At 70.8% G+C, this 56,306-nt stretch carries 55 protein-coding genes and 2 pseudogenes (1 of these 57 running past the window's edge); 34 read left to right on the top strand and 23 right to left on the bottom strand.

Annotated features, from left to right (window positions below; all coding sequences use genetic code 11):
- From ACWC2T_RS32155 to ACWC2T_RS32185, 7 genes and pseudogenes are all read right to left on the bottom strand, one after another.
- Positions 1-356 (bottom strand): annotated as a pseudogene (locus tag ACWC2T_RS32155) (ADP-ribosyltransferase); the annotation flags it as partial.
- A 96-nt stretch (positions 357-452) separates the two neighbouring features.
- Positions 453-1,961, bottom strand: a complete 1,509-nt coding sequence (locus ACWC2T_RS32160) for a hypothetical protein (RefSeq protein ID WP_450673861.1) — start codon at positions 1,959-1,961, stop codon at positions 453-455.
- A 119-nt stretch (positions 1,962-2,080) separates the two neighbouring features.
- Entirely contained in the window at positions 2,081-2,236 is a 156-nt protein-coding gene (locus ACWC2T_RS32165; protein WP_450673862.1) for a hypothetical protein, read from the bottom strand.
- Positions 2,237-2,259: 23 nt separating this feature from the next.
- On the bottom strand, positions 2,260-3,030 hold the full coding sequence (locus ACWC2T_RS32170; RefSeq protein WP_450673863.1) for a succinate dehydrogenase/fumarate reductase iron-sulfur subunit: 771 nt from the start codon (positions 3,028-3,030) through the stop codon (positions 2,260-2,262).
- Positions 3,027-4,964, bottom strand: coding sequence for a fumarate reductase/succinate dehydrogenase flavoprotein subunit (locus tag ACWC2T_RS32175; protein WP_450673864.1), 1,938 nt, complete (start codon positions 4,962-4,964; stop codon positions 3,027-3,029). Before ACWC2T_RS32175 ends, ACWC2T_RS32170 begins: the two co-directional genes overlap by 4 nt.
- An 18-nt stretch (positions 4,965-4,982) precedes the next feature.
- Complete coding sequence (locus tag ACWC2T_RS32180; protein WP_450673865.1) at positions 4,983-5,804, bottom strand: hypothetical protein; 822 nt, start codon at positions 5,802-5,804, stop codon at positions 4,983-4,985.
- Positions 5,805-5,826: 22 nt separating this feature from the next.
- The gene (locus ACWC2T_RS32185; protein ID WP_450673866.1) at positions 5,827-6,117 is read right to left on the bottom strand and encodes a hypothetical protein; all 291 of its coding nucleotides are present in this window, start codon (positions 6,115-6,117) and stop codon (positions 5,827-5,829) included.
- Between the two features lie 314 nt (positions 6,118-6,431).
- On the opposite strand from ACWC2T_RS32185, the gene ACWC2T_RS32190 reads away from it, so the two are divergent.
- From ACWC2T_RS32190 to ACWC2T_RS32220, 7 genes are all read left to right on the top strand, one after another.
- Positions 6,432-8,660 (top strand): ABC transporter family substrate-binding protein, encoded by a 2,229-nt coding sequence (locus tag ACWC2T_RS32190; RefSeq protein WP_450673867.1) that lies wholly within the window; start codon positions 6,432-6,434, stop codon positions 8,658-8,660.
- Positions 8,661-8,813: 153 nt separating this feature from the next.
- Positions 8,814-10,730, top strand: a complete 1,917-nt coding sequence (typA, locus tag ACWC2T_RS32195; RefSeq protein ID WP_450673868.1) for a translational GTPase TypA — start codon at positions 8,814-8,816, stop codon at positions 10,728-10,730.
- Between the two features lie 594 nt (positions 10,731-11,324).
- Positions 11,325-12,950 (top strand): peptide ABC transporter substrate-binding protein, encoded by a 1,626-nt coding sequence (locus ACWC2T_RS32200; protein ID WP_450673869.1) that lies wholly within the window; start codon positions 11,325-11,327, stop codon positions 12,948-12,950.
- A 164-nt stretch (positions 12,951-13,114) separates the two neighbouring features.
- Positions 13,115-14,038 carry an ABC transporter permease gene (locus ACWC2T_RS32205; protein ID WP_450673870.1) on the top strand — a complete coding sequence of 308 codons (924 nt, stop codon included), beginning with the start codon at positions 13,115-13,117 and terminating at the stop codon, positions 14,036-14,038.
- Complete coding sequence (locus ACWC2T_RS32210; protein WP_450673871.1) at positions 14,031-14,966, top strand: ABC transporter permease; 936 nt, start codon at positions 14,031-14,033, stop codon at positions 14,964-14,966. Before ACWC2T_RS32205 ends, ACWC2T_RS32210 begins: the two co-directional genes overlap by 8 nt.
- A gap of 14 nt (positions 14,967-14,980) precedes the next feature.
- Positions 14,981-16,033: an ABC transporter ATP-binding protein gene (locus ACWC2T_RS32215; protein ID WP_450673872.1), complete on the top strand. Its 1,053-nt coding sequence runs from the start codon at positions 14,981-14,983 to the stop codon at positions 16,031-16,033.
- Complete coding sequence (locus tag ACWC2T_RS32220; RefSeq protein ID WP_450673873.1) at positions 16,026-17,168, top strand: ABC transporter ATP-binding protein; 1,143 nt, start codon at positions 16,026-16,028, stop codon at positions 17,166-17,168. Before ACWC2T_RS32215 ends, ACWC2T_RS32220 begins: the two co-directional genes overlap by 8 nt.
- A gap of 142 nt (positions 17,169-17,310) precedes the next feature.
- Here the strand turns inward: ACWC2T_RS32220 and ACWC2T_RS32225 are convergent, their stop codons facing one another.
- The 6 genes from ACWC2T_RS32225 to ACWC2T_RS32250 form a co-directional block, all read right to left on the bottom strand.
- Complete coding sequence (locus ACWC2T_RS32225; protein WP_450673874.1) at positions 17,311-18,429, bottom strand: ABC transporter ATP-binding protein; 1,119 nt, start codon at positions 18,427-18,429, stop codon at positions 17,311-17,313.
- A complete protein-coding gene (locus ACWC2T_RS32230; protein ID WP_450673875.1) occupies positions 18,413-19,588 on the bottom strand; it encodes an ABC transporter ATP-binding protein in 1,176 nt (391 codons plus the stop codon). The genes ACWC2T_RS32225 and ACWC2T_RS32230 overlap by 17 nt, the downstream gene beginning before the upstream one ends.
- Positions 19,585-20,499 (bottom strand): ABC transporter permease, encoded by a 915-nt coding sequence (locus tag ACWC2T_RS32235; RefSeq protein WP_450673876.1) that lies wholly within the window; start codon positions 20,497-20,499, stop codon positions 19,585-19,587. The genes ACWC2T_RS32230 and ACWC2T_RS32235 overlap by 4 nt, the downstream gene beginning before the upstream one ends.
- Complete coding sequence (locus ACWC2T_RS32240) at positions 20,496-21,533, bottom strand: ABC transporter permease (protein ID WP_450673877.1); 1,038 nt, start codon at positions 21,531-21,533, stop codon at positions 20,496-20,498. Before ACWC2T_RS32240 ends, ACWC2T_RS32235 begins: the two co-directional genes overlap by 4 nt.
- A 3-nt stretch (positions 21,534-21,536) precedes the next feature.
- Positions 21,537-23,408: an ABC transporter substrate-binding protein gene (locus ACWC2T_RS32245; RefSeq protein WP_450673878.1), complete on the bottom strand. Its 1,872-nt coding sequence runs from the start codon at positions 23,406-23,408 to the stop codon at positions 21,537-21,539.
- 245 nt (positions 23,409-23,653) lie between these two features.
- Positions 23,654-24,391 (bottom strand): class I SAM-dependent methyltransferase, encoded by a 738-nt coding sequence (locus ACWC2T_RS32250; protein WP_450673879.1) that lies wholly within the window; start codon positions 24,389-24,391, stop codon positions 23,654-23,656.
- Between the two features lie 196 nt (positions 24,392-24,587).
- On the opposite strand from ACWC2T_RS32250, the gene ACWC2T_RS32255 reads away from it, so the two are divergent.
- The 5 genes from ACWC2T_RS32255 to ACWC2T_RS32275 are packed head-to-tail and all read left to right on the top strand — an operon-like array spanning position 24,588 to position 30,173.
- Positions 24,588-26,210, top strand: a complete 1,623-nt coding sequence (locus ACWC2T_RS32255; RefSeq protein ID WP_450673880.1) for a peptide ABC transporter substrate-binding protein — start codon at positions 24,588-24,590, stop codon at positions 26,208-26,210.
- A 5-nt stretch (positions 26,211-26,215) separates the two neighbouring features.
- A complete protein-coding gene (locus tag ACWC2T_RS32260) occupies positions 26,216-27,139 on the top strand; it encodes an ABC transporter permease (RefSeq protein WP_450673881.1) in 924 nt (307 codons plus the stop codon).
- Positions 27,132-28,112, top strand: a complete 981-nt coding sequence (locus ACWC2T_RS32265; protein WP_450673882.1) for an ABC transporter permease — start codon at positions 27,132-27,134, stop codon at positions 28,110-28,112. Before ACWC2T_RS32260 ends, ACWC2T_RS32265 begins: the two co-directional genes overlap by 8 nt.
- A 23-nt stretch (positions 28,113-28,135) precedes the next feature.
- Positions 28,136-29,128 (top strand): ABC transporter ATP-binding protein, encoded by a 993-nt coding sequence (locus ACWC2T_RS32270; protein WP_450673928.1) that lies wholly within the window; start codon positions 28,136-28,138, stop codon positions 29,126-29,128.
- Positions 29,103-30,173, top strand: coding sequence for an ABC transporter ATP-binding protein (locus ACWC2T_RS32275; protein WP_450673883.1), 1,071 nt, complete (start codon positions 29,103-29,105; stop codon positions 30,171-30,173). The genes ACWC2T_RS32270 and ACWC2T_RS32275 overlap by 26 nt, the downstream gene beginning before the upstream one ends.
- A gap of 115 nt (positions 30,174-30,288) precedes the next feature.
- On the opposite strand, the gene ACWC2T_RS32280 is transcribed toward ACWC2T_RS32275, so the two are convergent.
- Positions 30,289-32,427 (bottom strand): prolyl oligopeptidase family serine peptidase, encoded by a 2,139-nt coding sequence (locus ACWC2T_RS32280; RefSeq protein ID WP_450673884.1) that lies wholly within the window; start codon positions 32,425-32,427, stop codon positions 30,289-30,291.
- Between the two features lie 164 nt (positions 32,428-32,591).
- Between ACWC2T_RS32280 and ACWC2T_RS32285 the strand changes: the two genes are divergently transcribed.
- Entirely contained in the window at positions 32,592-32,786 is a 195-nt protein-coding gene (locus ACWC2T_RS32285; protein WP_055707280.1) for a hypothetical protein, read from the top strand.
- A 163-nt stretch (positions 32,787-32,949) separates the two neighbouring features.
- Here ACWC2T_RS32285 and ACWC2T_RS32290 read toward each other — a convergent pair whose 3' ends face one another.
- Positions 32,950-33,141: a DUF397 domain-containing protein gene (locus ACWC2T_RS32290; RefSeq protein WP_450673885.1), complete on the bottom strand. Its 192-nt coding sequence runs from the start codon at positions 33,139-33,141 to the stop codon at positions 32,950-32,952.
- Positions 33,138-33,998 carry a helix-turn-helix domain-containing protein gene (locus ACWC2T_RS32295; RefSeq protein WP_450673886.1) on the bottom strand — a complete coding sequence of 287 codons (861 nt, stop codon included), beginning with the start codon at positions 33,996-33,998 and terminating at the stop codon, positions 33,138-33,140. The genes ACWC2T_RS32290 and ACWC2T_RS32295 overlap by 4 nt, the downstream gene beginning before the upstream one ends.
- 107 nt (positions 33,999-34,105) lie before the next feature.
- Here ACWC2T_RS32295 and ACWC2T_RS32300 point away from each other — a divergent pair, with 107 nt between their 5' ends.
- The 8 genes from ACWC2T_RS32300 (at position 34,106) to ACWC2T_RS32335 (ending at position 42,053) form a co-directional block, all read left to right on the top strand.
- Positions 34,106-34,528 carry an ATP-binding protein gene (locus ACWC2T_RS32300; protein WP_450673887.1) on the top strand — a complete coding sequence of 141 codons (423 nt, stop codon included), beginning with the start codon at positions 34,106-34,108 and terminating at the stop codon, positions 34,526-34,528.
- A gap of 68 nt (positions 34,529-34,596) precedes the next feature.
- Positions 34,597-35,454 carry an N-acetyl-1-D-myo-inositol-2-amino-2-deoxy-alpha-D-glucopyranoside deacetylase gene (gene mshB, locus ACWC2T_RS32305; RefSeq protein ID WP_450673888.1) on the top strand — a complete coding sequence of 286 codons (858 nt, stop codon included), beginning with the start codon at positions 34,597-34,599 and terminating at the stop codon, positions 35,452-35,454.
- 20 nt (positions 35,455-35,474) lie between these two features.
- Positions 35,475-35,867, top strand: a complete 393-nt coding sequence (locus tag ACWC2T_RS32310; RefSeq protein WP_450673929.1) for a DUF6113 family protein — start codon at positions 35,475-35,477, stop codon at positions 35,865-35,867.
- Between the two features lie 158 nt (positions 35,868-36,025).
- Positions 36,026-38,422: a hypothetical protein gene (locus ACWC2T_RS32315; RefSeq protein ID WP_450673889.1), complete on the top strand. Its 2,397-nt coding sequence runs from the start codon at positions 36,026-36,028 to the stop codon at positions 38,420-38,422.
- A 157-nt stretch (positions 38,423-38,579) separates the two neighbouring features.
- Positions 38,580-39,509, top strand: a complete 930-nt coding sequence (locus tag ACWC2T_RS32320) for an ABC transporter ATP-binding protein (RefSeq protein WP_450673890.1) — start codon at positions 38,580-38,582, stop codon at positions 39,507-39,509.
- A complete protein-coding gene (locus ACWC2T_RS32325; protein ID WP_450673891.1) occupies positions 39,506-40,246 on the top strand; it encodes an ABC transporter permease in 741 nt (246 codons plus the stop codon). Before ACWC2T_RS32320 ends, ACWC2T_RS32325 begins: the two co-directional genes overlap by 4 nt.
- 5 nt (positions 40,247-40,251) lie before the next feature.
- The gene (locus ACWC2T_RS32330) at positions 40,252-41,442 is read left to right on the top strand and encodes a sensor histidine kinase (protein WP_450673930.1); all 1,191 of its coding nucleotides are present in this window, start codon (positions 40,252-40,254) and stop codon (positions 41,440-41,442) included.
- Positions 41,439-42,053, top strand: a complete 615-nt coding sequence (locus tag ACWC2T_RS32335; protein WP_450673892.1) for a response regulator — start codon at positions 41,439-41,441, stop codon at positions 42,051-42,053. Before ACWC2T_RS32330 ends, ACWC2T_RS32335 begins: the two co-directional genes overlap by 4 nt.
- A gap of 4 nt (positions 42,054-42,057) precedes the next feature.
- Here ACWC2T_RS32335 and ACWC2T_RS32340 read toward each other — a convergent pair whose 3' ends face one another.
- Positions 42,058-42,924 carry a SirB1 family protein gene (locus tag ACWC2T_RS32340; protein ID WP_450673893.1) on the bottom strand — a complete coding sequence of 289 codons (867 nt, stop codon included), beginning with the start codon at positions 42,922-42,924 and terminating at the stop codon, positions 42,058-42,060.
- A gap of 236 nt (positions 42,925-43,160) precedes the next feature.
- A pseudogene (locus ACWC2T_RS32345) lies at positions 43,161-44,153 on the bottom strand (GNAT family N-acetyltransferase); the annotation flags it as partial.
- A gap of 140 nt (positions 44,154-44,293) precedes the next feature.
- Between ACWC2T_RS32345 and fdxA the strand changes: the two are divergent.
- Together fdxA and ACWC2T_RS32355 are read left to right on the top strand one after the other, a co-directional pair.
- Positions 44,294-44,614: a ferredoxin gene (fdxA, locus tag ACWC2T_RS32350; RefSeq protein WP_003998156.1), complete on the top strand. Its 321-nt coding sequence runs from the start codon at positions 44,294-44,296 to the stop codon at positions 44,612-44,614.
- A gap of 135 nt (positions 44,615-44,749) precedes the next feature.
- Positions 44,750-45,841: a bifunctional succinyldiaminopimelate transaminase/glutamate-prephenate aminotransferase gene (locus ACWC2T_RS32355; RefSeq protein WP_450673894.1), complete on the top strand. Its 1,092-nt coding sequence runs from the start codon at positions 44,750-44,752 to the stop codon at positions 45,839-45,841.
- A 127-nt stretch (positions 45,842-45,968) separates the two neighbouring features.
- On the opposite strand, the gene ACWC2T_RS32360 is transcribed toward ACWC2T_RS32355, so the two are convergent.
- On the bottom strand, positions 45,969-46,373 hold the full coding sequence (locus ACWC2T_RS32360) for an ATP-binding protein (protein WP_450673895.1): 405 nt from the start codon (positions 46,371-46,373) through the stop codon (positions 45,969-45,971).
- A 285-nt stretch (positions 46,374-46,658) separates the two neighbouring features.
- On the bottom strand, positions 46,659-47,651 hold the full coding sequence (locus ACWC2T_RS32365) for a heavy metal transporter (RefSeq protein WP_450673896.1): 993 nt from the start codon (positions 47,649-47,651) through the stop codon (positions 46,659-46,661).
- 97 nt (positions 47,652-47,748) lie between these two features.
- Between ACWC2T_RS32365 and dapE the strand changes: the two genes are divergently transcribed.
- The 4 genes from dapE to ACWC2T_RS32385 all read left to right on the top strand — a co-directional run bounded on the left by dapE (position 47,749) and on the right by ACWC2T_RS32385 (position 50,286).
- On the top strand, positions 47,749-48,828 hold the full coding sequence (dapE, locus tag ACWC2T_RS32370; RefSeq protein ID WP_450673897.1) for a succinyl-diaminopimelate desuccinylase: 1,080 nt from the start codon (positions 47,749-47,751) through the stop codon (positions 48,826-48,828).
- 134 nt (positions 48,829-48,962) lie between these two features.
- A complete protein-coding gene (locus tag ACWC2T_RS32375; RefSeq protein WP_055707269.1) occupies positions 48,963-49,721 on the top strand; it encodes an LOG family protein in 759 nt (252 codons plus the stop codon).
- Between the two features lie 50 nt (positions 49,722-49,771).
- Positions 49,772-50,038 (top strand): type II toxin-antitoxin system prevent-host-death family antitoxin, encoded by a 267-nt coding sequence (locus tag ACWC2T_RS32380; protein WP_450673898.1) that lies wholly within the window; start codon positions 49,772-49,774, stop codon positions 50,036-50,038.
- Positions 50,035-50,286 (top strand): type II toxin-antitoxin system RelE family toxin, encoded by a 252-nt coding sequence (locus ACWC2T_RS32385; protein ID WP_450673899.1) that lies wholly within the window; start codon positions 50,035-50,037, stop codon positions 50,284-50,286. Before ACWC2T_RS32380 ends, ACWC2T_RS32385 begins: the two co-directional genes overlap by 4 nt.
- Before the next feature lie 5 nt (positions 50,287-50,291).
- On the opposite strand, the gene folP is transcribed toward ACWC2T_RS32385, so the two are convergent.
- Entirely contained in the window at positions 50,292-51,152 is an 861-nt protein-coding gene (folP, locus tag ACWC2T_RS32390) for a dihydropteroate synthase (protein ID WP_450673900.1), read from the bottom strand.
- Between the two features lie 137 nt (positions 51,153-51,289).
- Here folP and ACWC2T_RS32395 point away from each other — a divergent pair, with 137 nt between their 5' ends.
- The 3 genes from ACWC2T_RS32395 to ACWC2T_RS32405 are packed head-to-tail and all read left to right on the top strand — an operon-like array spanning position 51,290 to position 52,879.
- Complete coding sequence (locus tag ACWC2T_RS32395; protein WP_450673901.1) at positions 51,290-51,646, top strand: DivIVA domain-containing protein; 357 nt, start codon at positions 51,290-51,292, stop codon at positions 51,644-51,646.
- A complete protein-coding gene (locus ACWC2T_RS32400) occupies positions 51,643-52,233 on the top strand; it encodes a DNA-3-methyladenine glycosylase I (RefSeq protein ID WP_450673902.1) in 591 nt (196 codons plus the stop codon). Before ACWC2T_RS32395 ends, ACWC2T_RS32400 begins: the two co-directional genes overlap by 4 nt.
- Positions 52,234-52,237: 4 nt before the next feature.
- On the top strand, positions 52,238-52,879 hold the full coding sequence (locus tag ACWC2T_RS32405; RefSeq protein ID WP_450673903.1) for a GNAT family N-acetyltransferase: 642 nt from the start codon (positions 52,238-52,240) through the stop codon (positions 52,877-52,879).
- Positions 52,880-52,909: 30 nt separating this feature from the next.
- Here the strand turns inward: ACWC2T_RS32405 and chcB are convergent, their stop codons facing one another.
- Complete coding sequence (chcB, locus tag ACWC2T_RS32410) at positions 52,910-53,713, bottom strand: 2-cyclohexenylcarbonyl CoA isomerase (RefSeq protein WP_450673904.1); 804 nt, start codon at positions 53,711-53,713, stop codon at positions 52,910-52,912.
- Between the two features lie 62 nt (positions 53,714-53,775).
- On the opposite strand from chcB, the gene ACWC2T_RS32415 reads away from it, so the two are divergent.
- A complete protein-coding gene (locus ACWC2T_RS32415; RefSeq protein ID WP_450673905.1) occupies positions 53,776-53,940 on the top strand; it encodes a hypothetical protein in 165 nt (54 codons plus the stop codon).
- Between the two features lie 145 nt (positions 53,941-54,085).
- Positions 54,086-54,253, top strand: coding sequence for a DUF3117 domain-containing protein (locus ACWC2T_RS32420; protein ID WP_018544333.1), 168 nt, complete (start codon positions 54,086-54,088; stop codon positions 54,251-54,253).
- 87 nt (positions 54,254-54,340) lie between these two features.
- On the opposite strand, the gene ACWC2T_RS32425 is transcribed toward ACWC2T_RS32420, so the two are convergent.
- Entirely contained in the window at positions 54,341-55,039 is a 699-nt protein-coding gene (locus ACWC2T_RS32425) for an O-methyltransferase (protein WP_450673931.1), read from the bottom strand.
- A gap of 235 nt (positions 55,040-55,274) precedes the next feature.
- Between ACWC2T_RS32425 and sigE the strand changes: the two genes are divergently transcribed.
- Positions 55,275-55,985, top strand: a complete 711-nt coding sequence (gene sigE / locus ACWC2T_RS32430; protein ID WP_351207948.1) for an RNA polymerase sigma factor SigE — start codon at positions 55,275-55,277, stop codon at positions 55,983-55,985.
- Positions 55,982-56,306, top strand: partial view of a zf-HC2 domain-containing protein gene (locus tag ACWC2T_RS32435; protein WP_450673906.1) — the 5' portion only. It continues 746 nt past the right edge of the window; the window shows 325 of its 1,071 coding nt (coding positions 1-325); its start codon is at positions 55,982-55,984; the stop codon falls past the right edge of the window. The genes sigE and ACWC2T_RS32435 overlap by 4 nt, the downstream gene beginning before the upstream one ends.

A 56,306-nucleotide genomic window follows, 5' to 3' on the forward strand; every position in this document is an offset into this window, starting at 1 on the left:
TCGTACTGCCAGTCGTGATCATCCTTGACCGAGTCGACGAACGCCTGCGCATCCTGCTTGAGCTGCCTCAGCTTCGCCACCAGCGGACGGACCTCCGCCGCATACCCCGACAGCGCCCCGGCCACCGTCTCCAGATGCGACGCGAAGGAGTCCGCACGCGTGGAGACCGGCTTCGTCGACGCGAACAGCTTCTCCGCCTCCGGAGCCTTGTAATACGCCGACAACCCCTGGAACTTCGAATGCACATCCCCACCCGTGGTGCGGATGTTCCCGGCGTCCTTCTTCAGCGCGCCGTAGTCCTTCTCCAACTGCTCCAGATCACCGGTGAACTCAGGGATCTCCTCCGGCTTGATCACGTCTCACTGCCCCCGTACGTCCGCACCGATGGTTCGGATCGACCTCTATCGCGATCTGACCATCGTACAAAGAGACTTATGGGGAGTCAGAAACAGTTATGTGACAGGACGTGCACGGGTCTGGGGTCCGCCGAAGCCTGGCGTCGAGGTGACGTCGGTGCCTTCCAAGTCGACGGACGCGTTGCCATGGGCCCGTACGTCGCGTTCCGCCGTATCCCGGGCCTCCCGGGACAGGGTGTCGGCCAGGGCGAGGTCTCCGGCACTCAGGGCCCGTACCGCCGCCGCCAGTTGTGAGCGGGCCTCCGGGCCCACCACGGTCCGGTGCACCGTGACGAAGCCCTCCGCCCCGGCGACGGAGCTCCTCGCCACGAGCAGCGCCGCGGCGGACGACGCACCGGTGTGGCCGGTCTCCAGCCGCTCCACCGCCCGCGCGATCCGGCGCAGAGCGTCCAGCGGGTCGTACGGGCCCGACGTCAACTCCTGCCGTACGGCGGCCAGCACACGGTCCGCGTGGGCCAGCCGGGCGTGCAGCTCACCGCTGGTCAGAGGACCCGGCACGCCGCCTTTCCGGGCCGCCGCGATCTCCGCCTCCGCGCCGGTGAGCGCGGCCGGCACCAGCTTCGCCGCCCCCCGTAGCTCCGCGGCGAGCCGTTCCACCCCGGTGACCAGGACGTCGGCCTGGGCCACCGCGCCCTCGGCGGGGCGCAGATGGGCGGCGGCCCGGGCGCCGTCGCCCGCGTCGGCCCTCTGGCGTGCCTCGTTGAGCTGGGCCGTGGCGAACACCAGCCGGTCCTTGGCCTGTTCGACGTGGCCCAGGACGGGCTCGGTGGCCGCGGGCGTGCAGCTGTCGTGCAGGGCGGTCAGGGTGTCCTCGGCGGTCATCGTGCGCGCCGCAAGCTCCCTGAACCGCCCCTCGGCCACCTCCAGCGCCCCGGCCAGTCCAGGCCCCTCCAGCTCCCTCAGCCGGTCCAGGGCCGGAGCCTCCGCGTCCAGTCTGCGCCCCGCCTCCGCGCACCGGCCCACCACACCGACCAGCGCCTGCCGCCGGGCCACGTCGTCCTCCGGCACCCCCTGCTCGTACCGCCGCCAGATCGCGAACGCGGCCGACAGTTCGGTCTCGGCGGCCCGCAGCGCATGGACGAAGGGCTCGGTCTCCGACTCCGTGAAACGCCCCTGGACGAAGGTGAGTTCCTCCCGGCTCGTGCGCACGCAGTCGTCGGCCAGGACCAGCGCCGCGCGCGCCTGACGCTCGGAGTCGGCCGGAGTGGGCGCGGGCGGTGCGGCGGAGACGATCCCGGGGGTCGTACGGGTGCGGGCGCGGCGGGTGCGGCGCAGGTAGCCGTACCCGGCCAGCCCCACGGCGGCGACCACCGCGATCAGGGGCAGCACGAGGTCGGTGGTGGACGTCTCGTCCTGCGGCGGCGCGGCGGAGCTCGCGACGGTACCGGTGGGCGCCACGGGAACCGGATCTTGCGCACCGACCGTCATCACCGGCAACACCAGCCACCCGGCCCCGACCACGACACCCAGCACGGCATGCGCCACCCGCACCCATATGTGCGCCTTGGCGCGCCGGGGCCGGCCGCGGATCAGGGAGGACGTCACATTTCGGAGCGTATGGGCAGGTAGGCGCCTTCGCGAGCGGGACGGATACGGGTGGGGGACGGGAGGGGCAGGGGGGCAGGAATGAACACCAGGGGAAACGGCCGGGCGGATACGTCGGCCTACCGGGAGGACTGGGTCCGGTGACCGCCCCGGCGCCCCGGCCGTCCCGCTCCTGCGAAGACCACGCCTCCTGCGAAGACCACGTCTCCTGCGAAGACCACGCCTCCTGCGAAGACCACGTCTCCTGCGAAGACCACGTCTCCTGCGAAGACCACGCCTCCTGCGAAGACCACGTCGCCTACGAAGACCGCCTCCTGATCTTCGAACCCAGCCACACCAGCGGGTCGTACTTGCGGTCGACCGCGCGCTCCTTCAGGGGGATCAGCGCGTTGTCGGTGATCCTGATGCCCTCGGGGCACACCTCCGTGCAGCACTTGGTGATGTTGCAGTAACCGAGTCCGTGTTCGTCCTGGGCCGTGCGCTTGCGGTCCAGGCCGGTCTCGGCGGCCGCGTCCAGCGGGTGCATGTCGAGTTCGGCGATCCGCATCAGGAAGCGTGGGCCCGCGAACGCCGTCTTGTTCTCCTCGTGGTCGCGGACGACATGGCAGGTGTCCTGGCACAGGAAGCACTCGATGCACTTGCGGAACTCCTGCGAGCGGTCCACGTCCTCCTGCATCATCCGGTACTCGCCGGGGCCGAGCCCGGCGGGCGGTACGAAGGCCGGGACTTCCCTGGCCTTCTGGTAGTTGAAGCCGACGTCCGTCACCAGGTCCCGGACCACCGGGAAGCCCCGCATCGGTGTCACGGTGATCGTCTCCGACCGCTCGAACACCGACATGCGGGTCATGCACATCAGCCGGGGGCGGCCGTTGATCTCCGCCGAGCACGAACCGCACTTGCCCGCCTTGCAGTTCCAGCGCACGGCCAGATCGGGGGCCTGGGTCGCCTGGAGCCGGTGGATGATGTCAAGCACCACCTCGCCGTCGTTGACCTCGACCTTGAAGTCCTCCAGGTCACCGCCCTGCTCATCACCCCGCCACACCTTGAAGCGGGCCTCGTAGCTGCTCACTCGTACAGCTCCTCTTCGGCGAGGTACTTGACCAGCTCCTCCTTCTCGAAGAGGGCGAGCAGGTCCGGGCGGATGGGGGGAGTGGTCTCGCGGGCGAGGCGGATCTGGCCCCGGGCGGGGTCGGTCGCCGCGAGGCCGCCGGTCGGGTCGGCGAGCGTGCAGAGCAGGTTCACGTTGCGCCAGGCGCGGTCCATGGCGGCGTGGTCCTCGCGGGTGTGGCCGCCGCGCGACTCGGTGCGCTCCAGGGCCGCGCGGGCCACGCATTCGCTGACCAGGAGCATGTTGCGCAGGTCGAGGGCGAGGTGCCAGCCCGGGTTGAACTGGCGGTGGCCCTCGACACCGGCCCGGCGCGCGCGTACCCGCAGCTCGGCCAGCTTCTGCAGGGCCTGTTCCATCTCGCCCTCGCGGCGGATGATGCCGACCAGGTCGTTCATGGTCTGCTGGAGTTCCTGGTGCAGGGTGTACGGGTTCTCCGGCGGGCCCGCCTCGCCCTCCCGGTCGGCCTCCGCGGAGAAGGGGCGCAGGGCCTCCGCCGCGGCCGTGTTGACCTGGGTGTCGTCCACCGGCGGACGCTGGTCCGCCACCCCCTGCGCGTACTCGGCCGCGTGCCAGCCCGCGCGGCGCCCGAAGACCAGCAGGTCGGAGAGCGAGTTGCCGCCGAGGCGGTTGGAGCCGTGCATGCCGCCCGCCACCTCACCGGCCGCGAACAGCCCCGGCACCCCGCGGGCCGCCGCGGTGTCGGAGTCGACCGCGATCCCGCCCATCACGTAGTGACAGGTCGGGCCGACCTCCATGGGCTCCGCCGTGATGTCGACGTCCGCCAGCTCCTTGAACTGGTGGTACATGGACGGCAGCCGGCGCCGGATCACCTCGGCGGGCATGCGGGTGGACACGTCCAGGAAGACCCCGCCGTGCGGCGAGCCCCGGCCCGCCTTGACCTCCGCGTTGATGGCGCGGGCCACCTCGTCGCGGGGGAGGAGTTCCGGGGGGCGCCGGTTGTTGTCCGGGTCCTCGTACCACCGGTCGGCCTCCTCCTCCGACTCGGCGTACTTCTCCTTGAAGACGTCCGGGATGTAGTCGAACATGAACCGCTTGCCCTCGGAGTTGCGCAGGACCCCGCCGTCGCCGCGCACCGACTCGGTGACGAGGATGCCCTTCACCGACGGCGGCCAGACCATGCCCGTCGGGTGGAACTGCACGAACTCCATGTTCAGCAGGGGTGCACCCGCGAGCAGCGCGAGCGCGTGGCCGTCGCCGGTGTACTCCCACGAGTTCGAGGTGACCTTGAAGGACTTGCCGATCCCGCCCGTCGCGATCACCACGGCGGGGGCTTCCAGGACGAAGAAACGGCCGGTCTCGCGGTCGTAGGCGAAGACGCCCGACACCCTGTCCCCGTCCTTCAGGACCCTGGTGACCGTGCACTCCTGGAAGACCTTCAGCCCCGACTCGTAGTCCCCGGTCTCCCTGAAGTCCTGCTGCTGCAGCGCGACGATCTTCTGCTGGAGCGTGCGGATCAGCTCCAGGCCCGTGCGGTCGCCGACGTGCGCGAGGCGCGGGTACTCGTGGCCGCCGAAGTTGCGCTGGGAGATCCGGCCGTCCTTCGTACGGTCGAACAGGGCGCCCCAGGTCTCCAGCTCCCACACCCGGTCCGGGGCCTCCTGCGCGTGCAGCTCGGCCATCCGCCACTGGTTGAGGAACTTGCCGCCGCGCATGGTGTCGCGGAAGTGGACCTGCCAGTTGTCGTGCTCGTTGACGTTGGCCATGGCCGCCGCGATGCCGCCCTCGGCCATCACCGTGTGCGCCTTGCCGAACAGCGACTTGCAGATCACCGCCGTACGGGCGCCCCGCTCGCGCGCCTCGATCGCGGCCCGCAGCCCGGCGCCGCCGGCACCGACCACGACGACGTCCCACTCCTGGCGGTCCACCACGGACATCAGACGGCTCACCTGTTCCTAGAAGAAGCGCGGGTCGGCGAAGACCCCGGACGCGACGAGATAGACGTAGAAGTCGGCGAGCGCCACGCTCAGCAGCGACGCCCAGGCCAGCTGCATGTGGCGGGCGTTGAGCCGGCCGACGAACTGCCAGGCCTTGTAGCGCACAGGGTGTCGGGAGAAGTGCTTGAGCTTGCCGCCGACGATGTGCCGGCAGGAGTGGCAGGAGACGGTGTACGCCCAGATCAACGTGATGTTGACCAGGAACACGACGGTGCCGAGGCCCATGTGGCCCCAGTTCTCGTGCGGGTCGCGGAAGGACAGCACCGTGTCGTACGTCAGCACCCCCGCGACCAGGATCGCCGCGTAGAAGAAGTACCGGTGGACGTTCTGCAGGATCAGCGGGAAGCGGGTCTCGCCGCTGTAGGTCCGGTGCGGTTCGGCGACCGCGCAGGCGGGCGGGGACGCCCAGAAGCTGCGGTAGTACGCCTTGCGGTAGTAGTAGCAGGTCAGGCGGAAACCGAGCGGGAAGATCAGGATGATGATCGCCGGGGAGATCGCCCACCAGCCGCCGAAGAGATCGGCGTTCGGGCCCGAGGGCATGCTCTTGCAGTTCTGTGCCAGGCAGGGCGAGTAGAACGGCGAGACGTACGGCGCCGCGTAGTAGTCCGCGTTCGCGAAGGCCCGCCAGGTCGAGTAGACGACGAAGGCCAGCAGACCGGCCGCGGTGACGGCGGGCGCCAGCCACCAGCGGTCGGTCCGCAGATGCGGAGCGGCGATCGCGGCGCGCGCACCGGTTCGTACGCCGCCGCTGTTCTGTTGGGGTTCCGTACCAGTGGCCAAGGCAGGCTCCGGTCTTCGGGGATCAGGGGGCGTGGCGGTCGCGGGCGCCCAGGCCCTCGTCGTCCGAGCCCACCCACAGGCTCGTGTCGTAGGGCGCGTCGGAGATGGTGACGAGGTCCGGGCGGCGCGGGGTCTCCCGGGTGTCGGCGGCCTCGCGCAGCAGCGCCACGCTCTCGCGCAGGTGGTCGGCGTCCAGCCGGACCCGGCGCATCTCCAGGCCGCCGCTGCCGAGCTGGTGTTCCAGGCGTCCCAGCGACCGGTACAGATCGTCGATGGAGCGCTGGACCGAGGTGATGTCGTCGTGCACGGACATGACTTGCCCTCACTTCCGCGGGTCCGGCGGGCCCTGGGCGGCAACGTTCATGCGCCTTGGAGTGTTGCGCGTCACACCTGTCGGTGTGAAGGCGTGTGCAGCGATTGGCGGAGGCGCACTGGTGCATCTCCGGTGGTGTTGCGCCACACGGGTGGGGTTACCGCCCGTCCTCGCCGTGTCGCCCGCGGTGGCCGGATCCTTTCCTCTTCAGTGGGCCGCATAGATCTGATCAGCTCCATATACCGCCAAAGGTGATCAGCTCCACATTCCGACACATGTGAGCATAAACCCGCGGCTTCCTGGAGGTAGCAGAGATGTCCTACGACGGCGTCGGACTGCGTGCCGTGATGCGCTCGGTCTCCTTCCTCACCGCCGGCGCGCTCGTGGTGCCCCTCCTCGCCGGATGCGACTCCGACGAGAAGGTCGCGAGGCCGCTCGCCGGGCAGGACATCGCCCCCGCCGGCCGTGACCTGGTCGCCGACGGCGGGACCGTGAAGTGGGCCGTCGACGCCGTACCGCAGACCCTGAACACCTTCCAGGCCGATGCCGACGCCGGCACCAGCCGCGTCGCCCAGGCCGTGCTGCCGTCGATGTTCCGGCTGGACGCCAGTGGCCGGCCGGTGCCCGACCCCGCCTACCTGGAGTCGGCCAAGGTCATCGAGACCGAGCCGCGCCAGGTCGTGCTGTACAAGCTCAACCAGCAGGCCGTGTGGAGCGACGGCCGGGAGATCGGCGCCGCCGACTTCGTCGCCCAGTGGCGGGCCCTGTCCGGCAGGAACAGCGCGTACTGGACGGCCCGCAACGCCGGCTACGACCGCATCGAGAAGATCGAGCGCGGCGCCACCGACCTCGAGGTCCGGGTCACCTTCTCCCGCCCCTACGCCGACTGGAAGTCGCTGTTCTCCCCGCTGTACCCGAAGGACGTCATGGGCACCCCGGGCGCCTTCAACGACGGTGCCCGCCGCAAGCTGCAGGTCACCGCCGGGCCGTTCACCGTGGACAAGGTCGACACCGCGCAGCAGAACGTCGTCCTCACCCGCAACCCGCGCTGGTGGGGCAGGCCCGCCAAGCTGAACGAGATCGTGCTGCACGCCGTACCCCGCGACAAGCGGGCCGCCGCGCTCGCCGACGGCAGCGTGGACCTCGCCGACGTCGACCCCGGCGACGCCCAGCGGATCGGACTCGCCGCCCACGGCATGGCGAACCCCTTGCAGGGCTCCGGCAAGACCTCGGTCAAGAAGCTGCGCGCGTGGGCGCGTGCGCACGGCTTCGACCCCGACGACGTCAAGGCCGGCCGGACGAAGCTGCGCAAGGCGATCTCCGAGTACCTGGACGAGCAGCAGGCGCTGAGCGGCGTCGAGGTCCGCAGGTCGCTGGAGCCCGCCTACACCCAGCTCGCCCTGAACGGCTCCGCGGGGCCCCTCGCGGACGAGCGCGTCAGGCGGGCCGTCGCGCGCGCCCTGGACCGCCGGGAACTGGCCAAGCTGGTGCTCACGCCACTGGGCCTGCCCGCCGTCCCGGTCGGCAGCCATCTCGCCCTGTCCGGACAGGCCGCGTACGCCGACAGCAGCAGCGCGATCGGCGATCAGGACACCAAGGAGGCGCAGGCGCTGCTCGCCGACGCCGGCTGGGTGCCGGGCGGCCCGATCAAGGCGCAGAAGAAGGGGCAGAAGGCGGCCGGCCCCGAGAGTGAGAAGAAGCACAAGAAGGACGAGGAGAGCAAGGAGGACAAGTCCGACGGAGGCAGGGACGGCGAGTACATCGTCGGCGGGGACAGCGGGGCGGACAACGGCGGGGACAGCGGGGGAGACCACGGCGGGGACAAGGCTGGGGACAAGGGTGGGGACAACAAGAACGGCGGACGGGGGGACGGGGGCGACCGGCACCTGGCCCAGGAGGGCAGGCACGGGGGTGCACCGGGGGCGTACGCCCCCCAGGGCACGGCCGCACCGGCGGCCGCGACGCAGCCGCTCGCCAAGGACGGCAAGCCGCTCCTGCTCCGCTTCGTGCTCCCCTCCGGCGCCGGCTCCCAGACGCTGAACGCGGTCGCCGAGCGGATCTCGGCCATGCTGGAGCGGGTCGGCATCCGGACGACGATCAGCAAGGTCCCGGACGCGAGCTACTTCAAGGACCACATCGCCTCCGGCGACTACGACCTCGCGCTGTACTCCTGGCCGTCCTCCGCCTTCCCGGCGACGGACGACCGGCCGGTGTACGCGAAGCCGGTGCCGGCGGCGGACGGCTCGCTGAACATCGAGCAGAACTACACGCGGGTCGGCACGGACCAGGTGGACCAGCTGTTCGACGAGGCCGCGGGCACCCTGGACGAGGGTGAGGAGGTGTCGCTGATCCGCAAGGCGGACTCGCGGATCTGGGCGTCGGCCGCCTCGATCCCGCTGTATCAGCGGCCGCAGCTCGTGGCGGTGCGCAAGAACCTGGTCAACGCCGGAGCGTTCGGATTCCAGACGCCGGTCTACGAGGACATGGGCTTCCTGAAGAAGGGCGCGAAGGTTCCGAAGCCCTCGCCCAGCCCGAGCAGCTGACCTCCCCGGAGATCATCACACCGCCCTGCGGAGGCCGTCTCCGCCGGGGCCACGTACCATGGGGTGAGGCCGTGGCGTGTCCAGCCCGGCAGGACCCGCGTGACACAGACGTACGCGCAGGGCAATCCTCACACTCCGGGAGTTCGGCAACCTATGGCTGTGTCCATGACGCGTCACGACATCCGCAACGTCGCCATCGTCGCTCACGTCGACCATGGCAAGACCACCATCGTCGACGGCATGCTGAAGCAGGCCGGCGCGTTCGCCGCCCACCAGCTCGACCAGGTCGACGACCGGGTCATGGACTCGAACGACCTGGAGCGTGAGAAGGGCATCACGATCCTCGCCAAGAACACGGCGGTGAAGTACCACCCCAAGGACGGCGGGGACCCGATCACCATCAACATCATCGACACCCCCGGCCACGCCGACTTCGGCGGCGAGGTCGAGCGCGGTCTGTCGATGGTGGACGGTGTCGTGCTGCTGGTGGACGCCTCCGAGGGCCCGCTGCCGCAGACCCGGTTCGTGCTGCGCAAGGCGCTGCAGGCCCGCCTCCCCGTGATCCTCTGCATCAACAAGACGGACCGCCCGGACGCCCGGATCGACGAGGTCGTCAACGAGACCTACGACCTCTTCCTGGACCTGGACGCGGACGAGGAGCAGATCGAGTTCCCGATCGTCTACGCCTGCGGCCGTGACGGCATCGCCTCGCTGACCAAGCCGGACAACGGCACGGTCCCGGCCGACAGCGACAGCCTGGAGCCGTTCTTCTCCACGATCCTGGAGCACATCCCGGCCCCGACCTACGACGAGGCCGCCCCGCTCCAGGCCCACGTCACCAACCTCGACGCCGACAACTTCCTCGGCCGTATCGCGCTGCTCCGCGTCGAGCAGGGCGAGCTGCGCAAGGGCCAGACGGTCGCGTGGATCAAGCGTGACGGCTCCATCAGCAACGTGCGCATCTCCGAGCTGATGATGACCGAGGCGCTGACCCGCAAGCCCGCCGAGAAGGCCGGTCCGGGTGACATCTGCGCGGTCGCCGGTATCCCGGACATCATGATCGGCGAGACCCTGGCCGACACCGAGAACCCGATCCCGCTGCCGCTGATCACGGTCGACGAGCCGGCGATCTCCATGACCATCGGTACGAACACCTCGCCGCTGGTCGGCCGGGGCGGCACCGGCAAGGGCGCGGACGCGAAGGCGGCCGTGAAGGACCGCAAGGTCACCGCCCGCCAGGTCAAGGACCGCCTGGACCGCGAGCTGATCGGTAACGTCTCGCTGCGCGTGCTGGAGACGGACCGTCCGGACGCCTGGGAGGTCCAGGGCCGTGGTGAGCTGGCGCTCGCCATCCTGGTCGAGACCATGCGCCGGGAGGGCTACGAGCTGACCGTCGGCAAGCCGCAGGTCGTCACCAAGGAGGTCGACGGCAAGGTCTACGAGCCGGTCGAGCGCATGACGATCGACGTGCCCGAGGAGCACATGGGCGCGGTCACTCAGCTGATGGGTGTCCGCAAGGGCCGCATGGACAACATGTCCAACCACGGCTCGGGCTGGGTGCGCATGGAGTTCGTGGTGCCGTCCCGCGGTCTGATCGGCTTCCGCACCGAGTTCCTGACGCAGACCCGCGGTACCGGTATCGGCCACTCCATCCACGAGGGCTTCGAGCCCTGGTTCGGCACCCTGACGACCCGCAACAACGGTTCGCTGGTCGCCGACCGCTCAGGTGCCGTCACCGCGTTCGCGATGACGAACCTTCAGGAGCGCGGCGTGCTCTTCGTGGAGCCGGGCACCGAGGTGTACGAGGGCATGATCGTCGGTGAGAACTCCCGCTCCGACGACATGGACGTCAACATCACCAAGGAGAAGAAGCTCACCAACATGCGGTCCTCGACGGCCGACGTGGCCGAGTCGATCGTGCCGCCGCGCAAGCTGTCGCTGGAGCAGTCGCTGGAGTTCTGCCGTGACGACGAGTGCGTCGAGGTGACTCCGGAGGCGGTCCGCATCCGCAAGGTGGTGCTGGACCAGCGTGACCGCGCCCGCGCGGCCAGCAGGGCCAAGCACGGCTGACGCGGGGCCCTGCGCGGCCCGAGCACGCACACGAGGGTCTGTCCGGCGGTGGCCGGGCGGGCCCTCGTGCCGTTTCCGCCGTCGGAAGCGGTCAGGGGCATAGAGGGTTTTCCCTACAACAGGGCGTCAGATCCTCCGCTGCGGGCTGGGTGGCCGTATCCCGTTGTTAAGGTGACCGGAATCTGCGGCTTGTCGGGTCCGCGCGTCGGTCTGTCCGCGCGCCCGCCCCCGACAAGCTGATGCGGCCGTTTCACGCAACCTGTTTTTGACTCCCCTCTGTCCGCTATACGGACGTCTCAGCCCGATAGTTGCGTAACACGTCCGTTTCGCAGGGATCTTTCGCCAAACTGTTTGTCCGGATTTTGGAAGAAGTTCTCGCCAGGTGTGATCGAACCGAGACCTAGAAGGTGTGGTTCGGGCGGGTTCGGATGGCAGATAGTTAGGCGCGTAGAGCTCGGATCACAGGGGTCACGCCGCTGGCGGCGCCGACTTCACGAGCGCGGGGGTACCTGACGATTGCAAGCACCGGTGACGGTGACGCGTCCGGGTGCCCCTCCATGCGGTGAACCAATGGACTCATTGAGGAGGAGCCCCATGCGTGGTGCCAAGGGCGCCAAGTGGGCCGCGGTCGCGATAGTCGTGGCCATGGGCGCGACCGCCTGTGGCGGCGGTGGCGACACCGGCAACGGCAATGCCGGCGGTAAGAGCAACGGCGTGGTGTCGGTCGAGATCGGCCAGCCGCAGAACACGCTGGTGCCGTCGAACACGTACGAGACCGAGGGCGGCCAGGTCATCCACGCCCTGTTCACCGGTCTCACCAAGATCGCGCCGAACAACAAGATCGTCAACGACGAGGCCGAGTCCATCACCACGAAGGACAACAAGGTCTGGACGATCAAGCTGAAGCCGGGCTTCACCTTCCACAACGGCGAGAAGGTCACCGCGCAGTCCTACGTCGACGCCTGGAACTACGGCGCCGACCAGACCAACGCCCAGCAGACCAACGCCCTTTTCAGCCACATCCAGGGCTACACGGACCTCAACCCAGGCCCGAAGAAGACCGTCAAGGTCCACACGATGTCCGGTCTGAAGGCGGTCGACGACAACACGCTCCAGGTCACGCTGACGGCCCCGTTCTCGGCTTTCCCGACCCAGCTGTCGTTCACCGGCTTCGTGCCGCTGCCGAAGGCGTTCTTCAAGGACCCCAAGGGCTTCGGCAAGAAGCCGATCGGCAACGGCCCCTTCGAGGCGAAGACGTCCTTCGTCGACAACGAGGGCATCAGCCTCGTCAAGTACGACAAGTACCCCGACGCCTCGCAGTACCAGGTCAAGGGCATCGACTTCAAGGTCTACTCGAACCAGGACACCGCCTACAAGGACCTGGTCGCCGGTAACCTCGACGTCCTCCCGGTCATCCCGACCTCGGGTCTGGCCACGTACAAGAAGGACCTGCCGGGCCACACCATCGACGTGCCCGAGGGCGCGACCGGTTACATCGGCTTCCCGCTGAAGTACAACAAGGCCTTCGCGAACCCGAAGATCCGTCAGGCCATCTCCATGTCCATCGACCGGGACACCCTCGCGTCGAAGGTGTTCCTCGGTGCCCGTACCCCGGCCGACGACTACATGCCGCCGCTGATCGACGGCTACCGCAAGGGTGCCTGCGGTGACGCGTGCACCTACAACCCGACGAAGGCGAAGCAGCTCTTCAAGGAGGCCGGCGGCCTGCCCGGCAACTCCCTGGAGATCGGCTACAACGCGGACGGTGACCACAAGGTCTGGGTCGAGGCCGTGGCCAACCAGATCCAGAAGGCCCTCGGCGTCAAGGTGACGCCCAAGCCGTTCGAGCAGTTCCAGACCATCCTGAACGACCTGGACGCCAAGAAGTACCAGGGCGCCTTCCGTATGGGCTGGCAGATGGACTACCCGAACATGGAGGACTTCCTCCGCCCGATCTTCTCCAAGGACGCCATCCAGAACGGCTCGAACTACGCGGGCTACACCAACCCGCAGTTCGAGCAGCTGCTGAGCGAGGGCGACCAGGCGACCAGCCCGGAGGCGGCCATCAAGAAGTACCAGGAGGCGGACGACGTCCTGCTGAAGGACCTGCCGTACATCCCGGTGTACTTCTACCGCCTGAACTCGGGCTTCAGCAACAAGATCAACTCGATGAACCTCATCGCTCACCAGATCGACTGGACGAGCGTCAAGCTCGCCTGAGCGAAGCAGAGAACCGCGTCCGCGACGTGAAGTAGCGGACCACGGGGTGGGTGGGGGAGACCGCCGGAGCAAGACGGCTCTCCCGCCCACCCTCTTCGCCGTTGGGTCCGACCGGCGAGCGCCTTCCCCGGGCGCCGGCCGGGCCAGCATTCCTTGGAGAACCAATGGGCCGATTCGTCGTGCGCCGTGTGCTGCAGGCGATCCCTGTACTCATAGGCGTCACGTTCCTCATCTACTGCCTGGTCTTCCTGCTGCCGGGCGACCCGATCAGGGCCCTGATGGGCGAGAAGCAGGACCCCCATCTTCGGTTGGTGCTGCGCGCGCGGTACCACCTCGACGACCCGCTGGTGCTGCAGTACTGGCACTACATCACCGGCGTCTTCCGAGGGGATCTGGGCACCACCTACACCGGCCGGTCGATCAGTGACATCGTCGCCCAGCGCTTCCCGGTGACGCTGAAGCTGTCGCTGACGGCGTTCGGTTTCGAGGCCGTCATCGGCATCCTGGCCGGCATCCTCTCGGCGCTGAAGCGCGGGAAGTTCCTGGACAACCTGGTCTTCATCGCCACGCTGTTCCTGATCTCCATCCCGGTGTTCGTGCTCGGCAACGTCCTCCAGCTCGAAATGGGCGTCAAGTTCAAGCTGACGCCGGTCGCGGGCATCGAGGACGGCTGGCCCGCCAGCTATGTGCTGCCCGGTCTGGTGCTGGCCTCCACGTCGATGGCGTACATCGCCCGGCTGACCCGGACCAGCATGATCGAGTCGGTGCGCTCGGACTACGTCCGCACCGCCATCGCCAAGGGCCTGCCGCGCCGCCGCGTCATCGGCATCCACGCGCTGCGCAACTCCCTCATCCCCGTCGTCACCTTCCTCGGCATGGACCTCGGTTCGCTGATGGGTGGCGCGATCATCACGGAGCGGGTCTTCAACCTCCCCGGTATCGGCGGTCAGTTGGCCCAGTCCGTCTCTCTTCGCGAGGGGCCCGTCATCGTGGGTCTGGTCACCCTGCTCATCCTGATCTACCTGGTGGCCAACCTCGTCGTCGACGTCCTCTACGCCGTGCTCGACCCGAGGATCCGCTATGAGTGAACAGATCATCGAACGGCCCGTGCCCGCCGACGGCCCCACGGCCAAGGCGCCGGAACCGGACGGCAAGCCGGAGCGCGTCGCCAGCCTCTGGCGCGACGGCTGGCACGACCTGCGCAAGCGGCCGATGTTCCTCATCTCGGCCCTCATCATCCTGTTCCTGCTGGTGCTGGCCGTCACGCCGGGCACGTTCACCGCGCGCTCTCCGTTCAGCGACGGTTTCTGCGACCTGACGAACTCGCTGAACGGCCCGGGCCACGGCCACTGGTTCGGTTACGACGTCCAGGGATGCGACATCTACACCCGTACGGTGTGGGGCACCCGCAACTCGATCATCGTCGGCGTGGTCTCCACAATCCTGACCACTCTGCTCGGCGGCGTCATCGGCATCCTGGCCGGCCTGACGGGCGGCTGGATCGACTCGCTGGTCTCCCGCTTCTCGGAGATCTTCTACGCGCTGCCGATCCTCATCGGCGGTCTGCTGATCATGTCGATGGTCGGCAGCAGCAACGTCTGGACCGTCTCCGTCGTGCTGTCGGTCCTCGGCTGGCCGCAGGTGTACCGGATCATGCGCGGTGAGGTCATCGGCAACAAGTACAACGACTACGTGGCTGCCGCCCGGGCGCTCGGGGCGGGTCCGATGCGGATCGCCTTCCGGCACATCCTGCCCAACACGCTCGCCCCGATCGTGGTCGTCTCCACGATGAACCTGGGCGTCTACATCGCCACCGAAGCCTCGCTGTCCTACCTGGGCATCGGCGTCCAGCCCCCGGCCATTTCCTGGGGTCTGATGATCAGTGACGCCCAGGACCGCTGGCTCACCTCGCCGCACGCCCTGCTGTTCCCGGCCGGCGCGCTGAGCCTGTGTGTGCTCGCGTTCATCATGCTCGGCGACGTGGTCCGCGACGCCTTCGACCCCAAGCTGCGCTGAGGAGGGCGTAATCCATGACCATCATCGAGGACGCCGTCCCCGCTGCCCGCGGCACCGGCGACGAGCAGACGCCCCTGCTGGAAGTGCGTGACCTGCACGTCGAGTTCCACACCCGGGAGGGTGTGGCGAAGGCGGTCAACGGCGTCAACTACACCGTCCGACCGGGCGAGACGCTCGCCGTGCTCGGCGAGTCCGGATCCGGCAAGTCGGTCACCGCGCAGGCGATCATGGGCATCCTGGACATGCCGCCGGCCCGCATCCCGCAGGGCGAGATCCTCTTCCGCGGTCAGGACATGCTGAAGATGTCCGGTGAGGAGCGCAGGAAGATCCGCGGTGCCGAGATCGCGATGATCTTCCAGGACGCGCTCTCCTCGCTCAACCCGGTGCTGACCGTCGGCTACCAGCTCGGCGAGATGTTCCGGGTGCACCGGGGCATGTCCCGCAAGGAGGCCAAGGCCAAGTCCATCGAGCTGATGGACCGGGTGAAGATCCCGGCCGCGGCGGCGCGGGTCAACGACTACCCGCACCAGTTCTCCGGGGGTATGCGCCAGCGCATCATGATCGCCATGGCGCTCGCCCTGGAACCCGACCTGATCATCGCCGACGAGCCGACCACCGCACTCGACGTGACGGTCCAGGCCCAGGTCATGGACCTGCTCGCGGAGCTCAAGGCCGAGTTCAACATGGGCCTGATCCTGATCACCCATGACCTCGGCGTGGTCGCCGACGTCGCGGACAAGATCGCGGTGATGTACGCGGGCCGGATCGTCGAGACCGCCCCGGTGCACGAGCTGTACAAGAAGCCCGCCCACCCGTACACCCAGGGTCTGCTCGAGTCGATCCCGCGCCTGGACCAGAAGGGCCAGGAGCTGTACGCGATCAAGGGCCTGCCGCCCAACCTGCTGCGGATCCCGGACGGCTGCGCCTTCAACCCGCGCTGCCCGAAGGCGCAGGACGTGTGCCGTACGGACATCCCGCAGCTCACCCAGCTCACCGGTGAAGAGGACCGGGAACTGGTCGGCCGCCGCAGCGCGTGCCACTTCTGGAAGGAGACCCTCCATGGCTGAGCCCACGGCCCGGGACGCGGCTGAGACCCCGAACACCGCGCCGGTGGACAAGGTCGAGGCACCCACCGAGGAGGCGGCCGTCGCCGCCATCGAGGCTCCGGTCGGGCGCGGGGAGCCGATCCTGCAGGTGCGCAACCTGGTGAAGCACTTCCCGCTCACCCAGGGCATTCTGATCAAGCGTCAGATCGGCGCCGTGAAGGCGGTCGACGGCGTCTCCTTCGACCTCTTCCAGGGCGAGACCCTGGGCATCGTCGGCGAGTCCGGCTGCGGCAAGTCCACCGTCGCCAAGCTGCTGATGAACCTCGAGAAGGCCACCGCCGGCGAGGTGTTCTACAAGGGCCAGGACATCACCAAGCTGTCCGGCCGCGCCCTGAAGGCGGTGCGCCGGAACATCCAGATGGTGTTCCAGGACCCGTACACCTCGCTCAACCCGCGGATGACGGTCGGCGACATCATCGGCGAGCCCTTCGAGATCCACCCCGAGGTGGCCCCGAAGGGTGAACGGCGCCGCAAGGTGCAGGAGCTGCTGGACGTCGTCGGCCTCAACCCGGAGCACATCAACCGCTACCCGCACCAGTTCTCCGGCGGTCAGCGCCAGCGCATCGGCATCGCCCGCGGCCTGGCGCTCAACCCCGAGATCATCATCTGCGACGAGCCGGTCTCCGCGCTGGACGTCTCCGTCCAGGCGCAGGTCATCAACCTGATGGAGCGACTGCAGGACGAGTTCAACCTGTCCTACATCTTCATCGCGCACGACCTGTCGATCGTCCGGCACATCTCGGACCGCGTGGGCGTGATGTACCTCGGCAAGATGGCCGAGATCGGCACCGACGAGCAGATCTACGACCACCCGACGCACCCCTACACCCAGGCGTTGCTCTCCGCCGTCCCGGTCCCGGATCCGGAGGCCCGCGAGCACCGCGACCGGATCATCCTCACCGGCGACGTCCCGTCCCCGGCCAACCCGCCCTCGGGCTGCCGCTTCCGCACCCGCTGCTGGAAGGCCCAGGACAAGTGCGCCGAGGAGGTCCCGCTGCTCGCTGTGCCCGAGCGGTTCCAGGGCCTGGACTCCCCGGTGGCCCACGAGTCGGCCTGCCACTTCGCCGAGGAGAAGAACGTGGTCCACGCGGCCTGACGCGCGTGACGACGGCGTTGCCGGCTCCCTCGCACGGTACGGGGGTGCCGGCAACCGGCGTTTTCGCACGGTACGAGGGTGTCGGCAACCGGCGTTTTCCGGCGGACGCACCGCAGCGCGCCTGCGTGTCCTGCCGAGGCCCTCAGCAGGCGCCCGGTGGTGGCTCGACCGCGTCGGTGGGTTCGGCGGGCGTCCGGCCCGCTGCTCCGGCCCGCGCCCAGTGGCAGGCGACCTGCCCTTTCGGCTCCGGGCCGAGGATCCCCGGGTCCTCGCCCCGGCACGCCTGTGCTACGCCCAGGCGTTCCGCCTCGCCGGAGCCCAGGACCGGGCAGCGGGCACGGAAGCGGCAGCCGGAGGGGATGCGGGCGGGGTCCGGGGGCTCGCCGGTCAGCACCACCGGCTCCCCCGGGGCCTCCGGCAGCACGGACAACAGCGCCTGTGTGTACGGATGCCGAGGGGCCGTCAGCACCTGCTCCACCGTGCCCGTCTCCACGATCCGGCCCAGGTACATCACCGCCACCCGGTCGGCGATGTTCCAGGCCAGCCCCAGATCGTGCGTCACGACGAGTGCCGCCAGACCGAGGTCGGCGCGCAGCCGGAGCAGCAGGGCCAGGATCTCGCCGCGTACCGAGGCGTCCAGGGAGGCCACCGGCTCGTCGGCGACCAGGAGTTCGGGCTCCAGCACGAGTGCGCCCGCGATCACCACTCGCTGCCGCTGGCCGCCGGACAGCTCCTGCGGGTAGCGCAGGAAGAACCGCTCCGGTGGGCGCAGCCCGGCCCGGGACAGGGCCTCGGCGACCGCCGCCCGTTCGTCCCCGGCGTGCCCGTGGATGCGCAGGCCCTCGGCCACCGCGTCGTACACCGTGTGCCGGGGGTTGAGGGAGCCGGTGGGATCCTGCAGCACCAGCTGGACCCGACGGCGGTACGACCGCAGGGCCCGCGTCGAGTACGTCAGGGGCTGCCCGGCGAAGGCCACCTGCCCTCCCGTCGGCCGTACCAGCCCCAGCAACGCCCGGGCGAGGGTCGACTTGCCGCACCCCGACTCGCCCACCAGCGCCACGATCTCACCGGGCCGGACGTCGAGGTCGACCCCGTCCACCGCGCGGGCGGGCGTGCCCCCGTGCCGGCCGGGGAAGGCCACTCGCAGCCCACGGGCGCTGAGCAGGGGCGGCAGGTCCGGCGCCGGTGCCGCCGCGGGCGCCGCGGACCGGTCGGCGGGGTTGTGCTTGCCGTCGACGATGCCCTCATCCGTGTGCGTCATCGAAGCTGCTCCTCAGGTTCTCCGCCGAGCCCGGGGCTGGTTCGGCCGTCGGCTCGGGGCGTTCTGCGGGCGCAGTCGGCGTGGGCCCGGCCGGACCGCTCGCTCCTGGTGATGCCGGCCGTCCCGCCGGGGTGGGTTCGGCCGGCCGCCTCGCTTCCGGTGATTCCGGCCGCCCCGACGGCCGCCCCGCTTTCGCCGCGGGTCCCGCTCCCGCGCCCACGTGCACGCACGCCGCCCGGCGCTGCGGCCCGGCCTCCCGCAGGGCCTGGTCCTCGGTCGCGCACGAAGGCAGCGCCACCGCGCAGCGCGGATGGAAGGCGCAGCCCGGCGGCAGGGCGGCGGGGTCGGGAGGATCGCCGGGCAGACCGCGGGGAGCGAAGCGGGAGGCGGGGTCGCCGATGCGCGGGAAGCCCTCCGACAGGGCCGCGGCATAGGGATGCCGCGCTTCCTCGTACACCGCCCGCGCGGGGCCCTGCTCCACCACGCGGCCGGCGTACATCACCGCCAGCCGGTCGCAGGTGTCGGCCAGCACGGCCAGGTCATGGCTGATCATGACCAGCGCCAGGTCCTGTTCGGCGACCAGCCGGCCGATCAGCCGCAGGATCTGCGCCTGCACCATCACATCGAGCGCGGTCGTCGGTTCATCCGCGATGATCAGCCGGGGAGCACATGCCAGCGCCATGGCGATCATCACGCGCTGCCGCTGCCCGCCGGACAGCTCGTGCGGGTACGCCGCCGCCCGGGCCGCCGGCAGCCCGACCTGCTCCAGCAGCTCCGCGGCCCGCGACCGGGCGGCGGCCGCACCCGCCCCGCCGTGCAGCAGGATCGGCTCGGCTATCTGGTCGCCGACCCGGTGCACCGGGTTGAGGGAGTGCATGGCTCCCTGGAAGATGATCGACGCCCCCGCCCAGCGGACCGCCCGAAGGCGCCCCCAGCGCATCGCCAGCACATCCTCGCCGTCCAGCAGGACCTCACCGGCGATCTCGGTGCCGGCCGGCAGCAGCCGGAGCAGCGCCAGCGCGAGGGAGGACTTGCCGCAGCCCGACTCGCCGGCGATGCCCAGCGTCTGCCCGGCCGCCAGCGACAGGTCCACACCCCGTACGGCGGCTGCCCCGCCCGGGTAGGTGACCTCAAGGCCCCGGACCTCCAGCAGCGTCAACGGGACACCCCCAGCCTGGGATTGAGCACGGACTCCACCGCCCGCCCGCACAGCGTGAACGCCAGCGACACGCCCGCGACGGCGATGCCGGGCGGCGCCAGGTACCACCAGTCGCCGGAGCTGACCGCCCCCGTCTCCCGCGCGTCCTGGAGCAGCCCGCCCCAGGACACCACCGTCGGATCACCGAGCCCGAGGAAGGCGAGGGTCGCCTCGGCGAGGATGGAGGAGGAGACCATCAGGGTCGTCTGGGCGAGGATCAGCGGCATCACGTTGGGCAGCACATGCCGGGTCATGACGTGCCAGTGCCCGCCGCCGAGCGCCTTGGCCCGTTCGATGTACGGCCGTGACTCGACCGCCAGTGTCTGGGCCCGGACCAGGCGTGCCGTGGTGGGCCAGGAGGTGACACCGATGGCCAGGATCACCGTGCCCAGCGAGCGGGCCATCACGGTGGCGAGCGCGATGGCCAGCACCAGGGTCGGCATCACCAGGAACCAGTCGGTGATCCGCATCATCACGGTGGCGAACGTGCCTTTGAAGTGACCGGCGGTGATGCCCACCACTGCGCCGATGGCCACCGACAGCACCGCCGCCAGCAGCCCGACCAGCAGTGAGACGCGCGCGCCCCACACCAGCAGGCCCAGCAGATCCCGGCCGAACCGGTCCGTGCCCAGCGGGAACGCACCGCTCGGGCCCTGCAGCGGCCGCCCGGGTGCGCCGGTCACGCTCGCCACGTCCGAGCCGACCGTGACCGGTGCGGTGAGCGCGAGCAGGACGAAGGCGGCGAGGGCGGCGAGACCGACGAGGCCCGCGCGACGGGAGCGGTACTGCCGCCAGAACCGTACGGCGGCCTGCCGTCGGCGCTGCCAGGCCAGCACACGGGCGTTCGCGTTCGCGACGGCTTCCGTGGTCATGTCCGGCCCACCCTTGGGTCGAGCAGCGGGTAGACCAGGTCGGCCAGGGTGTTCATGACGATCACCGCCGAGGCGAAGAAGAGGAACAGGCCCTGCACGAGCGGCAGGTCGGGCACGCTGAGCGCCTGGTAGAACAGGCCGCCCAGGCCGGGCCAGGAGAACACGGTCTCGACCAGGATGACTCCCGCGACCGTCCGGCCCAGGTTGACGAACAGCAGCGTGACGGTGGGCAGCAGCGCGTTGGGCACGGCGTGCCGGCGCCGGACCAGGTCGTCGCGGAGTCCCTTGGCCCGCGCGGTCGTCAGATAGTCGCTGTCCATCTCGTCCAGCAGCGCGGAGCGGGCGACCAGCAGCGTCTGCCCGTACTCGACCGCGACCAGCGTGACCACGGGCAGGACGAGATGGTGGGCGACGTCCACGGCGTACGCCAGTCCGTGCCGGCCGCCCGACTCCATGCCGCCGGTGGGGAAGAGACCCGGGATCGGGCCCGCCCCCACCGCGAACACGATGATGAGCAGCAGTCCCAGCCAGAAGGACGGCACCGAGTACAGCGTCAGGGCCAGACCGGTGTGGAACCGGTCGGCCGGCCGCCCCCGGCGCCACGCGGCGCGGGTACCGAGGACCAGGCCGAGCGCGGTGTAGAGCACGAACGCGGTGCCGGTGAGCAGCAGGGTGTTCGGCAGCGCCTCGGTGATCTTGTCGATGACGGGGGTGCGGAACTGGTAGGAGGTGCCCAGGTCACCGGTGAGCGCCTTGCCGCAGTAGTCCGTGAACTGCTGCCAGAGCGGCTGGTCGAGTCCGAACTCCCGCCGGTATTCCGCCAGTTGCTGGGCCGAGACCGGCCGGCCCCCCGTCATCGTCCTGACCGGATCGCCCGGGATCAGCCGGAACAGGAAGAACCCGGTGACGAGCACGGCGAGCAGCGAGACGACGGCCCCGCCCGCCTTGACCGCCACGTACCGCAGATAGGCGGTGCCCCCGGGGCCCTTGCGCTCGGTGACCTCGTCGGGCACCGGCAGTACGGTGGCGTCCACCGGCTACTCGCGATCGTCCGCGGTGCCGCGCCGGCGCCGCGCCAGGAACGCCCCGGCCCCGGCGAGCACCACGACTGCGGCGACGAGCCCGATGACGACGCCGGCGGAGCTGCCCCCGGACGAGCCGCGGGAGTCGGCCGGGACCGCCGACCACCAGCTCCAGTAACCGTCCTGGCCGTAGATGTTGCCGGCGGCCTTCGGCATCGTCTCGATCGACTTGATCTGGTCGGTGCGGTACGCCTCGACGGCGTTCGGATACGCCATGACGTTCATGTACCCAAGGTCGTACAGCCGCGACTCCATCTGTTTGACGAGCGCGGCCCGTTGGCCGGGGTCGTACTCGGCGAGCTGCCTGGCGTACAGGTCGTCGTACGTCCGGTCGCAGATGAAGTCGTCCGTCGCGGCGGTGTCCTTCGGGGTGGCGGGCAGGGCGGCGCAGGTGTGGATGGACAGGACGAAGTCCGGGTCGGGGTTGACGGACCAGCCGTCGAACGCGAGGTCGTACCTACCGGCGAGCCACGGGTCGGTGACGTTGTCGAGGCAGTCGAGGGTCATACCGACACCGAGCTTGCTCCACCACTCCTTCAGATACTGGCCCACGGCCTTGTCGTTGGGGTCCGTGGCGTGGCACAGGACGCGGTAGTTCAGCGGTCTGCCGTCCTTGCCGACGCGTTTGCCGTCGGCGTTGAGCCTGTAGCCGGCCTGGTCGAGGAGTTGGGCGGCCTTCGCCGGGGAGTAGGCGAGTTCCTGGCTCGCGGACGGTTTCCAGAAGTAGCTCGCGAAGCGCGGTGGGATGTAGCCCTGGCCCTCGACCGCGTGCCCCTGGAACACCTTGTCGATGATGGTCTTGCGGTCGACGGCCATGAACAGGGCGTGCCGCACCCGCTCGTCCAGCAGGGACGGGTCGCCGTCGCCGAGCGTCCGGCCGTTCTTCGCCCGGGCGCCGGGGTTGGTGGCGAGGGCGTAGAAGCGGCGGCCGGGAGCGTCGTTGACGTGGATGTCCGGCGCGCCCTTGAGGGACGCCGCCTGGGCGGGGGTCAGGGAGGGGGAGCCCGCGACGAACGACACCTCGCCCTTGCGCAGGGCGGCCACCGCCGCGTCCTGGTCCTTGTAGTACTTGAAGACCAGCTGGTCGAACCTGGGCGCGCCCCGCCAGAAGCTCTTGTTGGCCCTGAGCCGTACGTAGCTGTCGGCCTTGTAGTCGGTGAGGACGAAGGGGCCGTCGCCGACCATCGGGAAGGCCTTGTCGTTGTTGAACTTCGAGAAGTCCGTGACGTTCTTCCAGATGTGCTCGGGCACGATCGGCACATCGAGGGCGGTCATCGTGGCCTGGGGCTTCTTCAGCTCGATGACCAGCTTGGTGGGGCTCGGGGCGGTGACCTTGCGGAAGTTGGTGACGAAGCTGCCGTTGGCGGTGGCGGCGGCCGGGTCGGTCATCAGCTTGCCGAACGTCCAGGCGGCGTCCTCGGCCGTCACCTTCTGCCCGTCCGACCACGTCGCACCGGAGCGGATGGTGTACGTCCACGTCAGCTTGTCCGGTGAGGAGGACCAGTGGGTGGCCAGGCCGGGCACGGGGTGCGCGTCCCCGGGGTCGTAGTCCGTCAGGTACTCGTACGTCAGCCGCAGGATGCTCGTGCTGACCAGGCGCACCGCCAGGAAGGGGCTCAGCGAGTCGACGCTCTGTGCGACAGCGACGGTGAGGACCTTGTCGTTGGGTGCGGCCTCCGCCCGCTGGGGCGCGGGGGAAAGCGGGGTGGCGAGGGTCGCGGAGAGCGCCAGCGCGAGGGCTCCGGCTGCCACGGCCAGTCGGTGGACGCGGGGTCGGGGACTTTTCTGGTGGGGACGTCGCGTGCCGTTCTCATCGGATGTGCTCATCAAGGCTGACCTCGCGTCATCGTTCGCACAGGGACGGCTTGTTCGGCTGCGGACCGGGTGTCTCTCCTGGTGGGCCTGGGCTGGGTGAGGAGTGGTCTATCAGGGGTGGTCTGCGCGCGTCAACGGCGCGTGAAGCCCGCGTGGCCTGCGGAAACGCCGAATTGACGGACCGTGTGGCCGCTATTGGTCCAGACCGGTGAAGCGGTGCTGGTGGAGCGCTGACGCTGCCTCAGGGGGCACGCTCATCAGGAGCGCTCGGCGGTCGTGAGGATTTCGGGGCTCTGCCGCGTCAGCCGCCCACGCCCGAAGTCGCCGTACTGCTCCGTGACACGCAACCCCGCCTGAGCGAGGAACGCCGACAACGCCTCCGGCCCGAGGAAGCGCAGGGTGGAGCGGCTGACGCGCGGAGTCTCCCAGGGTTCCCCCTCGAACGTCTCGGTGAAGGTCACCCGGTCCCCGGTGACCGGCTCCTCGACCTGGTGCCACACCCGTACGAGGCGCCCGTCGGCGTCGGTGACCTGCCGTACCCGGTCGGGAGTCCAGGCGGTCCAGGGCATCCCCGCCGGGTTCCGGGTCTCGAACACGAACCGGCCGCCGGGGGCCAGCGCGGCCCTCACGGCGGCCAGGGCACATCTCACGTCCTCGTCGGAGACGAGCGTCTGGAAGGCATGGCCGGTCATCAGGACCAGGTCGTACGCCCCGTTCCAGGAGTGTGACCGCAGATCGCCCAGGGCCCACTCGACCGCCGGAGCGCGCCGCCGGGCCTGGACGAGCATCGCGGCGGCGGGTTCCAGTCCGGTGAGCCGCCCGGGGTGCCCGTTCTCATGGGCCCTGGCGAGCAACCTGCCCGTTCCGCACCCGACATCGAGCACACTTCGGGCGGACATCGCCAGGTCGAGGTAGAAGTCGTCGCCCGCGTCCCAGGGGTTGAGGGCGTCGTACAGGCGGGCGAGGGACAGATCGGCGAACGAACGGTCAACCACGCGCGGCAGTTTGCCACACGCTGTTGAACCGCGAGAGGTGAACAACCGTCTTCTTGCCTTCCCGGGGCGGCGTTCGGTCGCGTCCGTACGGGTGGACTGATCCGTCCATGGACCCCGAGATGCGCCATACCTCTGTTATGAGCATATTGACTTGATATTGGCCGGTAGTGCACCAGCGATCACGGAGGAGGCAGCCATGCGGGGTACCACGCGCGGCCGGTGGGCCGCCTGTGTGATCGCCGCCGGCCTGATGTGCGCCACCGGATGCGGGGGCGGCGCCGGATTCGGCGGACCCGGTGTGCTGACCTCCTCCTGGGGCGACCCGCAGAACCCGCTGGAGCCCGCCAACACCAACGAGGTGCAGGGCGGCAAGGTCCTCGACATGATCTTCCGGGGGCTGAAGAAGTACGACCCGAGGACCGGCAAGGCCCAGAACTGGCTCGCGGAGTCCATCCGCACCACGGACTCGCAGAACTTCACGATCAGGCTGAAGGACGGCTGGACCTTCTCCAACGGCGAGAAGGTGACCGCCCACTCCTTCGTGGACGCCTGGAACTACGGGGCGAGCCTGCGCAACAACCAGAAGGACGCCTACTTCTTCGCCTACATCGACGGCTACGCCAAGGTCCACCCCGACACCGGCACCCAGACCGCCGACACCCTGTCCGGACTCAAGGTGATCGACGACTGCACCTTCACCGTCCGGCTGGGCCAGAAGTTCTCCAGCTTCCCCGACACCCTCGGCTACACGGCCTTCGCCCCGCTGCCCCGCGCCTTCTTCACCGACCACGCCGCCTGGCTGAAGAAGCCGGTCGGCAACGGGCCGTACCAGATCGAGTCGTACACCAGGGGCTCGGCGATGAACCTGAAGAAGTGGGACGGCTACCCCGGGCCCGACAAGGCCCGGAACACCGGGGTGACCCTGCTGGTGTACACCGACAACAACACCGCCTACACCGACGTCCTGGCCGGCAACCTCGACCTGGTCGACGACGTGCCCTCCACCCAGCTCAAGAACGTCAGGACCGACCTGAACGGCCGCTACATCAACACCCCGGCCGGCATCCTGCAGACCCTCGCCTTCCCGTACTACGACCCGAAGTGGAACACCAGCGGGGCGCGCAAGGTCCGCACCGGCCTGTCCATGGCGATCAACCGCAAGCAGATCACCGACACCATCTTCCGCGGCACCCGCACCCCCGCCACCGACTGGACCTCCCCGGTCCTCGGCGCGGCCGGCGGCTACCGGCCCGGGCTGTGCGGCCACGCCTGCGACTACGACCCCGCGCAGGCCAGGAAGCTCATCCAGGAGGGCGGCGGATTCCCCGGCGGCCAGCTGAAGATCACCTACAACGCGGACACCGGCTCCCACAAGCAGTGGGTGGACGCCGTGTGCAACTCCGTCAACAACACGCTCGGCAACGACAAGGCCTGCGTGGGCAACCCGGTCGGCACCTTCGCCGACTTCCGCAACCAGATCGGGCAGCACAAGATGACCGGTCCCTTCCGGGCCGGCTGGCAGATGGACTACCCGTTGATCCAGAACTTCCTGCAGCCGCTGTACTACACGGGCGCGTCCTCCAACGACGGCAAGTGGTCGAACAGGCAGTTCGACCGGCTCGTCGACCGGGCCAACGCCGAGACCGGGCAGGCCGCGGCCGTCCGGCTGTTCCAGCAGGCCGAGGAGGTCGTCCGCGACAACATGGCGGCCATCCCGCTCTGGTACCAGAACGGCAGCGCCGGCTACACCTCCCGGCTCTCCGGCGTGGCGCTCAACCCCTTCAGCGTGCCGGTCTACAACGAGATCAAGGTCGGCTGAGCGGCATGGGGCGCTATGTCGCACGGCGGCTGCTCCAGATGATCCCCGTGTTCATCGGGTCCACCCTGCTGATCTTCCTCATGGTCAATGTGATGGGCGACCCCATCGCCGGCCTGTGCGGCGAGCGCGCCTGCGATCCGGCGACGGCCGCCCAGCTGAAGCGGGAGTTCGGCTTGGACAAGCCGCTCTGGCAGCAGTACGCGACCTACATGGGCCACCTCTTCACCGGGGACTTCGGTACGGCGTTCAACGGCCAGCCGGTCACCGAGCTGATGGGGACCGCGTTCCCCGTCACCATCCGGCTCACGATCGTCGCCATCCTCTTCGAGATCGTCATCGGTGTGACCCTGGGCGTGCTCACCGGCCTCAGGCGCGGCCGGCCCGTCGACACCGGGGTGCTGCTGGCCACCCTGGTGGTGATCTCTGTCCCCACCTTCGTGACCGGTCTGCTGCTCCAGCTGCTGCTCGGCGTCCAGTGGGGCTGGATCAGACCGTCGGTGTCGGCGTACGCGACCTTCGGCGAGCTGATCGTGCCCGGCCTGGTCCTCGCCTCCGTCTCCCTCGCCTATGTCACCCGGCTCACCCGCACCTCCATCGCGGAGAACAAGCGGGCCGACTACGTCCGTACGGCCATCGCCAAGGGCCTGCCCCGGCACCGGGTCGTCGTCCGTCATCTGCTGCGCAACTCGCTGATCCCCGTGGTCACCTTCATCGGCGCCGACATCGGCGCGCTGATGGGCGGTGCGATCGTCACCGAGCGGATCTTCAACATCCACGGCGTCGGCTTCCAGCTCTACCAGGGCATCCTGCGCCAGAACACCCAGACGGTCGTCGGCTTCGTGACGGTCCTCGTCCTCGTCTTCCTTGTCGCCAACCTCCTCGTCGACCTGCTGTACGCCGTACTCGACCCGAGGATCCGCTATGCCTGACCAGCACTACGAGCCCGAGGGGGCGATCGCCGGGACCGGCATGGGCGCCGCGATGGACCTGGGCGCGAGCGAGGCGGTCACCCTGGAGCGGACCCCGGGCGGCCCGCAGGGCACGGGCCCGGCGGGACGGCCCCGCTCCCTGTGGTCCGACGCCTGGCGGGACCTGCGCCGCAACCCGGTCTTCCTCGTCTCCGCCGTGGTGATCTGCTTCCTGGTCCTCATCTCCCTGTGGCCCTCGGCGATCGCCTCCGGCAGCCCCCTGACGTGCGACCTCGCCAGGGCCCAGGACGGCGCGGGGCCGGGCGCGCCCTTCGGGTACGACGGCCAGGGCTGCAACGTCTACACGCGCACGGTGTACGGCGCCCGTACGTCCGTCACGGTCGGCGTGCTGGCGACGCTCGGGGTGGCGGTCCTGGGCTCGGTGCTGGGCGCCCTCGCCGGCTACTTCGGCGGCGTCTGGGACTCGATCCTGTCCCGGATCACCGACATCTTCTTCGCCATCCCGGTGGTCCTGGGCGGACTGGTGCTGCTGTCGGTGGTGACGAGCAACACGGTCTGGCCGGTCATCGGCTTCATGGTGCTGCTCGGCTGGCCGCAGATCGGCCGCATCGCCCGCGGCTCGGTCATCACCGCCAAACAGAACGACTACGTCCAGGCCGCCCGCGCGCTCGGCGCCTCCGACTCCCGCATCCTGCTGCGCCACATCGCGCCGAACGCCGTGGCCCCCGTGATCGTCGTCGCGACCATCGCCCTCGGCACCTACATCGCGCTGGAGGCGACCCTGTCGTACCTCGGCGTGGGCTTGAAACCCCCCAGCGTCTCCTGGGGCATCGACATCTCCGCCGCCTCCCCCTACATCCGCAACGCCCCCCACGCCCTGCTCTGGCCCTCGGGCGCCCTGGCCGTCACGGTCCTGGCCTTCATCATGCTCGGCGACGCCGTCCGCGACGCCCTCGACCCGAAGCTGAGGTGAGGGACGTGGGAGGCGATGGCGGCGTGCTGCTCGAAGTGCGGGACCTGAAGGTGGAGTTCCGGACCCGGGACGGGGTCGCGCACGCCGTCAACGGGGTCAGTTACGAGGTGGCGGCGGGGGAGACCCTGGCCGTGCTCGGGGAGTCGGGGTCGGGCAAGTCGGTGACCGCGCAGGCCGTGATGGGCATCCTCGACACCCCGCCCGGAAGGGTCACGGGCGGCCGGATCCTGTTCCAGGGGCGGGATCTGCTCACACTGAAGGAAGAGGAGCGCAGGAGGATCCGCGGCGCCGGAATGGCGATGATCTTCCAGGACGCGCTGTCGGCCCTCAACCCCGTCATCTCCGTGGGGGACCAGCTCGGCGAGATGTTCGTCGTGCACCGCGGGATGTCGAGGAAGGACGCGCGGGACAAGGCCGTCGAGCTGATGGAGCGGGTGCGCATCCCGGGCGCCGCCCAGCGGGTGCGGGACTACCCCCACCAGTTCTCCGGCGGGATGCGCCAGCGGATCATGATCGCCATGGCGCTGGCCCTGGAACCGGCGCTGATCATCGCCGACGAACCGACGACGGCGTTGGACGTCACCGTGCAGGCCCAGGTCATGGACCTGCTCGCGGAGTTGCAGCGCGAGTACCACATGGGGCTCATCCTCATCACCCATGATCTGGGGGTCGTCGCGGACGTGGCCGACCGGATCGCGGTCATGTACGCCGGGAAGATCGTCGAGTCCGCGCCCGTCCGCGACATCTACAAGGCGCCGGCCCACCCCTACACCCGCGGCCTGCTGGACTCCATCCCGCGCCTGGACCAGAAGGGGCAGCAGCTGTACGCCATCCAGGGCCTGCCGCCGAACCTGATGCACATCCCGCCGGGCTGCTCCTTCCACCCGCGCTGCCCGATGGCGAGGGACGTCTGCCGCACCGACGAACCCCCGCTGTACGAGGTCTCCGGCACCCGCGGCAGCGCCTGCCACTTCTGGAGGGAGTGCCTCGATGGCCCCGACGACCCCGGTGACTGAGCCGATCCTCGAAGTGACCGGACTCGTCAAGCACTACCCCCTCACCCGGGGCATCCTGTTCAAGAGGCAGATCGGCGCGGTGAAGGCCGTCGACGGCGTCGACTTCACCCTCGGCAAGGGCGAAACCCTCGGCATCGTCGGCGAGTCGGGCTGCGGCAAGTCGACCGTCGCCAAGCTGCTCTGCAACCTGGAGCGGCCGACGGCGGGGTCCATCAGGTTCAAGGGCGAGGACATCACCAGGCTGTCCGGCAAGGCCCTGAAGGCCGTACGCCGCAACATCCAGATGGTCTTCCAGGACCCGTACACCTCCCTCAACCCCCGGATGACGGTCGGCGACATCATCGGGGAGCCGTACGACATCCATCCCGAGGCCGCGCCCAAGGGCGACCGCCGCCGAAGGGTCCGGGAACTGCTGGACGTGGTCGGCCTCGACCCCGAGTACGTCAACCGCTATCCGCACCAGTTCTCCGGCGGCCAGCGCCAACGTATCGGCATCGCCCGGGGGCTGGCGCTGCGCCCGGAGGTGATCGTCGCCGACGAACCGGTCTCCGCCCTCGACGTCTCGGTCCAGGCCCAGGTGATCAACCTCCTGGCCCGCCTGCAGTCGGAGTTCGACCTCTCCTATGTGTTCATCGCGCACGACCTGTCCATCGTCCGGCACATCTCCGACCGGGTGGGTGTGATGTACCTCGGGCGGATCGTGGAGATCGGCGGGGACGCCGAGATCTACGACCATCCCACGCACCCCTACACCCAGGCCCTGCTCTCGGCGGTTCCGGTGCCGGATCCCGAGGCCCGGAAACAGCGCGAGCGGATCATCCTCAGCGGAGACGTGCCGTCGCCGACCAATATCCCCTCCGGCTGCCGCTTCCGCACCCGCTGCTGGAAGGCGCAGGAACGCTGCGTCCGGGAGGTGCCGGCCCTGGCGGTACCGGCCGTCTTCCGCGACACCCCCGGCCCGGCGGCCCACGCCTCGGCCTGTCACTTCGCGGAGGAGAAGCGGGTCGTCCCGACGGAGGGGGGATACGGCAGCGGGCCGGGGTGACATGCGCACCCCGGCCCGCTTACGGCACCCGCACGGCCGTACGCTGATCAGCCTCCCGCGTCCGTATATCGGTACCGCTTCCGTGAAGTTGCCTGAGTGTTAACGCGGTTGACGGTCATTTTCCCTGTTCGGGCAGCGCACGCCGGAGGAAGTCCAGCTGCAGCCGCAGCAGGTTCTCCGCGACCGTCTCCTGCGGGGTCATGTGCGTCACCCCGGACAGCGGCAGCACCTCGTGCGGGCGCCCCGCGGCGAGCAGGGCGGAGGACAGCCGCAGGGAGTGGGCCACGACGACGTTGTCGTCCGCGAGGCCGTGAATGATCATCATCGGGCGGTGCGGCCCGGCCGCGTCGACCAGGCCCGCGTCGTCGACCAGCGAGTTACGGCGGTAGACCTCCGGCTGCTCGTCCGGGAGGCCGAGGTAGCGCTCCTGGTAGTGGGTGTCGTACAGCCGCAGATCGGTGACCGGGGCGCCGACGACGGCCGCGTGGAAGACGTCCGGGCGGCGCAGCACCGCCAGCGCCGCCAGATAGCCGCCGAAGGACCAGCCGCGGATCGCCACCCGGCCCAGGTCCAGCGGGAACTGCCCGGCGAGCGCGTGCAGCGCGTCGACCTGGTCCTGGAGCACGACGGCCGCCAGCTCGTCCCGGACCGCCTTCTCCCAGGCCGGCGAGTGCCCCGGAGTGCCGCGTCCGTCCGCCACGACCACCGCGAAACCCTGGTCGGCGAACCACTGGGAGGTGAGGTGGGGGTTGTGCGCGGCGAGCACCCGCTGGCCGTGCGGGCCGCCGTAGGGGTCCATGAGGACGGGCAGGGGAGTGTCGCCGTGGTAGTCCCGTGGCATAAGCACGGCGCACGGAATTCGGCGTGCGCCCCCCTGGGTGAGCGTCAGTCGCGGGGACAAACCGGGATCTTCGGCGTATGACCGGACACTCGCCGCCGGTTTTCCGTCACGCAGCACCTGGACACGGGTGCCCGGAGTGTCCGGCGTCGCGGACACGAGCACGGTCACGCCGCCGGCGCGCACCGCCGAGTGCACGCCGGGCTCCTGCGACACGCGCTCCACGCCCAGCTCGTTCACCCGGTACACATGGACCTGGCCGATCTCGGGCTCCGGTGCCTCGGTGCCGGCCGAGGCGGAAACCAGCACGTCGTGGTCGCCCACGTCCAGCACCGCGCGGATGTGCAACTGGGCGCTGGTCAAGGGGCGTTCGCCGACCGTCAGCACCCGCGCGCCGCCCTCGTCCGCGATCCGGACAAGCTGCCCGGACGGGCTCCAGCACGGCACTCCAGGGAAAAGTTCCAGCCAACTTGGATCTTCGTCGGCGTGCACCATCCGGGTGGCCCCCGTGTCCGGGTCCACCGCCAGGAACAGCTGGCTGCGCTGGTCCCGCGCCTGCACCAGCAACAGCGGCGCACCCGCCGCTGACCAGTGCACACGGGCCAGATACGGATAGCGGTCCCGGTCCCACGCGACCTCCGTGCGCTCCCCGTCGAGCCCCAGCACGAACAGCCGTACCTCCGCGTTGGGGGTGCCGGCGGCCGGGTACGCGATGTTGCTCGGCTCACGTTCCGGGCGGGCCGGATCGGCGATCCACCACCGCCGCACCGGCGTGTCGTCCACGCGCGCCACGAGCAGCCGGTGCCCGTCCGGGGCCCACCAGAATCCCCGCGAACGCCCCATCTCCTCGGCCGCGACGAACTCCGCGAGCCCGTAGGCGACCCGCCCCGGTCCGTCCGTGGGCTCCGGCTCGGCGAGCGCCCGGTCGCCCTCGCCCCCGGCGTCCACGACCCGCAGCGCCCCCTGTGCGACGTACGCGACATGCGTGCCGTCGGGCGACGGACGCGGGTCGATCACCGGCCCCGGGACCCGGAGTTCACGCGCCGTACCCGCCAGCAGCTCGGCCACGAAAAGCCGCCCTGACAAGGCGAAAGACGCCAACTCCAGGGCGGTGTCGGTGGCATAGCCGACGATGCCGGCACCCCCCTCCCGGCTGCGCTCCCGGCGCGCCCGCTCCTCGTCGGAGAGTTCTTCCAGGGCGCCGCCGAGCAGGGCGCCGGGATCGGCCGCCAGGCGCTCCGCGCCCTCAGGAAGGTCCATGATCCACAGGGAGTTGGCCCGGTCGGTGCCGGAGCCGGAGCGCAGGAACGCGACACGCGTACCGTCGGGTGCCACCGTGAACGCGCGCGGCGCGCCGAGCGTGAACCGCTGCGTCCGGGCGTGCCGACGGGGGAAGGAGTCAGACTCGGTCGTCATACCCCGACCATATTGGCCATGCGCCCCCTTGTGCGGCCGTGCGCCGAGCGATGCGCAAGCACGGATAGTTATGATCACTACCGCTGTGTGGGTATGAACCTGCTGGCGTCTGCATGGATTTGCTCAACTGATCTAGATCTGGCGATCTTTGGAGGTGAGCCGCCGTGGCACTCTCGATTTCGGCGGTGGTGCTGCTGGCGATCATCGTCTTCCTGTTGATCAAGAAGTCGGGGCTGAAGGGCGGCCATGCGCTCGTCTGCATGCTGCTCGGCTTCTACCTCGCCTCCTCGACCGTCGCCCCCACGATCAGCCAGCTGACGACCAACGTCGCGAGCATGATCAGCAGCATCAAGTTCTGACACGGGTCCCGGAGCCGTCACGGCGCTCTGCCGGGCGCCTGCTGTGTGGTTGCCCTAGGGCCGCTGTGGCCCAGCCCGGCACCGGGCCCTGGGGTGGGCTGGTCGGACGCCGTCGACTGAGGGGCGCGCTCGCGTCTCGCCTGCACGCCGGGCGGCCCAAGGCTCACTTGCGAACGCCGGCCACGAAGACCGACCAGGCCTCCGGTGCGAGTGCCAGCTGGGGGCCGGTGGAGTTCTTGGAGTCGCGGACGTGGATGGCGCGGGGTGCTATCGCGACCTCGACACAGGAGTCGCCGTCAGGGCCATCGCTGTAGCTGCTCTTGAACCATGCCAGTTCGGAGGCCTTGCGGATCATGTTTCTCCCAGCAGTCGTTCGATGAGGGCCAGTGACTCCCCGGGCGGAAGAGCCTGGGCCCGGATGGTCCCGTACCGCAGTTCGAGAACGCGCAGCTCCTTGAGGTTCGAGATCGGGCGGCCGTTGAATGCGCCGTCGGCGCGTCCCACCGCCGTGCCGTCCTCGAACTTCAGCAACTCGATCCTGCCGCTCATGCCAGGGTGCGGTGGGCTGTCCAACGGCATGACTTGAAGCGTGACGTTGTTCAACCGTCCCATCGCCAGCAGGTGCTCGAACTGTTGTCGCCGCACCATTGTGCCCCCAACCTTCCGGCGCAGGGTCGCCTCCTCCAGGACGAAACCGAGGGCCGGAGCAGGCGACCGCTCGAAAATGGACTGCCTGGCCATGCGGGCGGCCACTCGCCGTTCCAGGTCCTCCGGCGTGTAGGCGGGCAGCCAGCACTCCAGCAACGCTCGCGCATGCTCGGGTGTCTGCAACAGGCCAGGGATGCTGCTGCAGACGTACACGCCGAGCTCGACCGCCCTGGCCTCCGACTCCGCCAGGTCCCGCACCTTCTTCGGATACCTGACCTTCTCCACGTCCTCCTTCATCGCGGCGATCAGCCCACCCGCCCCCAACACCCTGTCGGCCTTGTCCAGATACTCCGGCCGGGGAATCCGCTTGCCACCCTCGATCTTGTAGACCATGTCCTCGCCGTAGCCGACGGCCTTGGCGAAGTCGCCGGCCTTCATCCCCACCGCCTCCCGGCGCAGCCTCAGCTGGCGTCCGACCGTGGCGATGACCGCGACACCCCACTCGTCGTCCGGATCCACCTCCCAACCCGGCTCGTCCGCCTCGCCGTTGACCTCGACCGTCATCCACCCCTCCTGACACGCCCCGACACACCGGACAACCCCCGGACAGTTACCCTACGCAACCGCCCAGTCACTCATCACGGTAAGCGGGTCCGGCCACTCTGAGTGACGTGAACCAGAAAATCGCCGAGACGAACTCCCAGCTCGACGGCACCATCCCGAACTTCACCGTCCTGCTGTCCTGCACCCCGCGCGGCGCCCGCCTGGCCCGGCTGCTCGCGGCGGACCGGCTCCGGAGCTGGGGTCTGCCCACCGAGCCCGCGACGCTCGTCGTGGCCGAGCTGGCGGCCAACGCCGCGACCCACGGCCGTCTGCCCGGCCGCAGCTTCCGGCTCACGCTCTACGTGGTCGGGCGCACCCTGCGGATCGAGGTCACGGACACGCGTGGTGACCGGCTGCCCAGGCTCGGGGCGGTGGACGCGCACGCCGAGTCCGGCCGTGGCCTGCTCCTGGTGGACGCGCTGGCCGACCGCTGGGACGTCGCGGAGGGCCGGTTCCCGCGCAAGACCGTCTGGGCCGAACTGCGCCTTTGAGGTCGCCCGATCTCGTCCGGTCCCGCCCAAGGCGCGGCAAGGGCGTCGTCGCCTCGTAGGGTGGACCCATGACGGAACTCCCCGCCCGGCGTCTCCTCCTGGTGCACGCGCACCCGGACGACGAGTCGATCAACAACGGCGCCACCATGGCCAGGTACGCGGCCGAGGGTGCGCACGTCACCCTGGTCACCTGCACCCTCGGGGAGCGGGGCGAGGTCATCCCGCCGGAGCTGCGGCATCTGACCGGGCCCGCGCTGGGTGCGCACCGGCGCGGGGAGCTGGCCGGCGCCGTGCGCGCGCTGGGGGTGACGGACGCCCGGCTGCTGGGCGGCGCGGGGCGGTACGGCGACTCCGGAATGATGGGCATTCCGGACAACGAGGACCCCGGCTGCTTCTGGCAGGCCGACGTCGACGCCGCCGCCGGACAGCTCGCCGAGGTGATCCTGGAGGTTCGCCCCCAGGTTCTCGTGACGTACGACGACCACGGCGGCTACGGCCACCCGGACCACATCCAGGCCCACCGCGTCGCCATGCGCGCCGTCGAGCTGGCGGACGAGCGCGGGCACCGGATCGACAAGGTCTACTGGAACCGCGTCCCGCGCTCCGTCGCCGAGGCCGCCTTCGCCCGGCTCCAGGACGAGCTGGCCGTACTGCCCTTCGAGAAGAGCGCCAGCGTGGCGGACGTACCCGGCGTGGTCGACGACGAGCGGGTCACCACCAGCGTGGACGGGAGCGCCTTCGCCGCCGCCAAGGCCGCCGCGATGCGCGCCCACGTCACCCAGATCGAGGTGGCCGAGCCCTACTTCGCACTCTCCAACGAACTGGCCCAGCCGCTGTTCACCACCGAGTACTACGAACTGGTGCGCGGCGAGGCCCGGCCCGGGGAGACCGACCTGTTCGCGGGCATCGAGGAGGCGGGGGCGTGAGCGGCAACGGACAGGGCTCGATGCTCGCCCAGCCGCTCGGGCGGCCCTCGGCCGGACGGATCGCCGCCTATGCCGGCCTTTTCCTGCTCGGTGCCGTCATCGCCGCCGCCGGCACCCTCGTCCAGGCCGCCTGGTTCCCCGGCGGGCTGCTGCTCGCCCTCGCGGGCGCGGCCGGGCTGTTCCTCGGCGGGGCGTACGCCACGGGCGGCCGGGGCGGGGCGGTCGCACCGGTGGTGGGCTGGATCATCACGGTCATCTTCCTCACCACCGCGCGCCCGGAAGGCGACTTCCTGTTCGGCGCGGGACTCGGCTCCTACCTCTTCCTGCTCGGCGGTATGGCCCTTGCTGTGATCTGTGCCACCCTGGGCGCCGGGCGGCAACCTCAGGGCGGTCCCGCCCGACTTGGCAAGTGACGTACCACTTCGCGGTGCGGCGCACGTGCGAGTCCGGTGTGGGTTTCCTCAGCGGTCCTGGGATGAGCGCGAGAAGTGGCCAGTATGGTGGTGCGCGCCGCCGAGCCGCCCGAGCAGTCAGGTCGTAACGGCGGCGGAGCCAACTGGGAGAACCTGCCTTGAGTCGTGAAACTGACACTCCGTCCTCCGGGCCCAACGGGCGCGGCGGAGCCGCATACCCCTCTGGCACGCCGCCGTACGGGACCCCCATGGCTTCCGACGACGGCACGGACGCCGGCCGTTCGGCCACGCGGCCGGAGGAGAAGAAGACCGAGACCACGCTGACGACCAGGATCCGGATCAACATCCCCGGATCCAGGCCCATCCCGCCGGTCGTCGTGCGCAAGCCCGTCGGGGACACCGACGGCGCCGGGGACGAGGCGCCCGCCCGCGACACGCGGCCCGCGGCCGACCGGACGGCCCCCGGCGCCGCCGAGCCCCCCGCCGAGTCGGCGGCCCAGGCCGAGGACAAGACCAGCGACTGGTTCGCGCCCCGCAAGTCCTCCGCCGGAAAGGGCGGTCCGGGCGGTGGCGGTACGAACGGGACCGGCACGTCCGGCGGTTCCACCACTGCCCCCGGCACGTCGGGCACCCGTCCGGGTGGTCCGGGAGCGTCCGGTACGTCCGGTACCACCGGCGCACGCTCCGGTGGACGTCCCGGCGGTGTGGTCGGCGCCATGAGCGTCCCCGGCGCCACCCGCTCCGGCTCCGGCAACGGCAAGGGCCTGCCCGGCGCCACCGGCGGCCCCGTCGCCCCCGGACACGGCGGCGGCACCGGCTCCTTCGACGTGACCGAGGCGCTGAACGCGGGCCCGCTGGCGGGCGGCTCCCGACCCGGCGCGCCGGGCGGCGAACCGCGCCGCGACGACCTGCCGTACTTCTCGGAGAACGGCGGTCAGGACGGCTTCGACGGCACGGGCACGGCCGGTGCGGGCGGCCAGGACGGCTTCGGCGGCACCCCGGGCGCGAACGGCCAGAACGGTTTCTCCGGCACCCCCGGCGCGAACGGCCTCGGCGGCCTCGGCGGCCCCGGTGGTCCCAGCGGCTTCAACGGCCCGCACGGCCACGGCGGTCCCGGCGGTCCGCAGGGCCCGGCCGGCCCCACCAGCGGCCCGGTCACCGGCGACGGCCCCCTCGTCCCCTCGGCCGGCGAACCCTTCGACGGCCTGTCCGGTACGGGCGGTTACGGCGGCCAGGGCACCCCGTCCGGGCGGCCCCCGCGCAGCGCCCTCGCCGACATCGCCGACCTCGAAGGGCCCGCCGGCCTCGGCCGCCCGGGCGGCGGCCCCGGTGCCCCGGCGGCCGGCCCCGGTCCCACCGGTCTCGGGCCGGGCGGCGGGCTCAGCGACGACACCGCGATCCTCACCCCGCAGAAGCCGGCCCCCGAACCGGGCACGCCCGGCTACCGCCCGGACAACGTCTCCGGACACACCGTCACCAGCGGCATCCCGGTCGTCCCCGGGGCCGGCGACTCCCCGTTCAGCGGCACCCCAGCCGGCGGCACGGCCCCGCAGGCCCCGTCCCGCCCGGAGCCGTCCGGCGCGCCCAAGGCGCAGGCCAAGCCGAAGAAGAAGGGCCGCAGCAAGCTGGTGCTGCTGGGCGCCGGCGTGGTCGTCGTCGCGGGCGGTGCCTACGGCGCCGGACTGCTGATGAACCACACCGACGTGCCCAAGGGCACCACGGTCCTGGGCGTGGACATCGGCGGCGGCACCCGAGACGACGCCGTCAAGAAGCTCGACGACGCCTTCGGCGGCCGGGTGAACAAGCCGCTGAAGCTCTCCGTCGGCGGCAACACGGTCAGCATCACCCCGGAGAACGCCGGTCTCCAGTTCGACTTCCAGGCCACCGTGAGCAAGGCCGCGACCAGTGACTACAACCCGGTCCACGTCATTGGCTCGCTCTTCGGGCAGAAGCGGGTGATCGACCCCGAGATGCCGGTGGACCAGGAGAAGCTCCAGGCCGCCCTTCAGCAGGCCGGCGGCGGCTCCGGCTCGGTCGTCGAGGGCGGCATCCAGTTCAAGCCGGGCCGGGCGGTCGCCGTCTACGGCAAGGCGGGCAAGGCCATCGACGCCGCCGGGTCGACCCAGGCGGTCGAACAGGCCTACCGCACCCTGGTGGAGACGGACACGGCGACCCCGGTCACCGTCCCGACGACCACCAAGCAGCCGACGGTGTCGAACGCGGCGGTCGACCAGGAGATGAAGCTCTTCGCGAAACCGGCGATGTCGGCCAAGGTGACCGTGACGGCGGGCGCGGGCCACGTCCTGGCGATGAGCCCGGAGAAATCGCTCTGGAAGTTCCTCAGGGTGGTGCCCACTTCGGACGGCAAGCTGGTCGACAAGCCCGACCTGAACGCCCTGAAGCAGCTCTACGGCGGCGCCTTCGACGGTGTGCTCATCACCCGCGGCAACGGCAGCAAGACGCCCGTCACCCCGCAGGACGTCTATGTCGCCCTGCGCCAGGCCCTGATGAGCACGACCAACCGGGTCGCGGTCATCTCGACCCACCCGAGTTAGCCGAGCCACACCCGACAGGGGGCGTCCGGCGTTCGGCCGGCGCCCCCTTCGGCATGCCCGGCACCCGGCGTCACCCGAACGGCATGACATCTGTCATCCGGCACTCAGGACCCCCGACACTGCCGGGCCCCGGCCCCGAGCCGCGACCATGGACGCCATGACGACAACTGCGGCACCGGCCACCACCACCCCGGTGGTCGGCTTCGACCAGGTGAGCAAGACCTACGGCAGCGTACGGGCCGTCGACGGGCTCTCGCTCCGGCTGTACCCGGGCGAGACCGTCGCCCTCCTCGGCCCGAACGGGGCCGGCAAGTCCACCACCCTCGACCTGCTCCTCGGCCTCAAGCAGCCCGACGGCGGCACGGTGAGCCTCTTCGGCGGCACTCCGCGCGAGGCGATCGTCGCCGGACGGGTCGGCGCGATGCTGCAGAGCGGCGGACTGATGGACGAGGTCACCGTCGAGGAACTGGTCAAGCTGGGGTGCTCGCTGCACCCGAAGCCGTACAAGGCCGCGGACGTCATGGCCCGCGCGGGCATCGCGCAGATCGCCGACCGCAAGGTCAACAAGCTCTCCGGCGGCCAGGCCCAGCGGGTCCGCTTCGCCCTCGCCACCGCGGGCGACAGCGACCTGATCATCCTGGACGAGCCGACCACCGGCATGGACGTCTCCGCCCGCCAGGCCTTCTGGGCCACCATGCGCGAACAGGCCGACCAGGGCCGTACCGTCCTCTTCGCGACCCACTACCTCGAAGAGGCCGACGCCATCGCCGACCGGGTCCTGGTGCTGCACCGCGGCCGGCTCCTCGCCGACGGCACCGCCGCCGAGATCAAGGCCAAGGCCGGCGCCCGCCGGGTCTCCTTCGACCTGGAGGGCGGGATCGACGAGGCCGCCCTGCGCGCCCTGCCGTTCCTGACCTCGATGGACGTCTCGGGACAGACCGTCCGCATCCAGTCGTCCGACGCCGACGCCACCGTGCACGCCCTGTACGGCCTCGGTGTCTACCCCCGCAATCTCGAAGTCGCCGGTCTCGGTCTGGAGCAGGCCTTCGTCGCCATCACGCAGGCCGAGGAGGCCAAGCAGTCATGAACGCCCTGATCAAGCTGGAACTGGCGCGTGCCCTGCGCAACAAGAAGTTCCTGTTCTTCTCGGTGCTCTACCCCACGGCCCTCTTCCTGATCTTCTCCAGCAGCTCCGGCTCGAACCAGAAGGTCGACGGCACCGGCCTGACCGTCGCCACCTACCTGATGGTCTCCATGGCCTCCTTCGGCGCCCTGACCGCCGTCCTCATGGGCAACAGCGAGCGCATCGCCAAGGAACGCGAGAACGGCTGGGTACGGCAGCTGCGGCTGACCACGCTGCCCGGTCGCGGCTACGTCATCGCCAAGACCGCCAGCGCCGCCGTGGTGAGCCTGCCGTCCATCGTCGTGCTGTTCATCGCCGCCGCCGCGATCAAGCACGTCCACCTGGACGCCTGGCAGTGGCTCGCCCTCACCGGGATCATCTGGGCCGGCAGCCTCGTCTTCGCCGCGCTCGGCGTCGCCCTCGGCTACCTCGCGAGCGGTGACGCGGTCCGCCCCCTCACGATGATCATCTACTTCGGCCTGTCCATCCTCGGCGGCCTGTGGATGCCGACCACCACCTTCCCGAAGGTTCTGCAGGACATCGCGAAGTGGCTGCCCACGCACGCGTACGCTGCACTGGGGCGGTCGATCGAACAGAGCCAGGCCCCGCACGCGACGGACGTCGCCGTCCTCGCCGTGTACTTCGTCCTCTTCGCGGGCGGCGCAGCCTGGCTGTACCGGAAGGACACGCTGAAGGCGTGAGCGCGATGACGGAAGACCCGCAGGCCCGCGAGCGGCGGCCGGATCACCAGGTGCGGATCGGCCAGGGGCCGCGCAACCGGCGCGAGATCGTGGTCAAGTCGCTGTGGATCGGGGTCTGGCTGATCTTTCTCAGCTCCCCGGTCCAGGATCTGACCAGCGGCCGGCACAGCACGGGCGGCACGGTGGCGGGCGCGCTCGGCCTGACCGCCTTCGTCGTCACCTACCTGTCGCTGGTCTTCCGCAACATGGGGCGGCCCTTCGCGCCGAGGATCGTCGTCTCGATGATCTCGGTCATGGCCGTCCTCGCTCCCCTCCTGGTCTACACCCTCGGTCCCGCCTGGCTCGGCCTGTTCGTCTACCTCTCCGTCGCCTGCGGGGCCACCATGCCGGTCCGGGCCGCGTTCTGGGCGATCCCCGGGGCGACCGTGGCGATGGTCCTCGTCGGACTGCACTGGCACGAGAAGCCGGACGTGACCCTGCTCCTCGTCCCGATGATCGGGTTCGCGATGATCGGCGTCGGCCAACTGGTCCGTACGACCATCGAGTTGCGCAAGGCCCGGGCCACCGTCGCCCAGCTCGCCGCGAACGAGGAGCGGCTGCGGCTCGCCCGTGACCTGCACGACCTGCTCGGCCACTCGCTCTCCCTGATCACGCTGAAGAGCGAGCTGGCCGGCCGGATGCTGCCGGACCACCCCGACAAGGCGGCCCAGCAGGTCGCCGACATCGAACAGGTCAGTCGGCAGGCCCTGGTCGACGTACGGGAGGCGGTCACCGGCTACCGGCGCCCCAGGCTCGCCGCCGAACTCGCCGGCACCCAGGTCGCCCTGACCGCCGCCGGCGTCAGCGCCGAACTGCCCGCCGAGCCCGATCTCCACGGCGTCCCCGAGGAGTCCGAGTCCGCGCTCGCCTGGGCGCTGCGCGAGGCGGTCACCAACGTGGTCCGGCACAGCGGCGCGGACACGTGCCGCGTCCAGCTCACCCACCGCCAGACCCTGGACGGCGCGCTGCTCGAACTCTCGGTCGAGGACAACGGATCCGGCGGCTCCGGCGGCGGACCCGGCAACGGTCTGACCGGCCTCACCGAGCGCCTGGAGAAGGCCGGCGGCACCCTGGAGGCGGGCCGGATCAAGCACGGGTTCCGGCTGGTCGCCCGCGTCCCCGCGGCCCCTGCGGGGCACGTAGGATCCGGGGCATGACGAGCACGATCAAGGTTCTCCTGGCCGAGGACCAGTCGATGGTCCGCGAGGCCCTGGCCGCGCTGCTCGGCCTGGAGGAGGACATCGAGGTCGTCGCCCAGGTCGCGCGCGGGGACCAGGTGCTGGCGGCCGTCGGCGCGCACGGCGTGGACGTGGCGCTGCTCGACATCGAGATGCCCGGCTGCACCGGTATCGAGGCTGCCGCCCAGGTCCACCGGGAGTTCCCGCAGGTCAAGCTGGTCGTGCTGACGACCTTCGGGCGCCCCGGCTATCTGCGCAGCGCCATGGAGGCCGGCGCCGACGCCTTCCTCGTCAAGGACGCCCCGGCCGCCCAGCTCGCCGAGGCGATCCGCAAGGTGCTGTCCGGCGAGCGGGTCATCGACCCCACGCTCGCCGCCGCCGCGCTCGCCGAGGGCGCCAACCCGCTCACCGAGCGCGAACGCGAGGTGCTCCGCGCGGCCGCCGACGGCTCCACCAACGCCGAACTGGCCAAGACCCTCCACCTCTCCCAGGGCACGGTCCGCAACTACCTCTCCACGGCCATCCAGAAACTGGCGGTACGGAACAGGGCGGAGGCGGTGCGCACGGCGCGGGAGAAGGGCTGGCTCTGAGAGGTCAGTTGAGCATCGCGCGAGCGGTATGGGCCTGTTGCCGTACCTTCAACGCGGCCGGCTCGTCCACCACCTCGATCAGGTCGGCGTAGTACTCCAGCTCCTTGGCTCCTGACCTGAACTCCCCGCGCTGCACCAGCAGTTGGCCCTTCTCGTAGCGCAGCCGCGCCGGATGCGCGGGGACCAGCAGGGCCAGCTCCACGGCCCACAGCGCCACGTCCGACCGCTCGGGCCGGGCCGCGGCCCACGCGCGGATGTTGTTCAGGATCCGCTGGACGACCTCCAGCGGCGTGGCCGGCTCCAGCATGGAGGGCTCCAGCGGCGCGCCCGTGGCCCCCACCACGAGCAGCTCCGCGTCGGTCCCGGTCAGCACCCGCCCGCCGTCGAACGGATCGGCCAGCACCTGCTCCTCGGCCGGGCCGAACCCCACCACGAAGTGCCCCGGCAGCGCGACCCCGTACACCGGAGCCCCGGCCCGCCGCGCGACCTCCAGCCACACCACCGACAGCAGGATCGGCAGCCCGCGCCGCCGCCGCAGCACCTCGTGCAGCAGGGAGGACTCCAGCCGCTGGTAGTCGCCGGGCGTGCCGTGGAAGCCGTAGCGCGCCCCGAGCAGCCGCCGTACGGCCTCCGCCCACGCGTGCGGCCCGCCCGGCCGGTACGGCAGCTCGCCCGCCAGCCGGTCCAGCTCCAGCTGGGCCGCGTCGATCCCGGCCTCGTCCAGCGTGCCGTCCCCCTCGGCGCCGATCAGCAGGCACAGCGCCGACAGATCCGGCCGCTCGGACCGGGCCTCCTCCGCGAACCTGCGGCGCAGCTCGGCCGACCGCTCCGGCGGGGGCGGGTACGGCGGCGGCAGATACGGGTGACGCATGCCAGGCTCATGCCCTTCCACAGGCGGTTCTACGACCGACCCGGCCGGGAATCGTCCGGCACCCGACCTCCGGCCGCGGGGAGCACCGGTTCCCGGCGGCCGGCGGGTGTGGCGGGGTGACTCCGCCGGCCCGGTGCACCCATGGCCGTTTCTCGATCATCGGTGGATGCTTCCGTCGGCCGGTTCCGGGCCGCGGACCCGCCCGTCTCGTCGTGCCGCTTCTCGGACGTCGCCTCGGCCGGCGCCCGGTAATGGTGGTACGCGTGGTGCGGCGTGAAGCCCAGTGCGGCGTACAGGGCCCGCGCCGCCTCGTTGTCCGTCTCGACCTGCAGCCAGGCCGCCGACGCGCCCTCGTCCAGCGCCCGCCGGGCCAGCGCGGCCATCACCTCGGTGGCGAGCCCCTCCCGGCGCCGCCAGGGATCCACCTCGACCGCCGCGAACCCGGCCCACCGCCCGTCCACGACACACCGCCCGATCGCCGCGGGCGGCGCCTCCCCGGCACCGGGCACGGTCGCGAACCACACCGACGGACCGGCGCCGAGCACCCGCAGGGCCACCTCGCTCACCCCCTTGCGCTGGTACCGGGCGAGCCACGCCTCGTCCGCCCGCCGCGACAGCACCACACCGCTGCCCTCGGCCCGGTCCGCGACCGGCGCCAGGGCACCGGTCCACACCTCGGCGGTCACCTCCCGCACCCAGCCGCGCCGCTCCAGCTCCGCGCACAGCAGCTCCTGCGTGCCCTCGGCTCCGGTGGCCGTCTGGACGTAGGCGGGCAGGCCGCGCTCGCCGTACCAGCGTCGTACGGCGGCGAGGGCCGCGTCGAGGGGAAGGCCGGGGTCGCCGAGCGGCAGCACGCTGTTGGCCCGCCGGGTGAAGCCGCCAGAGGCCCGCAGGACCCACTCGCCGAGCCGCTCGGTCTCCAGCGGCTGCCAGCCACGCGAGGTGACGGGTGCCAGTTCCGCGTAGGAGGCGGCGGGTCCACGGCGGCGCGCGGGAGCGGCCGGTACCACCTTGCCCGCGACCAGCGCGGACTCGGCGATCCGGACGCTCTGCCCGTCCCGCCGTGTGATCATGAGCACGCCGTTGTCCCATGATGTGAGAACACCCACCGTGTCGGTGAACTTCTCCGGCGCCGCTCCAGGTTCCCTCAACCGCCGTACCGACACCCGTTTTCCCACGTCAGCAGGGGTGATACGGACTTCCAGGCGTCCTGCAGCCGAGATTTCCACTGGTCAGTTCACCCCTCCTGTTCGGATCATGCTCCGGAACGGAGATACTAGGGGCGGGCATCGACGACGCCGCGCTCCCGCGCGCCAGGCGGCGGAGCCTGAGGAGGCCCGCCAGCGCCCTATCGAGGAGGAACGACAGCGTGACCTACGTCATCGCGCAGCCTTGTGTCGACGTCAAGGACAAGGCGTGCATCGAGGAGTGCCCGGTCGACTGCATTTACGAGGGCTCCCGGTCCTTGTACATCCACCCGGACGAATGCGTCGACTGTGGTGCCTGTGAGCCGGTCTGCCCGGTCGAGGCGATCTTCTACGAGGACGACGTCCCGGAGGAGTGGAAGGACTACTACAAGGCGAACGTCGAGTTCTTCGACGAGCTCGGCTCTCCCGGCGGTGCCAGCAAGCTGGGGCTGATCGAGCGCGACCACCCCTTCGTCGCCGCGCTGCCGCCGCAGGCCGAGTGACCGTCTGAGCGCCAAGCGGCGCCCGCAAGCCGCGCCGCCTCGGTCCCGTACGGCCCGATCAGCCTCCGCAGGACTGATCACCGCCGTACGGGACCGAGGCGTTTGCCGCACCGTACGAAAGTGAGCCTGATTCCCGTGTCCGCAGTCTCCGACCGCCTGCCGACCTTCCCCTGGGACAAGCTGGAGCCGTACCGGAAGACGGCCGCCGCACACCCGGACGGGATCGTCGACCTCTCCGTGGGCACCCCGGTCGACCCGGTGCCCGAACTGATCCAGAAGGCCCTCATCGACGCGGCCGACTCCCCGGGCTATCCCACCGTGTGGGGCACCCCGGCGCTGCGCGACGCGATCACCGGCTGGCTGGAGCGCCGGCTCGGCGCCCGCGACCTCACCCACCGCCATGTCCTGCCGGTCGTCGGCTCCAAGGAACTGGTGGCCTGGCTGCCCACCCAGCTGGGCCTCGGCCCCGGCGACAGGGTGGCCTACCCGCGCCTCGCCTACCCGACGTACGAGGTCGGCGCCCGCCTGGCCCGCGCGGACTACGAGGTCTACGACGACCCGCGCGACCTGGACCCGGCGAACCTGAAGCTGCTCTGGCTGAACTCCCCGTCCAACCCGACGGGCAAGGTGCTGTCGAAGCAGGAGCTGACGGACATCGTGGCCTGGGCCCGCGCCCACGACGTCCTGCTGTTCTCCGACGAGTGCTACCTGGAGCTGGGCTGGGAGGCCGACCCGGTCTCCGTCCTGCACCCGGACGTCAACGGCGGCTCCTACGACGGCATCGTGGCCGTCCACTCGCTCTCCAAGCGCTCCAACCTGGCCGGCTACCGCGCGGCCTTCGTCGCCGGCGACCCGGCCGTCCTGGGCCCGCTGCTGGAGATCCGCAAGCACGGCGGCATGATGACCCCGGCGCCCACCCAGGCGGCGGTGGTGGCGGCCCTCGGCGACGACGAGCACGTCCGCATCCAGCGCGAGCGCTACGCCGCCCGCCGCGAGGCCCTGCGGGCCGCCCTGCTGGGCCACGGCTTCCGCATCGAGCACAGCGAGGCGAGCCTGTACCTCTGGGCCACCCGCGACGAGTCCTGCTGGACCACGGTCGCCCACCTCGCCGACCTGGGCATCCTCGTCGCCCCCGGCGACTTCTACGGCGAGGCGGGCGAGACGTTCGTACGGGTGGCCCTGACGGCGACGGACGAACGCATCCAGGCGGCGGTCGGCCGTCTGTGATCCGGGACCGCCGCCTGTGACCCAGGCCGGTCGTCTGTGACCCAAGTCGGCCGTCTGTGGCCCAAAAGGGAACGGGGTCCAGGGAACACCCTGGACCCCGTCACCGTGAGGGCTACTGCGGCCGGCCTCAGCTACCCAGCGGCAGGCTCTGCACCGGCAGGTTGGGCGTGGCGTGGGACGCGGCGCCCCCGAGGACCTGCCCCGCCGCCCCGGCGGCGCCACCCGCGGCCTGCTGCGCCACCGGCGCCGTCTTCTTCGCGGCACCGCCGACGGTCTTGCCCGCGGTCGGCACCGTCTGCTCGACCGCCTTGCCGCCCGTGTGGCCCGCGAGGGACGTGGCGGTCTGCGCGGCAGCGTCGACGGTGTTGCCGGCGTGTGCCGTGTCCAGGGCGGACAGACCACCCACGTTCGGGGCCGCCGCCGGCAGGTTCGTGGCCGCACCGGCGGAGCCGGCCGCACCGACCCCGGCTGCCGCTCCCGCTGCGACGAGCAGCGCGGCACGGGCGATCCGGCGGGTCAGAGGGAGGGACATGATGCTCCATTCGACGGGAGAGAACGGTATGTGTCCGGGTCCGTGTCGTGGCTCGGACGCCGTGACTACCGCTCGAAACCCGCGAAGGTTGCGGACGCCCCGGGTAAAGAATGGATAACGCATCGCATTATCAGGTGTGGATAAAAACGGGCAAAGAACGTCCGCCCAAAATTCCGCAGAATCCTTACGGCCCTTGATTTCCAAGGGATCCCCGAAACGGCACGCCTCCTGCCCGGACCGCCGCCCGGACCGGCGCCGTACAACACCTGGGAGTGACGCCCCGTACTACTGTCCGGTCACGATCCGGACGACACCCAGCGGCGCACCCGCACCGCGGCCCCCGTCCGAAGCGGCCGGCTTCCACTGCCCACCGCCGCTCCCCGCGGCCCACTCCCGCCCCGCGTACGACACCCGCTGGATGTGCAGCGCCGAGGAGTTGGCCACCGCCCACTGCGCCAGCTGCCAGCCCCGCTGCCGCTCGCCGCGCCCGATCGCGTCCACCTTCGCGCCCTGCGGCACCGGCACGGTCACGGTCCGCCCCTCGGCGGTCGCGGTGACGCTCGGCGAGGGGGAGGGCGAGGGCACGGGCGTACCGCCCACCTGCGCACCGGTCTCCTGCAGCGCGTCCCGCCCGAAGTCCCGTACCAGCGCGGCCCGTACCGCGTCCGGACCCGTCGCCGAGGCCGTGGTCTCCGGGCGCCCGTCGCAGGTCAGCGTGGCCGCCGCCCGCCCGGTCAGCGCCGCCGCCAGCAGCTTCGCGTCCGGCTCGTGCTTGGCGTACGCCTCCGGGTAGCCGCTGCGCTGGACCTCCTGGGCCGCCTCGGTCAGCGGCAGCGCGGTGTAGTCCGGCACCTTGGCAAGGTGGGCGTAGAAGATGCCCGCCGCGTACGCCGGGTCCATGATCTGCTGCTCGGTGCCCCAGCCCTGCGAGGGCCGCTGCTGGAACAGGCCCAGCGAGTCCCGGTCGCCGTGCTCGACGTTGCGCAGCCCCGACTCCTGCAGGGCGGTCGCCAGCGCGATTGTCACCGCCCGCTCGGGCATCCCGCGCCCGGTGCCGACCGCCGCGATCGTCGCCGCGTTCACCGCCTGCTCCGGGGTGAACTCGTACGACGTCGCGTCACCGTCGGCCGAGACCACCTTGCAGCCGGGCGCTCCGCCGCCTCCGGTGACGTACTGCACCACGAGGTACGCGGCGACGCCGCACAGGACCAACAGGGCCGCGCCGAAACGGAAGAGGCGGCCGCGGCGCTTGGGACGGGTGGGGGACGGCTCTGGCACGCCCTACAAGGTACTGGAGGCCCGACGGGCCCTCACGTGGGGTTACCGGACAGCGCTTACCCCCGGCCCCGGCGAGCGGCGCGCTAGGGTCGACGCCATGGCCGACACCTCGCTTGACCTCACGCTCGACGCCGCCGCGCTCACCGCGCAGCTCGTGGACTTCCCCTCCGAGAGCGGCACCGAGAAGCCGCTCGCGGACGCGATCGAGACCGCCCTGCGCGCCCTGCCGCACCTCACCGTCGACCGTTACGGCAACAACGTGGTCGCCCGCACCCACCTGGGCCGCGCCGAGCGCGTGATCCTGGCCGGCCACATCGACACGGTGCCGATCGCGGACAACGTGCCCTCGCGCCTGGACGAGGACGGCGTGCTGTGGGGCTGCGGCACCTGCGACATGAAGTCGGGCGTCGCGGTGCAGCTGCGCATCGCGGCCACGGTCCCCGCCCCCAACCGCGACCTGACCTTCGTCTTCTACGACAACGAGGAGGTCGCCGCCGAGCTCAACGGCCTCAAGCACATGGCCGAGGCCCACCCGGAGTGGCTTCAGGGCGACTTCGCGGTGCTGCTGGAGCCCTCCGACGGCGAGGTCGAGGGCGGCTGCCAGGGCACCCTGCGGGTGCTGCTGAGGACGAAGGGCGAGCGGGCCCACTCGGCGCGCGGCTGGATGGGGTCCAACGCCATCCACGCAGCCGGCCCCATCCTGGCCCGCCTGGCGTCCTACGAGCCGCGCTGGCCGCTGATCGACGGCCTGGAGTACCGCGAGGGCCTGAACGCGGTGGGCATCAGCGGCGGGGTCGCCGGCAATGTCATCCCCGACGAGTGCGTGGTGACGGTCAACTTCCGCTACGCCCCCGACCGCACCGAGGAGGAGGCGATCGCGCACGTCCGCGAGGTGTTCGCGGACTGCGGCGTGGAGGAGTTCGTGGTCGACGACCACAGCGGCGGCGCGCTGCCCGGCCTCTCCCACCCGGCCGCCGCGGCCTTCATCGAGGCGGTGGGCGGCACTCCCCGCCCCAAGTACGGCTGGACGGACGTCTCCCGCTTCTCCGCGCTCGGCATCCCGGCCGTCAACTACGGCCCGGGCAATCCGCACTTGGCGCACAAGCGGGACGAGCGGGTGGAGACGGCCAAGATCCTCGCGGGCGAGGAGCGCCTGCGTACCTGGCTCACGGCGTAGGACGCCGTACGACGCCGTACGACGGCGTAGGACGCCCGTACGGCGCACGCGTGCCGGACATGCGCTTGTCCCCCCTCCGTAACCGGCGTGGATCTACGCTGAGGTGGAACCACCCCCGAGCGGAGGGAGCGCACATGCCTACCGGCAACCCCGAGGGGAAGAAGATCCCGCCGGACGAGCAGCGGCTCGGACCGGTCCTCCGACGGCGCGGACAGGTGACGGCCAGCACGACCGACCAGCGGCTGCTGGACGCCGGTGGCCCCTCGGACTGGGTCCACACCGACCCCTGGCGCGTGCTGCGCATCCAGTCGGAGTTCATCGAGGGCTTCGGCACGCTGGCCGAACTCCCGCCCGCCATCAGCGTGTTCGGCTCCGCACGTACGCCGGTGGACTCGCCGGAGTACGACGCCGGGGTGCGGCTCGGGCGGGGGCTGGTGGAGGCCGGCTGGGCCGTGATCACGGGCGGTGGTCCGGGCGCGATGGAGGCGGCCAACAGGGGCGCCTGCGAGGCGGGCGGCGTCTCGGTCGGCCTCGGCATCGAGCTGCCCTTCGAGCAGGGGCTGAACCCCTATGTCGACATCGGCCTGAACTTCCGCTACTTCTTCGTCCGCAAGATGATGTTCGTGAAGTACGCGCAGGGTTTTGTGGTCCTGCCCGGCGGCCTCGGCACCCTCGACGAACTCTTCGAGGCGCTGACCCTGGTCCAGACCCAGAAGGTCACCCGCTTCCCGATCGTCCTCTTCGGCAGCGAGTACTGGGGCGGCCTGGTGTCCTGGCTGAAGAACACCCTGGTGGCCCAGGGCAAGGCCGCGGAGAAGGACCTGCTGCTGTTCCACGTCACGGACGACGTGGAGGAGGCGGTGGCCCTGGTGTCGAAGGAGGCGGGCCGCTGAAGGGTGGTGCGTTCGGCCGGGCAAGTGTCATCCAGGTGTACACTATGTTCATGTCTGCTACGTATCCCATCGCCGAAGCGAGGGGCAAGCTTGGCGAACTCGCCCGGCGGGCTGCCCAGCACGAGCACATCACCCTGACCGACCGGGGCATCGCGACCGCTGTCCTCATCTCTCCGGCGGAACTCGAAGACCTCGAGGACGCTCTGGCGCTGGCCCGCCTTGAGCGCGACCGCGCTCTCGGGCGTACCGATGCCCCCGTTCCCCATGCCGAGGCGCGTCGGATACTCCTCGAAGCCGCCGGGAGGAGCACGGCGTGACCTGGGAGGTCCAGTGGGAGCCGGTGGCGCTCGACGAAGCCACCGGATTCCTCAAGGACGATCCCGAAGGAGTGGACACCCTCCTCCAGGCGACCGACCAGCTCGCCCATGACCCCAGGCCCGAAGGTTCCAGGGCCTGGGGCACGCAGCACCGTCGCCTCCACCGCGGCCCGTGGCGCATTCTGTACCGCGTCGAGTCAGAGGCTCGCACTCTTCACATCGAGCACATCGGGCGCACCCGCGACTGAAGGGCCTACACCAGCCCCCTGCGCGCAACCGCAGGGGGACGATGGCCGGCGATGGACGCGACCATCTCCAGGACCTGGCGGGTCTCCGCCACCTCGTGCACCCGGTACACCTGCGCCCCCAGCCACGCGGACACCGCGGTCGTCGCCAGCGTGCCGATCAACCGCTCCTTCACCGGGCGGTCCAGCGTCTCGCCCACGAAGTCCTTGTTGGACAGCGACACCAGCACCGGCCACCCGGTGGCGACCATCTCGTCCAGCCGCCGTGTCGCCTCCAGGCTGTGCCGGGTGTTCTTCCCGAAGTCGTGCCCGGGATCGATCAGCACCGACTCACGCGGCACCCCGAGCGCGACCGCCCGCTCGGCCAGCCCCACCGTGACCTCGAGGATGTCTGCCATCACGTCGTCGTACGTCACCCGATGCGGACGCGTACGCGGCTGCACACCCCCCGCGTGCGTGCACACCAGCCCCACTCCGTACCGCGCCGCGACCTCCGCGAGATACGGATCGACGCCGCCCCACGCGTCGTTCAGCAGATCCGCCCCCGCCTCGCACACCGCCTCGCCGACCTCGGCCCGCCAGGTGTCCACGCTGATGATCACGTCCGGGAAGCGCCGCCGTACCTCGGCCACGAAACCGACCGTCCGCCGCGCCTCCTCCTCGGCCGTGACCTCCTCGCCCGGCCCGGCCTTCACCCCGCCGATGTCGACGATCGCGGCACCCTCGGCCACCGCCTGCTCCACGCGCGCGAGGGCCGGCTCGTCGCGGAACGTGGCCCCCTGGTCGTAGAAGGAGTCCGGAGTCCGGTTCACGATCGCCATGATCACCGGCTCATGGGGCCCGAATTCCCGCCTGCCCAGCCTGAGCATCCGCTGTGACCTCTTCTCGTACGTCCCGCAGCACAACCGCCTGTGACCCTAACTGTCAGACTCGCATGGCACGATCGGACCCAGACAGATTCAGCGTCCGGCCGAGCGGCCGGCACGGAGCGTGGGGACCCCTGGCGATGGTGATGTTCTTGTTCCTGGTCGTCGCGCTGGCCGTCGTGGTCGCCGCGGTGACCCTCGCCGTGGTGGGCGGCGGCGGGAGCGGCTCGCTGCCCGAGGTGGCACCGGAGCGGCTGCAGGACCCGCTGCCCCCGGACCGCCCGGTCAACCGCGCGGACGTGGACGCCCTGCGCTTCCCCCTCGCCCCGCGCGGCTACCGCATGGCGGACGTCGACGACGCCCTCGGCCGGCTCGGCGCCGAACTCGCCGAGCGGGACGCCCGGATCGCCGACCTGGAGTCGGCGCTGGCCGGCGCCAGAGCCGCGGCGGCACACGTCCACCTGGAGAAGCCCGAGCATCCGGAGGACCAGCGATGAGCGACGGAGCCGCCCTCGCCGGGCCGGACGGCGCCCTGCGCTGCCCGTGGGCCCTGTCCACCGAGGACTACGTCGCGTACCACGACGAGGAGTGGGGCCGCCCGGTGCACGGCGACGACGCCCTCTTCGAGCGGATCAGCCTGGAGGCCTTCCAGTCGGGCCTGTCCTGGATCACGATCCTGCGCCGCCGCGAGGGCTTCCGGGCCGCCTTCGCCGGCTTCCGCATCGAGAAGGTCGCCGCGTTCACCGACGAGGACCGCGAGCGCCTGCTGGCGGATCCGGGCATCATCCGCAACCGCGCCAAGGTCGACGCCACGCTCGCCAACGCGCGCGTGCTCGCCGACTGGGCGGGCGGCGAGCTGGACGAGCTGATCTGGTCCCACGCCCCCGACCCGGCCGGCCGCCCGGCCCCGAAGACCCTGGCCGACGTCCCGGCGGTCACCCCGGAATCCACGGCCCTGTCCAAGGCCCTGAAGAAACGGGGCCTCGGATTCGTCGGCCCGACGACCGCGTACGCGCTGATGCAGGCCTGCGGCCTGGTCAACGACCACCTGGCGTCCTGCGTGGCGCGAAAGGCGGGTGCCTGACCGCATGCCCCGGACGCTCGCCGGCATCCTGGCCGCGGCGGCCCGGGGGCGCTTCCCGGCGCCCGACGGCGGCGTCACCGTGGTGCCGCAGCCCAGCCACCGCGACGCCGGAGTGATCGCCTTCACCGCACACTCGGTGGTGTTCACCGACGAGGACCCCGACTGGGTCCGCGGCACGCTCTCGTCCCTGGACTGCGACGAGCTGGCGGCGGCGATGAACCCCCGCTTCCTGGCCGCTTTCCTGGCCCGCACCGGCCGCCGGACGGACTGCGTCGACCTGCTCACCGTGGCGGGCTCCCTGCCCGGCGACCCCCCGCTTCAACTGCGTGAACTCACCGACCCGGACCACCCCCGCGTGCACAGCGCGCGAAAGCGCCGGGACGACGTGCGCGTCTGGGCGGCGGACGGCGGCGTGCTCGTCCTCGGGCGGGGCGTGGCGGGCCGCTGGGAGACGGCGGTCGAGGTGGACGAGGACGTACGGCACCGGGGGCTGGGCCGGGCACTGGCCACGGCCGCCCGGCACCTCGTTCCCCCGGGCGCGTGGGTCTGGTCGCAGCAGGCCGCCGGCAACGCCCGCAGCGTGCGGGCCTTCCAGGCGGCCGGCTACCGACCGGTGGGCGCGGAGGCCCTGCTCGTCGCGCCCTAGGGTCGCCCCTTTCGGTCTCAGCGGCCGGTCTCAGCGGCCCAGGTACTTCGGCTTCTCCTTGTTCACGAACGCCTGCACGGCGATCGCGTGGTCCTCGGACCGCCCGGCCCGGGTCTGCAGCTCGTCCTCCTTCTCCAGCGTCTCGGTGAGGGAGTGCGAGAGGCCGTAGGCCACCGCCTCCTTGATGGCCGCGTACGCCACCGTCGGGCCCTCGGCCAGCGCCCGCGCCGTCTTCTCGGCCTCGGCGCGCAGCTCGGCCGCGGGCACGACCCGGTTGGCGATGCCCAGCTCCAGCGCGTCCTGGGCGCTGATGTTGCGCGGGAAGAGCAGCAGGTCGGCGGCGCGGCTCGGGCCGATCACCCGGGGCAGGGTCCAGGAGATCCCGGAGTCGGCGGTCAGGGCGACGCCCGCGAAGGAGGTGTTGAAGGCGGCCGTGTCGGCGACGACCCGGTAGTCCGCGGCGAGCGCGAAGCCGAAGCCGGCCCCGGCCGCGACCCCGTTCACCGCGGCGACCACCGGCTTGGGCGCCCCGGCGAGGGCCCGCACGATCGGGTTGTAGTGCTCCTTGACCGTGCTCATCGTCTGCCCGGACCCGGTCTCCCGGTCCGCCGCGAGCAGCCCGATGTGCTCCTTGAGGTCCTGGCCGACGCAGAACGCCCGCTCCCCGGCCGCGGTCAGCAGGATCGCCCGTACGGCCGTGTCCCCGGCCGCGGATTCCGCCGCCTCCCGGAGGGCGACCTTGGCCTGGATGTTCAGCGCGTTCATCGCCTCGGGGCGGTTCAGCGTGATCGTCGCGAGTCCGTCGCTCACCTCGTAGAGCACGGTGTCGGCCATGGGGCATCCCCTCCGGTTCGCGGGTGACGTACCGCTCAGTACGTCCTTGTATGAAGGACAGCATGGCGGAGATCGCCGCCCAAGGGCCGGAGCGGACATGTGAGCTGCATCAAAGAAAACCGGAGCGGAGCCGGTCGGCGGACGTCCGTGCGGTGGTGCAGTATCGCAGCCACATCGCCGAATTGGGTGGTTTTGCTCGCGCGCGTTGCCCAAGCGATGCCTACTGATGTTGGTCATCGGGTCCTGCGATGCGGGATAATGGCTGGGAAGCAATGTGTTCGATGCCGGTGTCGCGTGTCCGCTCCGGAACCGCGGAAGCCCTCCCGGGGGCTCCCGGCAGACGATGAGCTGGTTTCAGGAAGGGGAACGAGCATGGCGGCCATGAAGCCGCGGACGGGTGATGGCCCGCTCGAGGTGACCAAGGAGGGGCGGGGCATCGTCATGCGCGTTCCGCTCGAAGGCGGCGGTCGACTCGTCGTCGAGCTGACCCCTGACGAGGCCGAGGCGCTCGGCGACGCCCTCAAGAAGGTCGTCGTCTGACGTCCCAGCGATCCTGTCCTTCGGACCGCCCCGGCATCGTACGCGGTGCCGGGGCGGTCGCGTTCCCGGGCTCGCGCGGCGGGCCGGTCACCGCTTGACGGCGCACAGCAGGCCGTCGCCCACCGGCAGCAGCGAGGGGACCAGTTCCTGGCTCTCGCGCACCGCGCGTAGCAGCTCCCGCAGCCGCAGCACCTCTGTCGGCTGCGGCCCCGAGTCCACCGTACGGCCACCTGCGAAGACGCCCTCGAACACGACGAGACCGCCCGGCCGCAGCAGGCGCAACGATTCAGCTAGATAGTCCAGGTACTCCAGCCGGTCGCCGTCGCAGAAGACGAGGTCGTACCCGGCGTCCGCGAGCCGGGGCAGCACGTCGAGGGCGCGGCCCGGGATGAAGCGGGCCCGGTTGCTGGCGAAACCGCAGGCGCGGAAGGCCTGCCGGGCGAACTGCTGGTGCTCGGGCTCCGGGTCGACCGTGGTGAGCACCCCGTCCGGGCGCATGCCGTGCAGCAGATGGATTCCGGACACCCCGCAGCCCGTGCCGATCTCCGCGACCGCCTTCGCGTCCACGGAGGCGGCGAGCAGTCGCAGCGCGGCTCCGGTGCCGGGCGACACCGAGCGCAGCCCTGCGTCGCGGGCCCGGTCGCGGGCCCACCGCAGCGCTTCGTCCTCGGCGACAAAGGCGTCGGCGAACGCCCAGCTCGTCTGCCGGTTGCCGGTAATGACCCTCTCCTGTCCCCGTGGTTGCCTGGGCGTGACTGTATCCGTTGGCGGTGGGAACCCGCAGATGGGACCGGGCGTTTATAGGGATGAGACGGAGGTCGGCGACGCGACGGAGGGGCGAGAGGTGGATCGGACTGCCGAGCAACTGCTGACGCAGTCGCACGAGCCGTATCAGCGAGTATCAAATTCTCGTAAAACCGCTTATCCGGAGCTAACGGGCGAGGTGGCTATGGTAGGGGCTCCACTGGACACCACCAGAGCCGACAGGGGAGGTGCGGCTGCGCCCGGAGACCGGGGCGGAGTGCTGCGGCGCTTCCTCGGGTCGGCGGGCAGGCCGAAATCCGTGACCGACACCGCTGCTGACCACCACGCCGGTTTCGCCGCAGGCGAGGCCCAGACCGCGACCTTCTCCACCGACGCGGACGGGCAGGCGTGGACTCCGCCCACGTGGGAGGAGATCGTCAGCACGCACAGCGGCCGGGTCTACCGGCTCGCCTACCGTCTGACGGGCAATCAGCACGACGCCGAGGACCTCACCCAGGAGGTCTTCGTCCGCGTCTTCCGCTCCCTGTCGACTTACTCGCCGGGCACCTTCGAGGGCTGGCTGCACCGCATCACCACCAACCTGTTCCTGGACATGGTCCGGCGCAAGCAGCGCATCCGCTTCGACGCCCTCGGCGAGGACGCGGCCGAGCGCCTGGCCAGCCGTGAGCCCACCCCGCAGCAGCTCTTCAACGACGCGCACTTCGACGCCGACGTCCAGCAGGCCCTGGACACCCTCGCGCCCGAGTTCCGCGCCGCCGTCGTCCTGTGCGACATCGAGGGACTGTCGTACGAGGAGATCGCCGCGACCCTCGGCGTCAAGCTCGGCACGGTCCGTTCCCGTATCCACCGCGGCCGTTCCCAGCTCCGCAAGGCCCTGGCGCACCGTTCCCCGGAGGCCCGCGCGGCCGAGCGGCGCACCTTCCTGGCCCGTGTCCCCGCTCTGGGGGGAGGGGGCGCGACCGCGTGAGTGGATCCCGGCCCAAACCTGCGGAGGCACACCTCGCAGAGCAGCACCTGGGAGACCGGCTCTCCGCCCTGGTGGACGGAGAGCTCGGTCATGACTCGCGTGAGCGGGTCCTCGCGCACCTGGCCACCTGCGCCCGGTGCAAGGCGGAGGCGGACGCCCAGCGCCGGCTGAAGAACGTGTTCGCGGAGGCGGCCCCGCCGCCCCCCTCGGCGAGCCTCCTGGCCCGCCTGCAGGGTCTCCCCGCCGGAGGTGACCTGGACGGCGACGGCATGTCGCCGCCCGGGGGACTCTTCGGCCGCGGCCCGGATGACGACGACACCA

The organism is Streptomyces sp. NPDC001393, assembly GCF_053597455.1.

Bases quoted from the DNA above. Each gene is read 5' to 3' on its own strand.
- ACWC2T_RS32405 (WP_450673903.1), top strand. From the start codon at position 52,238: ATGCCCCGGACGCTCGCCGGCATCCTGGCCGCGGCGGCCCGGGGGCGC.
- mshB (WP_450673888.1), top strand. From the start codon at position 34,597: ATGACGGAACTCCCCGCCCGGCGTCTCCTCCTGGTGCACGCGCACCCG.
- ACWC2T_RS32375 (WP_055707269.1), top strand. From the start codon at position 48,963: ATGCCTACCGGCAACCCCGAGGGGAAGAAGATCCCGCCGGACGAGCAG.
- ACWC2T_RS32290 (WP_450673885.1), bottom strand. From the start codon at position 33,141: ATGATCCGCAAGGCCTCCGAACTGGCATGGTTCAAGAGCAGCTACAGC.
- ACWC2T_RS32330 (WP_450673930.1), top strand. From the start codon at position 40,252: ATGACGGAAGACCCGCAGGCCCGCGAGCGGCGGCCGGATCACCAGGTG.
- ACWC2T_RS32205 (WP_450673870.1), top strand. From the start codon at position 13,115: ATGGGCCGATTCGTCGTGCGCCGTGTGCTGCAGGCGATCCCTGTACTC.
- folP (WP_450673900.1), bottom strand. From the start codon at position 51,152: ATGCTCAGGCTGGGCAGGCGGGAATTCGGGCCCCATGAGCCGGTGATC.
- ACWC2T_RS32220 (WP_450673873.1), top strand. From the start codon at position 16,026: ATGGCTGAGCCCACGGCCCGGGACGCGGCTGAGACCCCGAACACCGCG.
- ACWC2T_RS32320 (WP_450673890.1), top strand. From the start codon at position 38,580: ATGACGACAACTGCGGCACCGGCCACCACCACCCCGGTGGTCGGCTTC.
- ACWC2T_RS32260 (WP_450673881.1), top strand. From the start codon at position 26,216: ATGGGGCGCTATGTCGCACGGCGGCTGCTCCAGATGATCCCCGTGTTC.
- ACWC2T_RS32185 (WP_450673866.1), bottom strand. From the start codon at position 6,117: ATGTCCGTGCACGACGACATCACCTCGGTCCAGCGCTCCATCGACGAT.
- ACWC2T_RS32380 (WP_450673898.1), top strand. From the start codon at position 49,772: ATGTCTGCTACGTATCCCATCGCCGAAGCGAGGGGCAAGCTTGGCGAA.
- dapE (WP_450673897.1), top strand. From the start codon at position 47,749: ATGGCCGACACCTCGCTTGACCTCACGCTCGACGCCGCCGCGCTCACC.
- ACWC2T_RS32310 (WP_450673929.1), top strand. From the start codon at position 35,475: ATGCTCGCCCAGCCGCTCGGGCGGCCCTCGGCCGGACGGATCGCCGCC.
- ACWC2T_RS32215 (WP_450673872.1), top strand. From the start codon at position 14,981: ATGACCATCATCGAGGACGCCGTCCCCGCTGCCCGCGGCACCGGCGAC.
- ACWC2T_RS32245 (WP_450673878.1), bottom strand. From the start codon at position 23,408: ATGAGCACATCCGATGAGAACGGCACGCGACGTCCCCACCAGAAAAGT.
- ACWC2T_RS32340 (WP_450673893.1), bottom strand. From the start codon at position 42,924: ATGCGTCACCCGTATCTGCCGCCGCCGTACCCGCCCCCGCCGGAGCGG.
- ACWC2T_RS32325 (WP_450673891.1), top strand. From the start codon at position 39,506: ATGAACGCCCTGATCAAGCTGGAACTGGCGCGTGCCCTGCGCAACAAG.
- ACWC2T_RS32295 (WP_450673886.1), bottom strand. From the start codon at position 33,998: ATGACGGTCGAGGTCAACGGCGAGGCGGACGAGCCGGGTTGGGAGGTG.
- ACWC2T_RS32175 (WP_450673864.1), bottom strand. From the start codon at position 4,964: ATGTCCGTGGTGGACCGCCAGGAGTGGGACGTCGTCGTGGTCGGTGCC.
- ACWC2T_RS32395 (WP_450673901.1), top strand. From the start codon at position 51,290: ATGGTGATGTTCTTGTTCCTGGTCGTCGCGCTGGCCGTCGTGGTCGCC.
- ACWC2T_RS32235 (WP_450673876.1), bottom strand. From the start codon at position 20,499: ATGACCACGGAAGCCGTCGCGAACGCGAACGCCCGTGTGCTGGCCTGG.
- ACWC2T_RS32280 (WP_450673884.1), bottom strand. From the start codon at position 32,427: ATGACGACCGAGTCTGACTCCTTCCCCCGTCGGCACGCCCGGACGCAG.
- chcB (WP_450673904.1), bottom strand. From the start codon at position 53,713: ATGGCCGACACCGTGCTCTACGAGGTGAGCGACGGACTCGCGACGATC.
- ACWC2T_RS32265 (WP_450673882.1), top strand. From the start codon at position 27,132: ATGCCTGACCAGCACTACGAGCCCGAGGGGGCGATCGCCGGGACCGGC.
- ACWC2T_RS32420 (WP_018544333.1), top strand. From the start codon at position 54,086: ATGGCGGCCATGAAGCCGCGGACGGGTGATGGCCCGCTCGAGGTGACC.
- ACWC2T_RS32415 (WP_450673905.1), top strand. From the start codon at position 53,776: ATGGCGGAGATCGCCGCCCAAGGGCCGGAGCGGACATGTGAGCTGCAT.
- ACWC2T_RS32400 (WP_450673902.1), top strand. From the start codon at position 51,643: ATGAGCGACGGAGCCGCCCTCGCCGGGCCGGACGGCGCCCTGCGCTGC.
- ACWC2T_RS32360 (WP_450673895.1), bottom strand. From the start codon at position 46,373: ATGTCCCTCCCTCTGACCCGCCGGATCGCCCGTGCCGCGCTGCTCGTC.
- typA (WP_450673868.1), top strand. From the start codon at position 8,814: ATGGCTGTGTCCATGACGCGTCACGACATCCGCAACGTCGCCATCGTC.
- ACWC2T_RS32275 (WP_450673883.1), top strand. From the start codon at position 29,103: ATGGCCCCGACGACCCCGGTGACTGAGCCGATCCTCGAAGTGACCGGA.
- ACWC2T_RS32190 (WP_450673867.1), top strand. From the start codon at position 6,432: ATGTCCTACGACGGCGTCGGACTGCGTGCCGTGATGCGCTCGGTCTCC.
- ACWC2T_RS32200 (WP_450673869.1), top strand. From the start codon at position 11,325: ATGCGTGGTGCCAAGGGCGCCAAGTGGGCCGCGGTCGCGATAGTCGTG.
- ACWC2T_RS32225 (WP_450673874.1), bottom strand. From the start codon at position 18,429: ATGACGCACACGGATGAGGGCATCGTCGACGGCAAGCACAACCCCGCC.
- ACWC2T_RS32255 (WP_450673880.1), top strand. From the start codon at position 24,588: ATGCGGGGTACCACGCGCGGCCGGTGGGCCGCCTGTGTGATCGCCGCC.
- ACWC2T_RS32210 (WP_450673871.1), top strand. From the start codon at position 14,031: ATGAGTGAACAGATCATCGAACGGCCCGTGCCCGCCGACGGCCCCACG.
- ACWC2T_RS32335 (WP_450673892.1), top strand. From the start codon at position 41,439: ATGACGAGCACGATCAAGGTTCTCCTGGCCGAGGACCAGTCGATGGTC.